This is a genomic window from Mycobacterium sp. (assembly GCF_052144515.1).
Taxonomy (GTDB): domain Bacteria; phylum Actinomycetota; class Actinomycetes; order Mycobacteriales; family Mycobacteriaceae; genus Mycobacterium.
This window is the reverse complement of the sequence record NZ_JBKQQD010000427.1, coordinates 1-54,913: the sequence shown is the minus strand read 5'-3', so window position 1 is coordinate 54,913 and position 54,913 is coordinate 1. Positions and strand designations below refer to the sequence as shown.

56 protein-coding genes and 3 pseudogenes (1 of these 59 cut by a window edge) are annotated in these 54,913 nt (G+C 65.8%); 36 read left to right on the top strand and 23 right to left on the bottom strand.

Translation table 11 applies throughout. The features are described 5' to 3' along the window. The 5 genes in view from rplF to rplO are tightly spaced (at most 41 nt apart) and all read left to right on the top strand, a layout consistent with a single transcriptional unit that may run on beyond the window. Positions 1-484: the 3' portion of a 50S ribosomal protein L6 gene (gene rplF / locus ACLP9N_RS28925; protein WP_442410576.1), read on the top strand. Its footprint begins 56 nt before the window's first position; the window shows 484 of its 540 coding nt (coding positions 57-540); its start codon lies beyond the left edge, outside the window; it ends in the stop codon at positions 482-484. Positions 485-525: 41 nt separating this feature from the next. Further along, positions 526-894 carry a 50S ribosomal protein L18 gene (gene rplR / locus ACLP9N_RS28920; RefSeq protein WP_442410618.1) on the top strand — a complete coding sequence of 123 codons (369 nt, stop codon included), beginning with the start codon at positions 526-528 and terminating at the stop codon, positions 892-894. Between the two features lie 28 nt (positions 895-922). Next, on the top strand, positions 923-1,609 hold the full coding sequence (gene rpsE, locus ACLP9N_RS28915) for a 30S ribosomal protein S5 (protein ID WP_442410575.1): 687 nt from the start codon (positions 923-925) through the stop codon (positions 1,607-1,609). Further along, positions 1,606-1,788, top strand: coding sequence for a 50S ribosomal protein L30 (gene rpmD, locus ACLP9N_RS28910; RefSeq protein ID WP_442410574.1), 183 nt, complete (start codon positions 1,606-1,608; stop codon positions 1,786-1,788). The genes rpsE and rpmD overlap by 4 nt, the downstream gene beginning before the upstream one ends. Next, positions 1,785-2,225 (top strand): 50S ribosomal protein L15, encoded by a 441-nt coding sequence (gene rplO, locus ACLP9N_RS28905; protein ID WP_442410573.1) that lies wholly within the window; start codon positions 1,785-1,787, stop codon positions 2,223-2,225. Before rpmD ends, rplO begins: the two co-directional genes overlap by 4 nt. A gap of 15 nt (positions 2,226-2,240) precedes the next feature. Here the strand turns inward: rplO and ACLP9N_RS28900 are convergent, their stop codons facing one another. Further along, on the bottom strand, positions 2,241-3,167 hold the full coding sequence (locus ACLP9N_RS28900) for an LLM class flavin-dependent oxidoreductase (protein ID WP_442410572.1): 927 nt from the start codon (positions 3,165-3,167) through the stop codon (positions 2,241-2,243). A gap of 39 nt (positions 3,168-3,206) precedes the next feature. On the opposite strand from ACLP9N_RS28900, the gene sppA reads away from it, so the two are divergent. Continuing rightward, on the top strand, positions 3,207-4,994 hold the full coding sequence (gene sppA / locus ACLP9N_RS28895; RefSeq protein ID WP_442410571.1) for a signal peptide peptidase SppA: 1,788 nt from the start codon (positions 3,207-3,209) through the stop codon (positions 4,992-4,994). A gap of 7 nt (positions 4,995-5,001) precedes the next feature. On the opposite strand, the gene ACLP9N_RS28890 is transcribed toward sppA, so the two are convergent. Genes ACLP9N_RS28890 through ACLP9N_RS28880 form a run of 3 tightly spaced genes read right to left on the bottom strand, consistent with a single transcriptional unit; the run spans position 5,002 to position 7,854 of the window. Further along, complete coding sequence (locus tag ACLP9N_RS28890; RefSeq protein WP_442410570.1) at positions 5,002-5,916, bottom strand: class I SAM-dependent methyltransferase; 915 nt, start codon at positions 5,914-5,916, stop codon at positions 5,002-5,004. A 31-nt stretch (positions 5,917-5,947) separates the two neighbouring features. Continuing rightward, entirely contained in the window at positions 5,948-6,862 is a 915-nt protein-coding gene (locus tag ACLP9N_RS28885) for a class I SAM-dependent methyltransferase (RefSeq protein WP_442410569.1), read from the bottom strand. Between the two features lie 11 nt (positions 6,863-6,873). Continuing rightward, the gene (locus tag ACLP9N_RS28880) at positions 6,874-7,854 is read right to left on the bottom strand and encodes a class I SAM-dependent methyltransferase (protein ID WP_442410568.1); all 981 of its coding nucleotides are present in this window, start codon (positions 7,852-7,854) and stop codon (positions 6,874-6,876) included. A gap of 106 nt (positions 7,855-7,960) precedes the next feature. On the opposite strand from ACLP9N_RS28880, the gene ACLP9N_RS28875 reads away from it, so the two are divergent. Beyond that, positions 7,961-8,758 carry an SDR family NAD(P)-dependent oxidoreductase gene (locus tag ACLP9N_RS28875; protein ID WP_442410567.1) on the top strand — a complete coding sequence of 266 codons (798 nt, stop codon included), beginning with the start codon at positions 7,961-7,963 and terminating at the stop codon, positions 8,756-8,758. Then, on the top strand, positions 8,755-9,987 hold the full coding sequence (locus tag ACLP9N_RS28870) for a zinc-dependent alcohol dehydrogenase (RefSeq protein ID WP_442410566.1): 1,233 nt from the start codon (positions 8,755-8,757) through the stop codon (positions 9,985-9,987). Before ACLP9N_RS28875 ends, ACLP9N_RS28870 begins: the two co-directional genes overlap by 4 nt. Here the strand turns inward: ACLP9N_RS28870 and ACLP9N_RS28865 are convergent. Further along, positions 9,984-10,625 carry a TetR/AcrR family transcriptional regulator gene (locus ACLP9N_RS28865; RefSeq protein WP_442410565.1) on the bottom strand — a complete coding sequence of 214 codons (642 nt, stop codon included), beginning with the start codon at positions 10,623-10,625 and terminating at the stop codon, positions 9,984-9,986. The genes ACLP9N_RS28870 and ACLP9N_RS28865 overlap by 4 nt on opposite strands. Before the next feature lie 39 nt (positions 10,626-10,664). Here ACLP9N_RS28865 and ACLP9N_RS28860 point away from each other — a divergent pair, with 39 nt between their 5' ends. Further along, on the top strand, positions 10,665-11,531 hold the full coding sequence (locus ACLP9N_RS28860; protein WP_442410564.1) for an SDR family NAD(P)-dependent oxidoreductase: 867 nt from the start codon (positions 10,665-10,667) through the stop codon (positions 11,529-11,531). 200 nt (positions 11,532-11,731) lie between these two features. Here the strand turns inward: ACLP9N_RS28860 and ACLP9N_RS28855 are convergent, their stop codons facing one another. The 5 genes from ACLP9N_RS28855 to ACLP9N_RS28835 all read right to left on the bottom strand — a co-directional run bounded on the left by ACLP9N_RS28855 (position 11,732) and on the right by ACLP9N_RS28835 (position 15,672). Then, a complete protein-coding gene (locus tag ACLP9N_RS28855) occupies positions 11,732-11,965 on the bottom strand; it encodes a class I SAM-dependent methyltransferase (protein WP_442410563.1) in 234 nt (77 codons plus the stop codon). Further along, positions 11,946-12,983, bottom strand: coding sequence for an NAD(P)H-dependent amine dehydrogenase family protein (locus tag ACLP9N_RS28850; protein WP_442410562.1), 1,038 nt, complete (start codon positions 12,981-12,983; stop codon positions 11,946-11,948). The genes ACLP9N_RS28855 and ACLP9N_RS28850 overlap by 20 nt, the downstream gene beginning before the upstream one ends. Before the next feature lie 120 nt (positions 12,984-13,103). Continuing rightward, entirely contained in the window at positions 13,104-14,021 is a 918-nt protein-coding gene (locus ACLP9N_RS28845; protein WP_442410561.1) for an MBL fold metallo-hydrolase, read from the bottom strand. After that, the gene (locus ACLP9N_RS28840) at positions 14,021-14,686 is read right to left on the bottom strand and encodes an L-fuculose-phosphate aldolase (RefSeq protein WP_442410560.1); all 666 of its coding nucleotides are present in this window, start codon (positions 14,684-14,686) and stop codon (positions 14,021-14,023) included. The genes ACLP9N_RS28845 and ACLP9N_RS28840 overlap by 1 nt, the downstream gene beginning before the upstream one ends. Beyond that, a complete protein-coding gene (locus tag ACLP9N_RS28835; RefSeq protein ID WP_442410559.1) occupies positions 14,683-15,672 on the bottom strand; it encodes an NAD(P)-dependent oxidoreductase in 990 nt (329 codons plus the stop codon). Before ACLP9N_RS28835 ends, ACLP9N_RS28840 begins: the two co-directional genes overlap by 4 nt. A gap of 39 nt (positions 15,673-15,711) precedes the next feature. On the opposite strand from ACLP9N_RS28835, the gene ACLP9N_RS28830 reads away from it, so the two are divergent. Both ACLP9N_RS28830 and ACLP9N_RS28825 read left to right on the top strand, forming a co-directional pair. Then, positions 15,712-17,055, top strand: a complete 1,344-nt coding sequence (locus ACLP9N_RS28830; RefSeq protein ID WP_442410617.1) for a xylulokinase — start codon at positions 15,712-15,714, stop codon at positions 17,053-17,055. A gap of 34 nt (positions 17,056-17,089) precedes the next feature. After that, the gene (locus ACLP9N_RS28825) at positions 17,090-17,761 is read left to right on the top strand and encodes a GNAT family N-acetyltransferase (protein WP_442410558.1); all 672 of its coding nucleotides are present in this window, start codon (positions 17,090-17,092) and stop codon (positions 17,759-17,761) included. Here the strand turns inward: ACLP9N_RS28825 and ACLP9N_RS28820 are convergent. Further along, positions 17,758-18,561 (bottom strand): SAM-dependent methyltransferase, encoded by an 804-nt coding sequence (locus ACLP9N_RS28820; RefSeq protein ID WP_442410557.1) that lies wholly within the window; start codon positions 18,559-18,561, stop codon positions 17,758-17,760. The genes ACLP9N_RS28825 and ACLP9N_RS28820 overlap by 4 nt on opposite strands. Positions 18,562-18,573: 12 nt before the next feature. Continuing rightward, a complete protein-coding gene (locus tag ACLP9N_RS28815) occupies positions 18,574-19,503 on the bottom strand; it encodes a class I SAM-dependent methyltransferase (RefSeq protein ID WP_442410556.1) in 930 nt (309 codons plus the stop codon). A gap of 236 nt (positions 19,504-19,739) precedes the next feature. Here ACLP9N_RS28815 and secY point away from each other — a divergent pair, with 236 nt between their 5' ends. The 10 genes and pseudogenes from secY to ACLP9N_RS28765 all read left to right on the top strand — a co-directional run bounded on the left by secY (position 19,740) and on the right by ACLP9N_RS28765 (position 28,142). Further along, a complete protein-coding gene (secY, locus tag ACLP9N_RS28810; RefSeq protein WP_442410555.1) occupies positions 19,740-21,065 on the top strand; it encodes a preprotein translocase subunit SecY in 1,326 nt (441 codons plus the stop codon). After that, positions 21,062-21,607: an adenylate kinase gene (locus ACLP9N_RS28805; protein WP_442410554.1), complete on the top strand. Its 546-nt coding sequence runs from the start codon at positions 21,062-21,064 to the stop codon at positions 21,605-21,607. The genes secY and ACLP9N_RS28805 overlap by 4 nt, the downstream gene beginning before the upstream one ends. Before the next feature lie 6 nt (positions 21,608-21,613). Next, on the top strand, positions 21,614-22,414 hold the full coding sequence (gene map, locus ACLP9N_RS28800; RefSeq protein ID WP_442410553.1) for a type I methionyl aminopeptidase: 801 nt from the start codon (positions 21,614-21,616) through the stop codon (positions 22,412-22,414). 61 nt (positions 22,415-22,475) lie between these two features. Continuing rightward, the gene (locus tag ACLP9N_RS28795; RefSeq protein WP_442410616.1) at positions 22,476-23,012 is read left to right on the top strand and encodes a sigma-70 family RNA polymerase sigma factor; all 537 of its coding nucleotides are present in this window, start codon (positions 22,476-22,478) and stop codon (positions 23,010-23,012) included. Between the two features lie 55 nt (positions 23,013-23,067). Beyond that, complete coding sequence (locus ACLP9N_RS28790; RefSeq protein WP_442410552.1) at positions 23,068-23,841, top strand: anti-sigma factor family protein; 774 nt, start codon at positions 23,068-23,070, stop codon at positions 23,839-23,841. A gap of 48 nt (positions 23,842-23,889) precedes the next feature. Beyond that, positions 23,890-24,661 (top strand): annotated as a pseudogene (locus ACLP9N_RS28785) (thiamine pyrophosphate-binding protein); the annotation flags it as partial. Positions 24,662-24,768: 107 nt separating this feature from the next. Next, positions 24,769-25,416 (top strand): SRPBCC family protein, encoded by a 648-nt coding sequence (locus ACLP9N_RS28780; RefSeq protein WP_442410551.1) that lies wholly within the window; start codon positions 24,769-24,771, stop codon positions 25,414-25,416. A gap of 18 nt (positions 25,417-25,434) precedes the next feature. Beyond that, positions 25,435-26,454, top strand: coding sequence for a 3-oxoacyl-ACP synthase III family protein (locus ACLP9N_RS28775; RefSeq protein ID WP_442410550.1), 1,020 nt, complete (start codon positions 25,435-25,437; stop codon positions 26,452-26,454). Beyond that, positions 26,454-27,521: a pyridoxal phosphate-dependent aminotransferase gene (locus ACLP9N_RS28770; protein WP_442410549.1), complete on the top strand. Its 1,068-nt coding sequence runs from the start codon at positions 26,454-26,456 to the stop codon at positions 27,519-27,521. Before ACLP9N_RS28775 ends, ACLP9N_RS28770 begins: the two co-directional genes overlap by 1 nt. A 120-nt stretch (positions 27,522-27,641) precedes the next feature. Beyond that, positions 27,642-28,142 (top strand): MarR family transcriptional regulator, encoded by a 501-nt coding sequence (locus ACLP9N_RS28765; RefSeq protein ID WP_442410548.1) that lies wholly within the window; start codon positions 27,642-27,644, stop codon positions 28,140-28,142. Between the two features lie 7 nt (positions 28,143-28,149). Here ACLP9N_RS28765 and mmsB read toward each other — a convergent pair whose 3' ends face one another. From mmsB to ACLP9N_RS28750, 3 genes are read right to left on the bottom strand one after another with little or no spacing between them, the layout of a single operon-like run. Next, a complete protein-coding gene (gene mmsB / locus ACLP9N_RS28760) occupies positions 28,150-29,025 on the bottom strand; it encodes a 3-hydroxyisobutyrate dehydrogenase (protein ID WP_442410547.1) in 876 nt (291 codons plus the stop codon). Positions 29,026-29,037: 12 nt separating this feature from the next. Further along, positions 29,038-30,225, bottom strand: coding sequence for an isobutyryl-CoA dehydrogenase (locus tag ACLP9N_RS28755; protein ID WP_442410546.1), 1,188 nt, complete (start codon positions 30,223-30,225; stop codon positions 29,038-29,040). 13 nt (positions 30,226-30,238) lie between these two features. Continuing rightward, positions 30,239-31,759, bottom strand: coding sequence for a CoA-acylating methylmalonate-semialdehyde dehydrogenase (locus tag ACLP9N_RS28750; RefSeq protein ID WP_442410545.1), 1,521 nt, complete (start codon positions 31,757-31,759; stop codon positions 30,239-30,241). A 341-nt stretch (positions 31,760-32,100) separates the two neighbouring features. On the opposite strand from ACLP9N_RS28750, the gene ACLP9N_RS28745 reads away from it, so the two are divergent. The 11 genes from ACLP9N_RS28745 (at position 32,101) to ACLP9N_RS28695 (ending at position 44,233) form a co-directional block, all read left to right on the top strand. Next, entirely contained in the window at positions 32,101-33,336 is a 1,236-nt protein-coding gene (locus ACLP9N_RS28745; RefSeq protein ID WP_442410544.1) for a flavin-containing monooxygenase, read from the top strand. After that, complete coding sequence (locus tag ACLP9N_RS28740; RefSeq protein WP_442410543.1) at positions 33,336-34,676, top strand: FAD-binding oxidoreductase; 1,341 nt, start codon at positions 33,336-33,338, stop codon at positions 34,674-34,676. Before ACLP9N_RS28745 ends, ACLP9N_RS28740 begins: the two co-directional genes overlap by 1 nt. A gap of 228 nt (positions 34,677-34,904) precedes the next feature. Then, positions 34,905-35,648, top strand: coding sequence for an anti-sigma factor family protein (locus tag ACLP9N_RS28735; protein ID WP_442410615.1), 744 nt, complete (start codon positions 34,905-34,907; stop codon positions 35,646-35,648). A gap of 70 nt (positions 35,649-35,718) precedes the next feature. Further along, complete coding sequence (locus ACLP9N_RS28730; RefSeq protein ID WP_442410542.1) at positions 35,719-37,476, top strand: thiamine pyrophosphate-binding protein; 1,758 nt, start codon at positions 35,719-35,721, stop codon at positions 37,474-37,476. After that, positions 37,457-38,128, top strand: a complete 672-nt coding sequence (locus ACLP9N_RS28725) for an SRPBCC family protein (protein ID WP_442410541.1) — start codon at positions 37,457-37,459, stop codon at positions 38,126-38,128. Before ACLP9N_RS28730 ends, ACLP9N_RS28725 begins: the two co-directional genes overlap by 20 nt. Further along, positions 38,125-39,144, top strand: a complete 1,020-nt coding sequence (locus ACLP9N_RS28720) for a 3-oxoacyl-ACP synthase III family protein (RefSeq protein ID WP_442410540.1) — start codon at positions 38,125-38,127, stop codon at positions 39,142-39,144. The genes ACLP9N_RS28725 and ACLP9N_RS28720 overlap by 4 nt, the downstream gene beginning before the upstream one ends. Beyond that, positions 39,144-40,187 (top strand): pyridoxal phosphate-dependent aminotransferase, encoded by a 1,044-nt coding sequence (locus ACLP9N_RS28715; protein WP_442410539.1) that lies wholly within the window; start codon positions 39,144-39,146, stop codon positions 40,185-40,187. Before ACLP9N_RS28720 ends, ACLP9N_RS28715 begins: the two co-directional genes overlap by 1 nt. A 236-nt stretch (positions 40,188-40,423) precedes the next feature. Next, entirely contained in the window at positions 40,424-41,701 is a 1,278-nt protein-coding gene (locus ACLP9N_RS28710) for an FAD-dependent oxidoreductase (protein WP_442410538.1), read from the top strand. A 64-nt stretch (positions 41,702-41,765) separates the two neighbouring features. Then, positions 41,766-42,866, top strand: a complete 1,101-nt coding sequence (locus tag ACLP9N_RS28705) for a methyltransferase (protein ID WP_442410537.1) — start codon at positions 41,766-41,768, stop codon at positions 42,864-42,866. A gap of 120 nt (positions 42,867-42,986) precedes the next feature. Further along, positions 42,987-43,535: an RNA polymerase sigma factor gene (locus ACLP9N_RS28700; RefSeq protein WP_442410536.1), complete on the top strand. Its 549-nt coding sequence runs from the start codon at positions 42,987-42,989 to the stop codon at positions 43,533-43,535. Further along, positions 43,532-44,233, top strand: coding sequence for a ubiquinol-cytochrome c reductase iron-sulfur subunit (locus tag ACLP9N_RS28695; RefSeq protein ID WP_442410535.1), 702 nt, complete (start codon positions 43,532-43,534; stop codon positions 44,231-44,233). Before ACLP9N_RS28700 ends, ACLP9N_RS28695 begins: the two co-directional genes overlap by 4 nt. Positions 44,234-44,243: 10 nt before the next feature. Here the strand turns inward: ACLP9N_RS28695 and ACLP9N_RS28690 are convergent. Continuing rightward, positions 44,244-45,607: pseudogene (locus ACLP9N_RS28690) on the bottom strand (HNH endonuclease signature motif containing protein). A gap of 145 nt (positions 45,608-45,752) precedes the next feature. On the opposite strand from ACLP9N_RS28690, the gene ACLP9N_RS28685 reads away from it, so the two are divergent. The 3 genes from ACLP9N_RS28685 to ACLP9N_RS28675 are packed head-to-tail and all read left to right on the top strand — an operon-like array spanning position 45,753 to position 47,478. Next, on the top strand, positions 45,753-46,148 hold the full coding sequence (locus ACLP9N_RS28685; protein ID WP_442410534.1) for a plastocyanin/azurin family copper-binding protein: 396 nt from the start codon (positions 45,753-45,755) through the stop codon (positions 46,146-46,148). Then, positions 46,145-47,080 carry a metallophosphoesterase family protein gene (locus ACLP9N_RS28680; protein WP_442410533.1) on the top strand — a complete coding sequence of 312 codons (936 nt, stop codon included), beginning with the start codon at positions 46,145-46,147 and terminating at the stop codon, positions 47,078-47,080. The genes ACLP9N_RS28685 and ACLP9N_RS28680 overlap by 4 nt, the downstream gene beginning before the upstream one ends. Beyond that, positions 47,077-47,478, top strand: a complete 402-nt coding sequence (locus ACLP9N_RS28675) for a hypothetical protein (protein WP_442410532.1) — start codon at positions 47,077-47,079, stop codon at positions 47,476-47,478. The genes ACLP9N_RS28680 and ACLP9N_RS28675 overlap by 4 nt, the downstream gene beginning before the upstream one ends. A 64-nt stretch (positions 47,479-47,542) precedes the next feature. Here the strand turns inward: ACLP9N_RS28675 and ACLP9N_RS28670 are convergent. After that, positions 47,543-47,826 (bottom strand): annotated as a pseudogene (locus ACLP9N_RS28670) (lipoprotein LpqH). A 76-nt stretch (positions 47,827-47,902) separates the two neighbouring features. Here ACLP9N_RS28670 and ACLP9N_RS28665 point away from each other — a divergent pair. Further along, on the top strand, positions 47,903-48,088 hold the full coding sequence (locus tag ACLP9N_RS28665; protein ID WP_442410623.1) for a hypothetical protein: 186 nt from the start codon (positions 47,903-47,905) through the stop codon (positions 48,086-48,088). On the opposite strand, the gene rfbC is transcribed toward ACLP9N_RS28665, so the two are convergent. Genes rfbC through ACLP9N_RS28635 form a run of 6 tightly spaced genes read right to left on the bottom strand, consistent with a single transcriptional unit; the run spans position 48,078 to position 54,686 of the window. Beyond that, positions 48,078-48,695 (bottom strand): dTDP-4-dehydrorhamnose 3,5-epimerase, encoded by a 618-nt coding sequence (gene rfbC, locus ACLP9N_RS28660; protein WP_442410531.1) that lies wholly within the window; start codon positions 48,693-48,695, stop codon positions 48,078-48,080. The genes ACLP9N_RS28665 and rfbC overlap by 11 nt on opposite strands. Before the next feature lies 1 nt (position 48,696). Continuing rightward, on the bottom strand, positions 48,697-49,692 hold the full coding sequence (gene rfbB / locus ACLP9N_RS28655; RefSeq protein ID WP_442410530.1) for a dTDP-glucose 4,6-dehydratase: 996 nt from the start codon (positions 49,690-49,692) through the stop codon (positions 48,697-48,699). A gap of 23 nt (positions 49,693-49,715) precedes the next feature. Beyond that, complete coding sequence (locus ACLP9N_RS28650) at positions 49,716-50,570, bottom strand: LLM class F420-dependent oxidoreductase (protein WP_442410529.1); 855 nt, start codon at positions 50,568-50,570, stop codon at positions 49,716-49,718. A 22-nt stretch (positions 50,571-50,592) separates the two neighbouring features. Beyond that, a complete protein-coding gene (locus tag ACLP9N_RS28645; protein WP_442410528.1) occupies positions 50,593-51,456 on the bottom strand; it encodes an LLM class F420-dependent oxidoreductase in 864 nt (287 codons plus the stop codon). 28 nt (positions 51,457-51,484) lie between these two features. After that, positions 51,485-53,005 carry an ATP-binding protein gene (locus ACLP9N_RS28640; protein ID WP_442410527.1) on the bottom strand — a complete coding sequence of 507 codons (1,521 nt, stop codon included), beginning with the start codon at positions 53,003-53,005 and terminating at the stop codon, positions 51,485-51,487. A gap of 4 nt (positions 53,006-53,009) precedes the next feature. Continuing rightward, positions 53,010-54,686 carry an FAD-dependent oxidoreductase gene (locus tag ACLP9N_RS28635; protein ID WP_442410526.1) on the bottom strand — a complete coding sequence of 559 codons (1,677 nt, stop codon included), beginning with the start codon at positions 54,684-54,686 and terminating at the stop codon, positions 53,010-53,012. Positions 54,687-54,913: the final 227 nt, after the last annotated feature.

Here is a 54,913-nt window from a genome sequence, read left to right as displayed (position 1 = left end):
CGAGGGTCAGAACGTCTCGGTGAAGGGACCCAAGGGCACCCTGAGTTTGACGGTCGCCGAGCCGATCATGGTGGCGCGCAACGACGATGGCGCGATCGTGGTCACCCGTCCCGACGATGAGCGGCACAACCGCTCACTGCACGGGCTGTCGCGCACGCTGGTGTCCAACCTCGTCACCGGTGTGACGCAGGGTTACACCACCAACATGGAAATCTTCGGCGTCGGTTACCGCGTGCAGCTCAAGGGTTCCAACCTGGAGTTCGCACTGGGCTACAGCCACCCCGTGGTCGTCGAGGCCCCATACGGCATCACGTTTTCCGTTCAGTCACCGACGAAGTTCACCATCACCGGGATCGACAAGCAGAAGGTCGGTCAGATCTCGGCGAACATCCGCCGTCTGCGCCGTCCCGACCCGTACAAGGGCAAGGGCGTGCGTTACGAAGGTGAGCAGGTCCGCCGCAAGGTCGGAAAGACAGGTAAGTAGTCATGGCGCAATCAAAAGCTGACAACGCGGCGCGAAAGCCTGTGGGGCAGAGCGTATCCGCGACTCGACGCGTCTCCCGGCTGCGCAGGCACGCACGGCTGCGTAAAAAGGTCGCGGGCACCACGCAGCGCCCACGGCTGGTGGTGAACCGGTCCGCGCGGCACATCCACGTGCAACTGGTCAACGACGAAAATGGCACCACGTTGGCCGCCGCGTCGTCGATTGAGGCCGACGTGCGCGGCGTCGACGGCGACAAGAAAGCCCGCAGCGTGCGAGTCGGCCAATTGATCGCCGAGCGTGCCAAGGCGGCCGGCGTCGACACGGTGGTATTCGACCGTGGCGGCTACAGCTACGGGGGACGGATCGCGGCGCTGGCCGATGCCGCCCGCGAGAACGGATTGAAGTTCTGATGACACGCAATACTGGAAGGACCGCATAATGTCGGAGCAGCCGGGCGGGCCGCAGGTCGACACCCGCGGTGACAGCCGTGACGGGCGCGGTGACAGCCGTGACAGCCGCGATAGCCGTGGCCGCCGCGACAGCGGCCGCAGCCGCGACCGCGACGGTGAGAAGAGCAACTACCTGGAACGGGTCGTCGCGATCAACCGGGTCTCCAAGGTGGTCAAGGGTGGCCGGCGATTCAGCTTCACCGCGTTGGTCATCGTCGGTGACGGCAACGGCATGGTTGGTGTGGGCTACGGCAAGGCCAAGGAAGTCCCGGCCGCGATCGCCAAGGGCGTCGAGGAGGCGCGCAAGGGCTTCTTCCGGGTGCCGCTGATCGGCGGGACCATCACGCACCCGGTGCAGGGTGAGAAAGCCGCCGGCGTCGTGCTGTTGCGTCCGGCCAGCCCGGGTACCGGTGTGATCGCCGGCGGCGCGGCGCGCGCGGTGCTGGAATGCGCTGGGGTACACGACATCCTGTCCAAATCGTTGGGCAGCGACAACGCGATCAACGTGGTGCACGCCACCGTGGCCGCCCTCAAGCTGCTGCAGCGTCCCGAAGAGGTGGCCGCCCGCCGGGGACTGCCGATCGAGGACGTGGCACCGGCCGGGATGCTGAAGGCGCGACGGGAAAGCGAAGCGCTGGCTGCCAGTGCTGCGCGGGAGGGAACGGTACAGCCATGACCCAACTCAAGATCACCCAGGTGCGTAGCACGATTGGCGCACGCTTCAAGCAGCGCGAGAGCCTGCGCACCCTGGGCCTGCGGCGGATTCGCCATTCGGTGATCCGCGATGACAGCCCACAGACCCGCGGACTCATTGCGGTGGTGCGTCACCTCGTCGAGGTGGAGGAGGCCAAGTGACCATCAAGCTGCACGACCTGAAGCCGGCGCCGGGGTCGAAAACTGCTCGCACCCGGGTCGGTCGTGGTGAGGGTTCCAAGGGCAAGACCGCGGGCCGTGGCACCAAGGGCACCGGGGCACGCAAGAACGTGCCGGTGCGGTTCGAGGGCGGGCAGATGCCGATCCACATGCGGCTGCCCAAGCTCAAGGGCTTCCGCAACCGGTTCCGCACCGAATACGAGATCGTCAATGTCGGTGACATCAGCCGGCTGTTCCCCAAGGGCGGCGCCATCGGCGTGGACGATCTGGTGGCCAAGGGAGCCGTTCGCAAGAACTCTCTGGTCAAGGTCCTCGGCAACGGCGAGCTGAGCGTCAAGGTCGACCTGACCGCGCACAAGTTCAGCGGCAGCGCGCGCGAAAAGATCACCGCAGCGGGCGGCTCGGCCACGGAACTTTAGTACCGCTCGCCGCGGCTAACCCAGCTGCGGAATCACCTCTGCAGCAAGGCGTTCCATCTGTTCTCGGTTCTCCGGAACGTCGGCGCCGACAGGATTGAGTAGCAGCATCTCGGCGCCGGCGTCGATCACCTCACGCAGCCCGCGGGCGACGTCGTCGGGTGTGCCGGACACCGGGACCGCATCGATGCCGGGCATCTGTCCGTAGATGCGCTGCAGCCCGGCGAGCACCCGGTCGCGGGCTTTCGCGGCATCGTCGTCAAGCATCAGATAGACCCGCTTGCCGATGGTGAAGTGCGTGGAGTCCTTGCCCTGTTCGGCGAGCTCGCTGCGGACTATCTTGACGGCCCCGGCAAAGGCCTCGGTGGTCGACGAGCCCGCGCCCAAAAACGAGTCACCGTGGCGCACCGCCCTGGCCAGGGCCTTGGGAGCAAGCCCGCCGAACCAGATCGGCGGGTGCGGTCGCTGCACCGGCTTCGGCTGGACGGGAAGGTCATCGACGTCGCGGAACCGGCCGTGGAACGTCACCCTGGGTTCGTCCGACCAGGCCGCCTTCATCAGCTGTAGGCCCTCGGTGAAATAGCTGATGAACGTGTCCTTGTCCACGCCGAAGGCGGCGAACTGGCGGGCCCCGCCGCCCGGTGCGACGCCGACGTCCAGCCGGCCGTGACTGAGCCGGTCGACGGCCGTGATGGCCGAGGCCAACTGCAGCGGCTCATGCAACGACGACACCAGGACGGCGACACCCAGGCGCAGTCGCTCGGTGCAGGCGGCGCAATACGCGAGCAGCTCCAGCGGTGCCAGCAGCGGTGCCTGGCCGATGGTCTGCTCGAGCACCCAACCGCCCTCGAAACCAAGCTCCTCGGCACGCGCAAGATACGCGCGCAGCCCGGCGGCATCGAAGCTATCGGAATCGAATTGGGGGATAGCGATGGAAAACCTCACCCCAGCACCGTACGGCGGCGGATCGGTAGGCTTGCGGACATGTTCGGTTTTCTGCCTTCTGTTCCCGGCGTCTTGAACTTGGGTGAGGACGTGCGCGCCCTGGTCAACCGGGTCGACACCGCCCGCCACCACGGCATACCCAGTGGCTGCGTGCTCGAATTCAACCTGCAATCGGTGCCGCCGGAGACGACGGGCTTTGACCCCCTGGCGTTCGTCACCGGGGGTGGCCGGGCGATGGCCCTGCGCGACGCCGTCGCCGCGATCCACCGTGCCGCCGAGGATCCACGCGTTGCCGGGCTGATTGCCCGCGTGCAGCTTGCGGCGTCGCCGGTGGGCGCGGTTCAAGAACTGCGCGAAGCCATCGCGGCTTTCAGCGCCGTCAAGCCGTCACTGGCCTGGGCAGAAACCTATCCGGGGACGCTGTCCTACTACCTGGCTTCGGCATTCGGTGAAGTCTGGATGCAGCCGTCGGGAAGCGTCGGGCTCATCGGCTTCGCCAGCAGTGCCACCTTCCTGCGCGACGCGCTCGACAAGGCGGGGATCGAAGCCCAGTTCACCGCGCGTGGCGAATACAAGTCGGCGGCAAACCTTTTCACTCAAGCGCGCTTCACCGAGGCCCACCGCGAGGCCGTCACCCGGATGCTGGAAAGCCTGCAGGACCAGGTGTGGCAGGCGGTCGCCGAATCACGCAACATCGACGCGGGTGCGCTCGATGCGCTGGCCGACCGGGCACCGTTATTGCGCAGTGACGCCGTGGAATCCGGTCTGGTGGACCGGATCGGATTCCGTGACGAAGCCTATGCCCGCATTGCGGAACTGGTTGACGTGGAGGATGTTTCCGACCAAGAGGCCGCACCGCGGCTCTACCTGTCGCGCTACGCGGGTGCCGCCCGGTCGCGGCTTGCGCCGCCCGCGCCGTCGATTCCCGGTCGCCGGTCCAAGCCGGCGATCGCCGTGGTCACTCTGGAGGGCGCGATCGTCAACGGGCGTGGCGGGCGGCAATTCCTGCCGCTCGGCTCCTCGAACGCCGGTGCTGACACCATCGCGGCGGCACTGCGGGAGGTTGCCGCCGACGATTCGGTGTCCGCGATCGTACTGCGGGTGGACAGCCCTGGCGGATCGGTCACCGCATCGGAGACCATCTGGCGTGAGGTGAAAAGGGCCCGCGAACGGGGCAAGCCGGTGGTGGCGTCGATGGGTGCGATGGCGGCCTCTGGCGGCTACTACGTCTCGATGGACGCCGACGCGATCGTGGCCAACCCGGGCACGATCACCGGTTCGATCGGCGTGATGAGCGGCAAGCTGGTGGTTCGCGACCTCAAGGAGCGGCTGGGAGTCGGGTCAGATACCGTGCGCACCAACGCCAATGCCGATGTCTGGTCGGTTGACGAGCTGTTCACGCCGGAGCAGCAGGCGGACAGGGAAGCCGAGGCGGACCTGTTCTATGCCGATTTCGTGGAACGCGTCGCCGCAGGCCGCAACCTGAGCGCCGAAGCCGTGGATGCTGTTGCGCGCGGCCGGATCTGGACCGGGGCCGACGCTCTGGAGCGCGGTTTGGTCGACGAGCTCGGTGGATTTCGGACGGCGGTGCGGCGAGCCAAAGTGCTGGCCGGCCTGGACGAGGATGCCGACGTCCGGCTCGTGAGCTACCCGGGCTCGTCGTTGCTGGACCTGGTGCGGCCCCGTGCATCGTCGCAGCCGGCCGCCGCGTCGCTGCCGGATGCGGTGGGCGCGGTGCTGGGCCGCACGGTGTCCGGGATGCTCCGACAGGTTGAGCAGACGCTGAGCGGTGCCAGCGTGCTGTGGCTGGGGCAGTCACAGTTTTAGCCGGCTGTCAGCCGGCAAGTGCGCCGCTGATGAAGATGATTTCGCCCAGTGGGTCGTCGATGTCGGGGGCCGGCACCTCGATGCCGTTGCGTTGGAACAGTTCTGCGCGCGTCACGCCCTCGACGTCCCAGCCCTTGGACCGCAGATAGTCGACGACGTGGTTGCGCTCGCCGGGATAGACCAGCGACGCCATGTCGACGTCCACGCCGTGGTCGCGGAAGGTACCCGCCATCTTTTCGCGCACCTGGTCGGGATCGAAATCGATTATCCCGGGCACGAATTCGGTGGCGATCGTGCTGCCCGGCGCGCTCAGCGCGGTGATGTTGTCGAACAACCGATCCTGGGCGTCCGGGGGCAGGTAGATCAGCAGGCCCTCGGCCAGCCACGCGGTCGGTGCCGTCAGGTCCAGTCCGGCTGCCTTGAGCGCCGCGGGCCAGTCTTGGCGCAGATCGATGGGGATGGTGCGCCGAGTGGTGACCGGTTCGGCGCCGATGCCGGCCAAAGTGGTTGTCTTGAAGTCGATCACCTGCGGTTGATCGAGCTCATAGACCACCGTCCCGGCTGGCCAGGGCAGTCGGTAAGCCCTCGCGTCCAACCCGGACGCGAGGATCACGGCTTGCCGCACGCCGTTGTTGGTGGCGTCGATGAAGTAGTCGTCGAAGTACTTGGTGCGCACCGCCATTCCGTCGGTAATCGCCTGCATCCGTGCAGACGCGTTCTCGATCGTCGAGATGTCGAGCTCACCGTCCATCATCTTGGTGAAGAAATCCAACCCGACCGCGCGCACCAAGGGCTCGGCGAACGGGTCGTTGATCAAACCGCGGGGATCCTTCGTTGCCATCGCGCGCCCGGAGGCGACGAAGGTCGCGGTGGCGCCGACGCTGGACGCCAGATCCCAATCGTCGTCGTCAGTGCGTGGCATGACGCAACCCTAGCCAGGCCCTTATCAGGGGCTATTTGAGGGTCGCTTCGACGTAGCTCATTTCGCCGAACACGCCCGCCATCTCGTCCTCGGGAAATTCGAACCCATTGTGGGCGTACAACTCCCTGGCGGGATGGGGTGTCACCTGCCAGCCGTGGGTGGTCAGGTAGTCGAGGACGATGTTGCGCTCGCCGCGGTAGAACAGGTCGGCCGCGTTGAGGTCGAATCCGAAGCGCTGCCACCGCTCGGAGATGCGCTGGACGCGCTCATCGGAGAATGCGTTCGGGTCGGGGACGTGCTCGGTGGCCAGCCGGCTGCCCGGCGCGCTGAGCGCGGTGATGTTGTCGAACAGTCGGTCTTGCGCCTCGGGCGGCAGGTAGGGCAGCAGGCCTTCGGCGCTCCACGCGGTCGGCTGCGTGACGTCAAAACCGCCGTCGGCCAGTGCCGCGGGCCAGTCGTCGCGCAGGTCGATGCTGATCGTGCGCCGCTCGCAGGTCGGGGCGGCGCCGAGGTCGGCCAGCGTGTTGGTTTTGAACGCGACCACCTGCGGCTGGTCGATCTCGTAGACCACCGTGCCGGCCGGCCACCGCAATCGGTAGGCCCTGGTGTCCAGGCCGGAAGCCAGGATCACCGCCTGCCGCACACCGTCTCTGGTTGCGCCGGTGAAGAAGTCGTCGAAGAACCTGGTGCGCACCGCCATCTGCTCGGTCCTGGCTTTGCGGTTGAATACCGGGTCGTCCTCGAAATCGATCTCGCCGTCGATGATGCGGATGAAAGGATCCAGCCCCACGGCGCGGACCAGCGGATCGGCCAGCGGATCGTCAAGTAGCGCATTGGGTCCCTGCGACGCCACGGCGCGTGATGCCGCGACCATGGTGGCCGTCGCTCCCACGCTGGACGCGGGTCCCCAGGTGTCACCGTCGGTACGTCCCGAATTGGTCGTCATTGGAATGGCTCCTAGTCGTTGTTCTTGTCGAGCGTGCCGCTGACGTAGAGCAGGTCGCCCATGCGGACATCGTCGTCGTCGAAGGGCGGAAGTCCGTTGGCCGCGAAGAGATCCCGCACGCTGCTGGTGGTCAGCTGCCAACCGTGGTCGGCCAGGTAGGGCGCCGCCTCGTTGCGGTCGCCGAAGTAGACCAGGCCGGTCATGTCGAGGTCGAAACCGTGGGCACGCCAGCGCTCGGCGATTCGCTGCATGCGTTCCTTCATCTTCTCCTCGTCGCCGGGTTCGATGTTGCGCGCACTCTCGGTGGCGAACCGGCTGCCCGGCGCGCTGAGCTCGGTGATGGTGTCCAGCAGGCGGTCCTGCGCCTCCGGGGGCAGGTAGCCGAGCAGGCCCTCGGCGCTCCACGCGGTCGGCTGCTCGGGGTCGAATTCGGCGGCGCGCAGCGCGGCCGGCCAGTCGTCGCGCAGATCGATGGCTACCACGCGCCGGTCGGCGGTGGGTGCGGCGCCCAACTTGGCAAGGGTTTGGGTTTTGAATTCGATGACCTGCGGTTGGTCGATCTCGTAGACGACGGTCCCCGCGGGCCAGGTCAGCCGGTAAGCGCGGGAGTCCAGCCCGGACGCCAGGATGACGGCCTGCTTGATGCCCGCCTTGGTCGCGTCCAGGAAGAACTCGTCGAAGAACTTGGTGCGCACTGCCATGTTGTCGGCCATGCGGGACATGGCGCCGGCGGACGCCGCCGCGCCGTCCGGTACGTCCTGAACGTCGTTCGCGTCGTTCAATTCGCTTGGGTCCAATTCCCCGCTGGCCAGCCGGGCGAGCAGGTCCACACCGACCGCGCGCACCAGCGGTTCCGCGAACGGGTCGTTGATCAGCGGTTTGTCGGTGCGGGTAGCCATCGCGCGGGCCGCCGCGACCATGGTCGCGGTCACCCCGACGCTGGACGCCAGGTCCCAGGTGTCTCCCTCGTAGCGAGAGGTGGTGGAAGTCATGCGTTCCCCCTATCAGGCACAGTTACTTAGGCTATTACTTAGATAGTATAACGAGCTTTCGGCCCAAAGGGTTCCCACGGAGCCACACGCAGGGCAATCTAGAGCGATGGCGTACGTGGCGGCCGGGAAACGAATGCTCATCACCGGTGCTTCGTCCGGGTTGGGCGCGGCCCTGGCCAGGCAGCTGGCCAGCCAGGGAGCGGTGGTGGGTCTGATCGCTCGCCGACGCGATCGCCTGGATGAGGTGCTGGCCGACTGCCGGCGGACCTCGCCGGCCTCGGCGATGTGGGCCGCCGACCTGGCCGACACCGCGGCCGTCGGCGAATTGGCGCTGCAAGCCTGGGACGGGCTCGGCGGCGTCGACGTGCTGATCAACAACGCCGCGATCCCGAAACGCCGGGCCGTCACCGAGTTGGTGCCTGACGAGGTCGAGGACGTCATGCGGGTCAACTTTTTCGCCCCGATGCGGCTCACGCTGGCCCTGCTGCCGCGGATGCTCGACCGCGGCTCCGGCATGATCGTCAATGTGTCCAGCGTCGGCGGCCGGCTCGGGATCATCCACGAAACCGCTTACTGCGCAAGCAAGTTCGCGTTGTGCGGCTGGAGCGAGGCGATGGCGGTCGACCTGCACGGCACCGGAGTCACGGTGAAGCTGATCGAACCGGGTCCGGTCGACACCGAGATCTGGGACCAGCCCGGCAGCGAGGAGCCCCTCTACCAGGGGCCCAAGGTGGCGGCCGAGGAAGTGGCCGACGGCATCATCGCGGCCCTGGGCACCGACCGCTTCGAGCACTACGTCCCGGACATGATGGGCCTAAATAAAATAGTTGACGTGAAAAATGCAGACATCGACACGTTCATCGCCGGTGTCGCCGCCCTCAAAACAAGCGAGGCGCCGCGATGAAGGCGCTCGTCTACGGCGTACCGCCGGAGCCCTTCGACGTTCCCCATAACGCGAACCTGCTGACCGAGAATTTGACCCGCACCCCGACGGCGCTGCGCGAGGTGCCCGATCCGCAGCTGTTGCACCAGGATTGGGTGATCACCCGGCCGCGGTTGACCGGCATCTGCGGGTCGGACTCCAAACAGATCCTGATGGACTTCGGCGAGGGCGACGTCGACAACGCGATGGCCGCGTTCTGTTCGTTCCCGCAAGTCATGGGCCACGAGGTGGTGGCCGACGTGGTGGCGGTGGGGCCGAAGGCACGCGGGGTGGAGGTCGGGCAGCGGGTGGTGCTCAACCCGTGGCTGTCGTGCGGGCCGCGCGGCATCGAACCGCCGTGTCCCGCCTGCCAGAAGGGCGACTACAGCCTGTGCTGGAGCTTCGCCGACGGCGACATCAAACCCGGCATCCACACCGGGGTGTCGGCCGACGTGACCGGCGGATACGCCGAGTTGATGCCGGCCCACGACAGCATGCTGTTTGCGGTGCCGGACTCGATTCCCGACGAGATGGCCGTGTTCGCCGACCCGTTCTCGGTGTCCCTGCACGCGATCACCCGCCACCCGCCGCCCCGATCGAGCCGGGTTCTGGTGTACGGGGCCGGCTCGCTGGGGTTGTGCGCGGTCGCGATCCTGCGGGCGCTCTACCCGGACGTGGCCGTGGCCGTCGTGGCGCGCTTCGAGGCCCAGGCGGAGCTGGCCCGCCGATTCGGGGCCACCAAAGTGCTCGCGCACGAACCGCGCCTGGACGTCATCGAAGAGCTGGTCGCCTGGGGCGGCGGCAGGCTGCGCCAGCCGCTGCAGGGGCTGCCGATGGCCTATCCCGGACCGATCGACGTCGTCTACGACACGGTCGGCAAGCCGGAGACGTTCGAGGTCGGGGTGCGGGTCCTCACGTCGCGGGGGACGTTGGTGAAGGCCGGTGTGCACGCGCCCGGCCGGTGGGAGTGGAGCCCGCTGTACTTCAAGGAGATCAGCTGGGTGGGCTCCAACGCGTTCGGGTTCGAGGAGATCGACGGGCAGCGCAAACACGCCATCGCCCACTACCTCGACCTGGTGGCCGACGGCCGGGTGGACCTGCGTCCCATGCTGACTCACACCTTCCCGTTGGACCGGTGGCGCGATGCCTTCCTCGCGATTGCCAACCAGGGCGAGAGCGGGGCCGTGAAGGTTGCCTTAGACCAGCGCTAAGCACTCGTCGGCATGTTGCGCACTCCGTGCATTGCAATACCGATGGCGCGTTCGACTGCGGCGCGCAGTTGTTCGGCGGTGTCGGCGTCTTGCAGGCAAACGAGTGCCGCGGCAATCGCTGCCCCCATGACTGAGCCGATGACGGCGGCAGCGGCCGCCGGGTCGAGCGTGTCCTGGTAGGCGCGCTGCAGCGCCTGGGCAAGTTGAGTTTCGGCCAGAAAGTAGCGGTGCAGGGTGGCCGCTTGGACGGCGGGCACGGACACGATCATGGGCAGCCGCACCGACGCCAGGCCACCGTCGACTTCCTCGGCGAGGGCGTCGGCGAGCATGTGCTGCATCGCTGCCACAAGGACATCGGCCATCTGATCATCGGGCCCGCGCTGCTCGATAATGGCCACCGCGGCGTCGATCCGGTGGGACAGGTGAGGGAAAAGGACCTCATCCTTGCTCGCGAAGTAGTTGAAGAACGTCTTAGTGGAAACCCCTGCGGCGGAGGCGATCTCGGCGACCGTGGTCTGCTCGTAGCCCCTCTCGTCGAAGAGCCGCATGGCAGCGCTGATCAGTTCCTGCCTGGTCTGCTGTCGCTTGCGTTCTCGCAGACCCATCTCGCTGGCCGCTGTTGTCTCCTTCCGCGTCAATTACATCTAATATAATATTACAACGACTGTAAGTAAATCATGGCAGCTTGTCGGAAAGGGCCCGTTATGCAGCGGTTCGAGGACGCGGTGGCGATTGTCACGGGCGGCGGAATGGGTCTGGGCGAGGCGTTGTGTGAGGAGCTCGGACGACGGGGCTCGACGGTCGTGGTCGCCGACATCGACGGCGACGCCGCGCGTCGGGTAGCCGGGCACCTGGAGCAAAGCGGCGGCTCGGCACTTGCGGTGCGTGTCGATGTGGCCAACGAAGCCGAGGTGGCGCAGCTGATTGAGAGCGCGGTGGCCGAATACGGACGCGTCGACTACATGATCAACAACGCAGGCATCGCGATTGGCGGGGACTCTCGTGACCTCTCGATGCAGCAGTGGCGTCGCGTGCTCGATGTCGACCTGCTGGGCGTCGTACATGGGACGGTGCACGCCTACCAGGTCATGGCACGCCAGGGCCATGGGCACATCGTCAACATTTCCTCGCTCAGCGGGCTGGTTCCCCAGCCGGGCAATATCCCCTACTGCACGAGCAAGCACGGGATCGTGGGGCTTTCGCTTTCGCTGCGGGCAGAGGGAGCGGACCTTGGGGTGAAGGTAAGCGCGGCATGTCCGGGCGATATGAAAACGAAGATCTACGACAACATGGTCGTGGTCAATATGCCGCGCGAGCAGGTGGCTACACTAAGTCGGCGCACCCACTATCTAATGCCGCAGATGAGCGCCCAGTCCGCGGCCCGCGCGATCCTGCACGGCGTCGGTCGCAATCGGCCGCTGATCGTTTTTCCCGCTGCGGTGCAAATCATTTGGCATCTGTATCGCTGGTTTCCGAGCCTGTTTTATCGGATCAACATCCATCGCATGAGACTGTTCCGCGGCCTTCGATCCGTACCTGGTTGATTGGGGACGCTTAGGCGGGCGCGCTAGGCCGGCGGGTGGCGCGATAGTAGGTGAGTCTCCAACGCAGCGGTGCCGCTCGGTGGCGACCTCGGCGCAGTCGAAACCCGCCGTACGCAGGACTCGGGGGATCCCGTCGCCGCGGTTGCCGGCCGCGTGCGAGCGCTGCAGGACGAGGCGCGCCGACAGGCCGTCGCGGGCGGTCATGTCGCCGCCCATGTCGACCAGATGCAGCCTGCCGCCGGGTCGCAGGACACGGAAAATCTCTGCCGCGGCAGCGGTTTCGCATCGACGTCCAGGTGGTGAAACATCATCGACGACAGCACCCGGTCGAATTCGCCGTCGGCGTAGGGGAGCCGCTGTGCGTAGCCGCGCTCGAAGCGAATCCCAGGACCGGGCCAGTAGGAACCGCGAAATTCAGACCGCCAGGGCGCCATGGGATCCGGTGATAGGCAAGTCAATCGGAGTGATGACGCCCGGCCGCGCGTCGCAGACGAATGGTATGGAGTTGACCGCAGCGACAGCGGTGCTGGCCATCAACACGGTCATCACGTCCTGTCCGGGTTCGCCGAACCGGATCGTCGCGTCGACGCGGGGTTCGCCTTCAATCACCACACTGAAACCCTCGGGGTCGGTCCACTGCGGGTCGAGCGCGTCGTTGCTCATGGTCCAGCAGATGGCCAGCTCGACCACAGGGCGGCCGTTGCGATAGCCGCGATAGGTGCGGCGCTGGCCCCCGACGGCGCCGGTGGCGTAGTCCACCCAGCCCAGATTCAGATCCCGGGTCAGCACCGCGGGCTCGACGAATGCCTCTTTGGAGTCGAGTTCGGCACCCAGCATGGCGGCGATCATGTCCAGCGTCTCGAAGTAGCCGAGGCCGTATCGTTGCGTCTCCGGATCGATTTGCGTCACCCGCGCACGGGGTGGTTTGCCGAATCCGAGCACCGTCCATACTTCCCGTACGGGGTAGGTGGTGCAGTCCAACGTTTCGACAAGCTTGACGCTGCGGACCCGTGCGCATGCGCCGGTGAGGAAGCCGGCGACGACGTTGATGAAACCCGGCTCGAATCCTGTGCCCAGGAAGGTCGCGCGTCCCTGTCGCGCCGCCTCCTCGAGCGCCGGGAGTTCGGCCGGGTGATGGGTGCCGGTCAGGAAGTCTCCCGTGGTGACCACGTTGATGCCGGAGCGCAGCATCCTGGTCACCAGTTCGTAGTCGATGACGCGCGGCATGTAGTTCACGCAATCCGGTCGAAGCTCGATCAACCCGTCAGCATCACCGGTTGCGGCCACACCGACCGGGGGTCGGTCGGCCAGCACACCCGCGTCGCGGCCCACCTTGTCCGAGCCGAAGGCATGGACGCCCACCACGTCGAAGTCGTCGCGGTCTAGCAGGATGCCGAGCGCTCGCTTGCCGATGTTGCCGGTCGACCACTGGACTACTCGGTACCTCGCCATGCCCAACCGTAACCGTTGACGGCCGGCTTCCGGTCAGCCTGAATCACGCTCCCAGTGCGAACTGAGCGACGCCAGGCGCGGCGCGTCGCGTCGCGAAGTTCGCCGTCGGCACGCGAGTGCTCAGAGTGGCTCGATGTCCAACCAGTGATCGATCTCGAACTGGTCCTCGACGGCGCGGAGAGTTGCACCGCCGCTCCCCGGATAGTGCGCGGGTATCACGGGGGCCTTTGCCTGTGCGGCCTCGGTGAGTACCCGGCGCCGGGTGACTGCGGCAGCGGTGGCATCGATGTCGAAGGCGCACGGGTCGTCGGGTAGACGCAGTTGCAGCGGGCTGTGGGTGAGATCGCCGACGAAGACCGCCGGCTGACCCGCGTCCAGCCACAGCACCGAAGAGCCGGGGGTGTGCCCGGGGGCGGGCCGCAGTCGCAGCGACTGGCTGAGCTGGTAGTCGTCGGACCATTGGACGAGCTGACCGGCTTCGTCGATGGGTAACACGCTGTCCGCGAACACCAACTGGTTACCGCGCTGCTGGGCGGCTTCCTCTTCGGTGCGCGGTGATTGCCGTGCCGCGGGTCCGTCGGGTGCAAAGTGGTGGTAGTCGGCCGCGGGCACCACATATCGGGCGTTGGGAAACGTCGGCACCCAGGCGTCTTTGTCCAGCATGGTGTTCCAGCCGACGTGATCCGAGTGGATGTGGGTATTGATCACGACATCCACCGCGCTCCGGTCGATGCCCGCCGACTGCAGCGCGGCCAGGAACGCGGTGTTCAGGTGGTCTAGGGGTGGCATGTGGGGGCGTTGGCGGTCGTTTCCGACGCCGGTGTCCACGACGACGGTCAGCCCGTCGACCTCGAGGGCCCAGCTTTGAACCGCGATGCGCCACCGATCGGTGTCGGGGTCAAAGAAGTCCGGCACCAGCAGGTCGGCATTGTCGCGCCACCCCGATGGCGGCGTTCGGGGGAAAAACCTGGTCGCTAACTCGAACTGAAACTCCACGATGCGTGCCACGCTGGCGCGACCCAGCCGGACCCGGTTCATCACATGGGGTTGGAGCGCAGGTAGTTGTAGACCATGCCGAAGTTGCGGTTCACTTCCTCGGGAATGGGCACCGGGCCGCCGAGAGCCCTTGCACCCCAAACGATTTGGGCGGTGCGTTCCACCAGCGCGGTGATGTGCATGACCTTGTCGGGGCGGGGCCCGACGGCGACCAGGCCGTGGTTGGCGATCAGGGCGGCGCCGCGGCCTTCCAGGGCCTTGACCGCGTTGGCCCCGACGTCGGGTGTGCCGGACGCCGCGTAGTCGGCGCACCGCACGTCCCCGCCGCAGTAGACCGCGAACTCGTCGATGCACGCCGGAATTGGCTCATGCGCGATCGCGAACATGGTCGCCCACACGGGGTGGCTGTGGATGACGCTGCCGATGTCGTCGAACGCCTGATAGCACGCCAGGTGCAACTTCATTTCCGACGACGGAGAGCGACCGTCCTTGGCTTGCAGCACAACGCCTTCTGGATCGACCAGCACGAGATCGTCGAGCTCCATGTCGGCGTAGTCGACCGACGATGGCGTGATGACGATATTGCCATCGGAGCGCCGCGCCGAGATGTTGCCGGCCGTTCCTTCGACCAGGCCGCGCCGCAGCATGTCCTTGGCCGCCGCCAGCACCGCGGCCTCGGCGTTGTCAACGGATTTCACGGATGTCATGAGGCCAGCACCTCCGGGTTGACGATATGGGCGGGCGTGTTGCCGCTCAGCAGCGCTTCCAGATCGTCGGCGACCATCTGTGCCTGCCGAGCCTCAGTGTTCCACGTGGCCCCGCCGATGTGGGGCGTCAGGACGACATTGGGCATGCCCACCAGCGGGTGATCGGTCGGCAGCCATTCGCCGGCGAAGTGGTCCAGGCCGGCGGCGGCCACCTTGCCGGCGCGCAGCGCATCGACGAGCGCGTCGGTGTCGTGCAGCTGGGCCCGGGCGGTGTTGAGGAAGACGACGCCGTCTCGCATGCCCGAGAACTGCTCGGCGCCGATCATCCCGACGGTGTCGTCGGTGACCGGTGCGTGCAGTGAAACGATGTCAGCCTCGCCCAGCAGCTCGTCGAGGCTGTGCAGGGCTTCGTCGTTGTACGGGTCGTAAGCGATGACCCGCAGGCCCAGCCCGGACAGCCGCCACCGCAACGCCCGGCCGACGGCGCCGAGGCCCACCAGCCCCGCCGTGCGCCCGGCGATCTCCCAGCCACGGAACCGCTGATACGGAATGATGCCGTCGCGGAAGATGTCGCCGCTGCGGACATCCGCGTCCGAGGTCACCAGGTGACGGGTGGCAGCCAGCAGCAGGGCGACCGCCATCTCGGCGACCGCGTCGGCATTGCGCGCCGGTGTGTTCAGCACCGGGATGCCGGCGGCGGTGGCCGCCGCGATGTCGACGTTGTTGGGGTCTCCGCGGGTGGACGCAATAGCTCTCAGAGCGCGCGCACCCAGCTCGAAGACCGGGCCGGCGACCGAGTCGCTTTCCACCACAACGACATCGGCGGATTCGGCGGCGATCCGCTCGGCCAGCTGCTCGGCGCTGTAGATCCGCAGCGGGGTCTGATCAATCCAAGGGTCGTACACCACATCGGCCAGCTCTTTAAGCTTGTCGAATCCCGGTCCACGCAGCGGGGCGGTCACCAGGGCACGCGGTCTTGACGTCACGAATGCCAATGCTGGCGTACGGTGACGCCCGTGTCACGCTTGAATGTCCCGGACGTCACAATCGGCATCGACATCGGTACCACCGCGGTCAAAGCGGTAGCCGCTGACGAGAACGGTCAGGTGACCGCGCGGGTGCGGATCCCGCACCGGCTGAGGGTGCCGGCGCCCGACCTGCTCGAGCACGACGCCGACGAGGCGTGGCGGCGGGGTCCGCTGGCGGCACTGGACCAGCTCAGCGTTCCGGACGCGCGGGCGGTGGCTGTTGCGGCGATGGTGCCGTCGTTGACCGCGGTCGATGCTGCCGGCCGGCCGATCACCCCGGGATTGCTGTACGGCGACGCCAGGGGCCGCGCGCCGGGCGCCGATAACCAGCTGCTGCCGGCGCTGGGCGAGGCTGCCGAGTTTCTGCGCTGGACGGCCGCCGAAGCGCCCGGCGCGGCCGGATACTGGCCCGCGCCTGCGGTCGCCAACCACGCCCTGGCGGGCGAGGCGGTGATCGACGTCGCGACCGCCGCCACCGCGTTCCCGTTGTTCGACGGGACCGGCTGGAACCCGACGGCCTGCGCCGACTGCGGCGCCACCGCCGAGCAGATGCCGCGGGTGGAGACGATCGGAACGGCGGCCGGGCAGGTGCATGGGGCCGGCCCCGTGTTAGGGATCGGTGCTATCGACGCCATCTGCGAGCAGATCCTGGCCGGCGCCGATCGCGAAGGCGAGGTGCTGGTGATGTGTGGCACCACGCTGATCGTGTGGACCATTGTCGCCGAGGCCCGGCAGGTGCCCGGCCTGTGGACCATCCCGCACACCTCCGCCGGCAAGAGCCAGATCGGCGGCGCCAGCAATGCCGGCGGGCTGTTCCTGGGCTGGGTGGATCGCTTGGTGGCACCCGGTGATGCCGAGAAAGCCGATCCCCGGCGGGTGCCGGTGTGGTCGCCGTATATCCGCGGCGAGCGCACCCCGTTCCACGATCCGGATCGCCGCGCCGTGCTCGATGCTCTCGATCTCACTCAGGACGCCGCCTCGGTGCGGCGGGCCGCCTACGAGGCCTCCGGCTTCGTCGTTCGTCAGCTCATCGAACTGAGCGGAGCGCCGGTGTCGCGCATCGTGGCCACCGGTGGCGGCACCCGGATCCAGCCGTGGATGCAGGCCATCGCCGACGTGACTGGCCGGCCGGTGGAGGTGTCCGCGGTGGCTGAGGGCGCGGCGCTGGGCGCGGCGTTCCTGAGCCGCATGGCGGCCGGTCTGGAATCGTCGATGAGCGATGCCGCGCGCTGGGCCTCCACCGAGCGCATCGTCGATCCCGATCCGGCGTGGGCGGATGCGCTGGAGGACCGGTACCGACGGTTCCTGGAGCTGGGCGCCCGGCCGTCTCGTCTCATCTGACGCGGTGACCGGTGTGTCGTTCTAGTCTTGTCTAATGACCGACCACGACCGCACAGCTGTCCGCCGAGAGATCACCGACGCGCTGCTGAAAGCTCTCGAACGCCGACATGAGGTGGCCGACGCCGTGGTCGAGTCCAAGAACAAAGCGGCGGCGGTCGAGGCGATCGTGACGCTGCTGGACACATCCCACGTTGCCGCCGAAGCGGTGATGGGCATGTCGTTCGACCTTTTCACGATGGACGCGCGCAAGAAGATCCTCGCCGAGCTCGACGACCTGAACAAACAGCTCAGCTTCACCCTCGGAGAGCGCCCGGCGAGTTCGGGTGAGAGCTTGGAGCTTCGGCCCTTCTCCGCCGCCGAGGACCGCGACCTCTTCGCGACGCGCACCGCGGAAATCGGGGAGGCCGGCGATGGATCCCGCAGCCCGGCAGGCAGCATCGACGACGAGATCCGGGCCGCGCTCAAGCGTGTCTATGAGGAAGAGGCCGTGTGGTTCGTCGCCGAGTCGTGCGGCGAGAAGGTCGGAATGGTGTTCGGCGAGCTCGTCGGTGGCGAGGTGAACGTGCGGATCTGGATCCACCCCGAACAACGCAAGAAGGGTTACGGCACCGCCGCGCTGCGCGCGTCGCGGTCGGAGATGGCCGGGTTCTTTCCCGCCGTGCCGATGGTCGTCCGGGCGCCGGGCGCCGAGCCCCCCAAGGGCTAAGCCAGCGCCGCGGACACGTACCTGATATCGCCGAACGCGACCATGGATGGCTGGTCGGGAAACTGGAATCCGTTCTCGGCGTAAAGCTCTGGTGTACTGCGCGCGGTCACGTGCCAACCGCGATCCGACAGGTAGGACACGACGTCGTTGCGCTTGCCGTCGTAGACCAAGTCGGACCAGTTGAGATTCAAGCCGAGGCGCCGCCAGCGCTCGCTGATATCGCGACCCCGTTTCTCCAGACGGTTGCGGATGTCCGGTACATAGCCGGTCCCCAGTCTGCTGCCGGGGGCGCTCAGCGCGGTGATGTTGTCGAACAACCGGTCTTGGGCGTCCGGCGGCAGATACGCCAGTAGCCCTTCGGCGCTCCAGGCCGTCGGTCGGGTCGGGTCAAACCCGTTGTCGCGCAATGCGGCCGGCCAGTCATCGCGCAGGTCGACGCCCACCGCCCTGTGCTCGACGGCCGGGGTTGCGCCCAGCCCGGCCAGGGTGCTGGTCTTGAACTCGATCACCCGGGGTTGGTCTACCTCATAGACCACACTTGCGTCCGGCCACGCCAGGACCGGGTGCGCACCGCCATCCTCGGCCACCTCGATTTCGCCGTTCATAATCCGGATGAAGGCATCGACCCCGACGGCTCTGACTAGTGGCTCGGCGAAGGGATCGTCGATCAGGGGGTTCGGGCCCTTGGAGGCCAGCGCCCGCCGAGCGGCCACCGCGGTGGCGGTGGCCCCCACGCTCGACGCCAAATCCCAAGTGTCGCCGTCAGATCGCTTGGTGTCCCTGTTGGAGGCGTCAGTCATCGTGCCCGATGCCTATGGGCGCGTAGCGGTGAGGCTGACGATGTTGCGGAGCTGGGATGTGTCGTCGTCGGGGAACACGCGGCCGTAATCGGCGAACAAGTCTCGCCGCGGACGGGTGCTCACCTGCCAGCCTCGATCCTTCAGGTATTCGACGACGTTGCTGCGCTCGCCGTCGAAGAAAAGCCCCGAGAGGTCGATGTCACAGCCCAGTTTGGCCCACCGCTGATTGAATTGCGCCGCGCGTTCGCTCATCGTCCGGCCGGAATCGTCGCCGTGGTACTCGGTGGCCAGCCTGCTTCCGGGTGCGGACAGCGCGGTGATGCTTTCGAAGAGCCGGTCCTGCGCATCGGGCGGAAGGTACATCAGCAGGCCCTCTGCGCTCCAGGCGGTTGGTTTCGTGTCGTCAAATCCGCTGCGGCGCAAGGCGGCCGGCCAGTCGTCCCGCAGATCGACGCTGACCGTTCGCCGGTCGGCGGCCGGGGCGGCGCTCAGCGCCGACATCATGGCGCTCTTGAACTCGATGACCTTGGGTTGGTCGACTTCATACACGACACTGCCGCTCGGCCACGACAATCGATACGGCCGAGCGTCGAGGCCGGCGGCCAGAATCACCGCTTGGCGCACACCGTCGCGCGCGGCGTTCAGGAAGAAGTCGTCGAAGAAGCGGGTGCGGACCGCGATCGAATCGGTCTCGAGCTGCAAGTCCCGTTCGGCCTGAACTGCTTGGTCGTGGGTCTGGGACGCTGGTGGGGTTTGGACGTCGCCGTCGACCAGGCGGACGAAGAAGTTGAGGCCGACCGCGCGCACCAACGGCGCCGCGAACGGGTCGTCGATGATCGGGTTGGGCTCCGCGCTGGCCAGGGCGCGCGCCGCGGCGACCATCGTGGCAGTGGCGCCGACGCTCGAGGCCAGGTCCCAGGTGTCCTGCTCAGTGCGTGTCATGGCGCTCCTGTGTGAGCCTTCGAGATGCCGGTTTCGATATTTAGCGAATATAAAGAGTCATCTGAAACTGTACGCCATTTTCGGGGGGCTCCCCGGCGGCCCGCAAAGGACCTGCGCACGCCAGCTGTTAGTCTCGTACACGGTTTGTACGCGCACGGTCTAACAGGGCCGTATTGCTGCCTGCGGGTATTGGGCGCGTGACGCAGGATCGACCCCCGGCTGCGCAGGAGGAACGAGTGCTTTCGGCTTTCATCTCATCGTTGCGGACAGTCGACCTGAGACGGAAGATCCTCTTCACCCTGGGCATCCTCGTCCTCTATCGCGTCGGCGCCGCGCTGCCGTCCCCCGGCGTCAACTACAAGAACGTGCAGCAGTGCATCAAAGAGGCCACCGGCGGCGAAGCCGGACAGATCTACTCGCTGATCAACCTGTTTTCCGGCGGTGCGCTACTGAAGCTGACGGTGTTCGCGGTGGGCGTGATGCCTTACATCACCGCCAGCATCATCGTGCAGCTGCTCACGGTGGTCATTCCGCGCTTTGAGGAACTGCGGAAGGAAGGCCAGGCTGGGCAGGCGAAGATGACGCAGTACACCCGCTATCTGGCGATCGCGCTGGCCATCCTGCAAGCCACCAGCATCGTGGCGCTGGCGGCCAACGGCGGGCTGCTCCAGGGTTGCCAACAAGACATCATCGCCGACCAGAGCATCTTCACCCTGGTCGTCATCGTGTTGGTGATGACGGCCGGCGCGGCGCTGGTGATGTGGATGGGAGAGCTGATCACCGAACGCGGTATCGGCAACGGGATGTCGCTGCTGATCTTCGTCGGTATCGCCGCCCGCATTCCGTCGGAAGGCAAACAGATCCTGGACAGCCGTGGCGGGGTGATCTTCGCCGCCGTGTGCGTGGCCGCGCTGATCATCATCGTCGGCGTGGTGTTCGTCGAGCAGGGCCAGCGCCGCATCCCGGTGCAATACGCCAAGCGCATGGTGGGCCGGCGCATGTACGGCGGAACGTCGACGTATCTGCCGCTGAAGGTCAACCAGGCCGGCGTTATCCCGGTCATCTTCGCGTCCTCGCTGATCTACATTCCGCATTTGATCACCCAGCTGGTCCGCAGCGGAACAGGTGGTGTGGGCAATAGCTGGTGGGACAAATTTGTCGGGACCTACCTGTCCGACCCGAGCGACCCGGTGTACATCAGCATCTACTTCGGGCTCATCATCTTCTTCACCTACTTCTACGTGTCGGTGACCTTCAACCCGGACGAACGTGCCGACGAGATGAAGAAGTTCGGCGGCTTCATTCCGGGCATTCGGCCCGGCAAGCCGACCGCTGACTATCTGCGCTATGTGCTGAGCCGGATTACCCTGCCGGGCTCGATTTATCTGGGCGTGATCGCGGTGCTACCCAATCTGTTCCTTCAGATCGGCGCCTCCGGCGGAGTCCAGAACTTGCCGTTCGGCGGTACAGCGGTTCTGATCATGATTGGCGTCGGTTTGGATACGGTCAAACAAATCGAGAGTCAGCTCATGCAGCGCAACTACGAAGGGTTCCTCAAGTGAAAATTGTTTTGCTTGGACCGCCGGGGGCGGGCAAGGGGACGCAGGCCGAGAAGCTTGCCGAGAAACTTGGGATCCCGCAAATCTCCACCGGAGAGCTGTTCCGCCAGAACATCGGCGACGGCACGAAGCTCGGCCTGGAGGCTAAACGCTATCTGGACGCCGGTGACCTGGTACCGGCCGAGCTGACCAATCAGCTCGTCGACGACCGGCTGGACCATGCCGACGCGGCCAACGGTTTCATCCTGGACGGGTATCCACGCTCGGTCGCGCAGGCCAAGGCGTTGCACGAGATGCTCGAACGTCGGGGAACCGACATCGACGCGGTAGTGGAGTTTCGGGTGTCGGAGGACGAGTTGTTCGAACGCCTTAAAGCGCGTGGCCGCGCCGACGACACCGAAGACGTCATCCGCAACCGGATGAACGTCTACCGGGATGAGACCGCGCCGTTGCTGGAGTACTACAGCGGACAGCTGAAGACGGTCGACGCCGTCGGCAGCGTGGACGAAGTGTTCGCCCGCGCGCTGCACGCGTTGGGGAAATAATCGGCTATGCGCGCTCTGGCACGGCTCCGAGGTCGCAGGGTCGTGCCACAGCGCACTGCAAGTGAACTCGACGCGATGGCCGCGGCCGGCGCCGTGGTCGCTACCGCGCTGCAGGCCGTCTATGCGGCCGCGGGCCCTGGGGTGTCGACCCTGAGCCTCGATGAGATCGCCGAGTCGGTGATCCGGGAAGCCGGCGCTATCCCGTCGTTCCTGGGCTATCACGGCTACCCGGCGTCGATCTGCGCCTCGGTCAACGACAGGGTGGTGCATGGCATCCCGTCCGCCGCGGAGACCCTTTCACCTGGTGACCTGGTGTCCATCGACTGCGGCGCGGTGCTGGATGGCTGGCACGGTGACGCGGCGGTCAGCTTCGGCATCGGGACCCTCGACCCGGCCGACGAAGCGCTCTCGGATGCCACCAGGGAATCGCTGGAAGCCGGAATCGCCGCGATGGTCGTGGGCAACCGGTTGACCGACGTGGCGCACGCGATCGAACGGGGTACCCGCGCGGCCGAGGCCCGCCATGGACGTGCGTTTGGGATCGTGCAGGGATACGGGGGCCACGGCATCGGCCGTCACATGCACATGGACCCCTTCCTGCCCAACGAGGGCGCCCCCGGGCGCGGCCCGCTGCTGGCCCCCGGTTCGGTACTGGCCATTGAACCGATGCTGACGCTCGGCACCGGCAAAACGGTGGTGCTCGACGACGAATGGACGGTCACCACCGCCGACGGGTCACGTGCCGCACACTGGGAACACACCGTCGCGGTGACCGAGGACGGGCCCCGCATCCTGACCGTGGTGTAGGCGTTGAACTAAACGCCTACTCTAACTCGTGTCAGTGGGCGGAGGTGATCGAGTGGCTCGTGTGGCCAGCACTCGTGGGGCGTCCGGGGCTGCTGAAGCCGCTCTGATGAAGGCGCTCTACGACGAGCATGCCGCGGTTTTGTGGCGCTATGCGCTCCGGTTGACGGGCGACGCCAGCCAGGCCGAGGACGTCGTCCAGGAGACGCTGTTGCGGGCCTGGCAGCATCCGGAGGTGATCGGCGACACCGAGCGATCGGCGCGGGCGTGGCTGTTCACCGTCGCTCGCAACATGATCATCGACGACCGGCGCAGCGCACGGCACCGCAATGTCGTTGGTTCCCTCGACGAGGAGGGCGCGCCCGAGCAGTCCACGCCCGACGAGGTGAACGCCGCGCTGGACCGGCTGCTGATCGCGGACGCGATGGCGCAACTGTCCGCCGAGCACCGGGCCGTGATCGAGCGGTCCTACTACCGCGGATGGACCACAGCGCAGATTGCCGCAGACCTACAGATCGCCGAGGGAACAGTGAAGTCGCGACTACACTATGCCGTGCGGGCATTGCGACTCACTCTGCAGGAACTTGGGGTTACCCGATGACAGCGCAGCCCATCCAGCTGGTCATCGGCTCCGAATACTTGAAGGGTGACAGGAGATGAAAGACATGAGGACGCCATTACGGGGATTGGGCCCGCCCGGTGATTACACAGAGGTCCTGACGATGGATGAGAACGACCGCTACGCGACGTGGGACGCCGCGTACGTGTTGGGATCCCTGTCTGCGTCCGACCGCCGGGAATTCGAGGCACACATGGCCACCTGCGCGGGATGCCGGGAGGCCGTCGGCGAACTCAGCGGTGTGCCGGCGCTGCTGTCGCGGCTCGACCGGGAGGATGTCGCCGCGATTGATGGATCCGAGGCCGCTGCGGGGACTGAATCTGCGACGCCCAAGATGTCGCCGGAGTTGTTGCCGTCGTTGCTGGCAACGGTGCGCTGGCGCCGCCGCCGTACCCGCGTGGCGACCTGGGCGGCCTCGGCGGCCGCGGCCGCGGTGCTGGGCGTCGGTGTGTTCGTCGGCGTCGAGAGCCAATCCTCGCCGGCCGCGCAGCAGGTGACCGCGTCCGCGGAGCCTATGTCACAAGTCGGGACGAACCTGCTGACCTCGACGGTGTCGGTGTCCAGCCAGCACTGGGGGACGTTCATCAACCTGAAATGCGTCTGCCTGGCTCCGCTGACTGCGCACCATGACACGTTGGCGATGGTCGTCGTGGGACGCGACGGCAGTCAAACCCGGCTGGCGACCTGGGTGGCCGATCCCGGCCACACCGCGACGCCCGCCGGCAGCATTTCGACTCCGGTCAACCAGATCGCCGCCGTGCAAGTCGTTTCCGCTGACACCGGCCAGATTCTGCTGCAGCGATCGCTGTAAATTCGCGCCGGCGGTGAACCCAAGCCGCTCGCCCGTCGTGTTAACTGCATGCCAAGAAAGCACCGGGTGGTCGACCACATCGTCGAACACCTCGCGGCAATCGGAATCGACCACATCTTCGGAGTGGACGGCGCCAACATCGAGGACCTGTACGACGCGGCCCACTTCCACCCCGGAATCACCGCGGTGCTGGCCAAGCACGAGTTCTCCGCCGCAACGATGGCCGACGGGTACAGCCGCAGCGGTGCGGGATTGGGATCCGGACTAGGAGTCATGGCCGCGACTTCGGGTGGCGGCGCGCTCAATCTCGTCGCCGGCCTGGGGGAAGCGCTGGCCAGCCGTGTTCCGGTGCTGGCTCTGGTCGGCCAAACCCCCACCCCGATGGACGGGTTGGGCAGCTTTCAGGACACCAGCGGCCGCAACGGATCGCTGGATGCCGAGGCGGTGTTTTCCGCGGTGTCGCTGTCCTGCGAGCGGGTGCTCAACCCGGCCGACATAGTAACCGCACTGCCCCGGGCGATCGCTGCGGCGCGCACCGGCGGCCCGGAAGTTCTGTTGCTGCCCAAGGACATTCAGCAGGGCTACGCTGAGATCCCGGATATCCGGGCCCCACGCAAGGGACATCCCGGCGGCGAACTGCGGCCTATCGGCAACCCGCATGCGATCACCGCAGTGCTGCGCAACGCCAACGGTCCGGTCACCATCATCGCGGGCGAGCAGGTGGTCCGGGACAACGCCCGGGCCGAGGCTCGAAGCACTGCGCGGGGTGTTGCGCGCGCGGGTGGCTACCGTCCCGGACGCCAAAGATACTTGGTCAGCGTGGAATGCGCCGCCGACGGAATCCCGCCGTTCGCCCCCTTTCTCACTGGAACGCTGGCCAAACAACTGCCGCACCGCAGATTCCAACCGCAAAGGAGAACCGGACCGATGTCGCTGCCAGCGCTTGAGGATATCCCCAGCCAAATCGACGGGGTGACTCGCATCGAAACCTACCCCCGCGAAAAGGCCACCCCGATCATCATGGAGCAGATGCGGTCGGTCTACCCGCACGACCAGGTCTTCGGGGAGTACTGCACCGTCAACGATTACGTCGACTGCCCACCCGACGAGTTGTTCGAGTACATGGCCGACACCCGCAGCCTCGAGGAGTGGACCTACAGTCTGCGCGGTTTCACGCCGACCGACGAACCGGGCCTGTGGCTGGCCTATGACCGACTCGGTTCGGAGACCGAGATCTACACCCGCACCATCGTCAACGAGCAGGCCCGCACCGTCGACTACCACTGCGCATGGGACCAGGGCAAGCACCTGTGGATGGTCTACCTGATGCGCGTCATCGACGCCCAGGTAGTCCTCGACAAGCCCGGTTCGGTTGTGCTGTGGACCAATTGCCATCACCCGTTCTACGCCAACAACCCGTATCCGGAGACGGCACCGGCCGAGCGCCCCGTGTGGGTCGGCGATTTCTGGGACATGTTCGGGGCCGGCCACATGCTGGAAATGAAGAACCTCAAGGCGATCGCCGAGTACCGCCATCACAATGGCCTGCCGGTGACGCCCGACTGGATGCGCTGAGGGAAAGGCGAGCACATCATGAGCCAACCCACGGTCAGTTTGACCGACGTTTCCACCTACCTGCCCGGCGAGCCGATCGGCGCGGAATACTACGCGCAGTTCGCCGAGTCCGACGAACTGCGCGACAACGTCATGTTCCGCGCGCCGGCGTTCCGTCATCACGTCGCGCCTGAAGAGAGCGCGATCGACATGATCGAGCGGGCGGCGCAAGGTCTGATCGAACGGCACGGCGAAGACGTCATCGCGGGCGCGGACGTGCTGATCACCCACACGCAGGTACCTGACATGGCGTTCTACGGCGAAGGCGGCGGCACCGCCCACCGCCTGGGCATGCGACCCTCCTGGGTGCTCGACCTTAACAACGGTGGCTGCGCCGGGTTTGTGCTGGCGCTCAACGTGGCTCGTCAATTGCTGTCGTCGGGGGCGGGGCGCACCGCGCTGATCGCCATCTCGCAGAATGCCGCCGGGCACGTCTTCGATCAGGCCGGAGTTCGCCGCAAGGCGCAGTCGGCGGTGCCCGGCGACGGCGCGGCGGTGGGCTTGGTCACGTTGAGCGACCAGTCGCCCATTCTCGATATCGAGTGCCGCACCTACGGCGAATTCGCCGGCGAGATGGTGCTGGCCTCGGACCCGCCCCGCAAGTGGTGGGCAGCCGGTCATGGCGAGCTATCCATCGGCTTCACCGAAAGCAAGGTCACCAAGGTGCTGGCCCGCGGCAACCGTCAGGTCCCCGAAGTGGCGCTGGCGGTTTGTGACCGAATCGGCTTGCCCGCCAAGGACATCGATCTGCTGGTCACCAACCAGCCCAACCGGGCGTTTCTGCGCAACTGGCGCGAAGCGCTCGAGTTGCCCAAGGAACGGCACCGGGACACCTTTGACGAGTGTGGCAATCTGTTCGGCGCCGGTATCCCGATCAACCTGGATCACGCGATATCCGACGGCCAGGTCAAGGCCGGCGATGTGGTCATGATGGCGGGCTTCGCGCACGCCGGCGACTTCGCCGGTGCTGCGGCGGTGCGCTGGGGCGGGCGAAACTGATGTCTACCGCTCTGAGCCCTGTCGCCGCCGAGATCGATGGCGCGTTTCCCGCTGCGGTCGACCCGTTTGCTTTGTCGCTCAACGAGAATCCATTCCCACCGCTCCCGGGGGTGCGGTCGGCCTTGATTCGTTCGATCGATGCGGCCAACCGGTATCCGGAGTTTCAGCCCGAGCGGTTGCGGAGCCTGATCGCCGATCGAATCGGACTGCCGTCCGACCGGGTGGTGTTGGGCGCCGGTGCCACCGGCGTGGTGTTGCAGGCCTTACAGGCACTGACCGACCCGGGTGACGCCATCGCCTTCTCATCGCCGACCTTCGACGGATATCCGATCATCGCGCGGATGGCGCGGCTGGATCCGGTGACCGTGCCTCTCGACCAGCACGGCCACAATGATCTCGATGGGCTGGCCGACGCCGCCGCAACCGCGCGCGTGGTGGTGTTGTGCCGTCCGCACAACCCGACCGGCACGCTGGAGCCGACGGCTGAGATCGTGAGCTTTCTTCGGCGGGTGCCGCGCGACACCATCGTGCTGCTCGACGAGGCGTATATCGAATTCGCGGCTCCCGAGCACCGGATCAACGTTTCGTCGCTGATCGAACGCTTTCCCAACGTGGTGCTGGTGCGGACCTTCTCCAAGGCCTACGGGCTGGCGGGCCTGCGTATCGGTTACGGCATGGCATCCGCGCGTCTGGCCGAGGCGCTGTGGACCCAACAGCTGCCGTTCGGCATCGCGATCACCAGCTTGCTTGCGGTCGCGGCCTCCTACGACGCCGAATACCAACTGCTGCAAAGGATCCGCCAGATCACCGCCGAACGCCGCCACCTGCGGATGCGGCTGGGCGCCATGGGGATATACACCACGGACGCACACGCGAACTTCATATTCCTGCCTTCGAGGGGTGGGCAGGATCGGCCGTGGAGTGACGTGTTCGCAGACTCCGGGCTCCACATTCGCCACTACGCCGACGGCGCCGCACGCATCACCGTGGGCAGCCGCGAGTCCAGTCTGGCGGTGTTGGCGGCGTTGTCTGCGTCGGGGACGCCCGCGGCAACGACCGCAAGCTGAAATCCGCCGAGCCACATTCGAGCCCGGCTTCCCCTGCGGAGTGGACAGGGGAAGCCGGGCGCCCACCCGAATCATGTCCGGATTGGCCCGTTTTCTCCGGCAAGTGCGGTAAGAAAGGGCGTGGCCCCGGAGAAGAAGCGCGACCCGATAGCCGCGGCGCGGGCCAACTGGGAGCGTGCCGGGTGGGGCGATGTGTCGCAGGGCATGGTGGCGGTGACATCGGTGATGCGTGCGCACCAGATCCTGCTGGCCCGCGTCGAGACGGCGTTGCGCCCCTACGACCTGAGCTTCTCCCGCTACGAGTTGCTGCGGCTCCTGGCGTTCAGCCGGACCGGCGCGTTGCCGATCACCAAAGCCTCCGACCGCCTACAGGTTCACGTCACCAGCGTGACCCACGCCATCCGGCGGCTGGAGGCCGACGGGCTGGTTCAGCGCGTGCCGCACCCTACCGACGGGCGGACGACGCTGGTGCAGATCACCGATCTCGGCCGCTCCACGGTCGAGGACGCGACGGTGACGCTCAACGAGCAGGTGTTCGGCGACATCGGGATCTCGGCTGACGAGTCACGGTCGCTGGTGTCGTCCATCGAGACGTTGCGCCGCAACGCAGGCGACTTCTGACGGACGGTCAGCCGTTGCGCAGCATCTCGATCACCGCGCTGAAGTCCAAGGCGCCGTGGTCGGCGGCGAACTTGGCGTAGATCTCGGCGGCGTGGCTGCCCAGTGGCGCCGCCGAACCGGTCGCGCCCACCGCATCCATCGCCAAGCCCAAGTCCTTGTTCATCAGCGCGGTCGCGAAGCCGGGCTTGAAGTCGTTGTTGGCCGGCGATGTCGGCACCGGACCCGGCACCGGGCAATTGGTGTGCACCGCCCAGCAATTGCCAGTCGCGCCCGTGATGACGTCGAACAACGACTGCGCGGACAACCCGAGCTTTTCGGCCAACACGAACGCCTCGCCGACCGCAATCTGCTGGACCGCCAGCACCATGTTGTTGCACACCTTGGCGGCCTGCCCCGCGCCGGCCGCGCCGCAGTGAATGATCTTGCCCGCCATCGGTTCCAGGACCGGCCGCGCGCGCTGGACCGCGGCCTCGTCGCCGCCCACCATGAAGGCCAGCGTTCCGGCCACGGCACCCTTCACCCCGCCGGACACCGGCGCGTCGAGCTGGGGCAGGCCGTGTGAGGCGGCCAACGCGTGGACTTCGCGGGCGTCGTTGACCGAGATCGTGGAACTGTCGATCAACAAGGCACCTTCGCGGGCGGCGGGCAGGATCTCGGCGTAGCAGCGTTTGACGATGTCGCCGTTGGGCAGCATCGTGATGACGACGTCGGCCTCGGCCACCGCTTCGGCGGCGCTGTCGAACACCGCGACGCCGCCGGAAGCCGCGGCGGTAACCGCCGCGGGCACCGGGTCGAAGCCGCGCACGGTCTGGCCGGCGGCGATCAGGTTCGCCGCCATCGGGCCGCCCATGTTGCCGAGCCCCAAGAACGCGATTGCCGACATGCAGTCCCTCTCTTACGCGCTCGCTGTAGGAGCTTTGAACCGCGCGGCCTCGGCGCGACCGATGACCACCCGCATGATTTCGTTCGTCCCTTCCAGGATTCGATGCACCCGAAGATCACGGACGATCTTTTCCAGACCATACTCGCGCAGGTAGCCGTAGCCACCGTGTAGCTGCAGGGCCTTGTCCGCCACTTCGAAGCAGGTGTCGGTGACGTAGCGTTTGGCCATCGCGCACAGCTCGACCTTGTCGGGGTCGTCGTTGTCCAACCCACTCGCGGCGCGCCACAACAACATTCGCGACGTCTCGAGCCCGGTCGCCATGTCGGCCAGGGTGAACCGGATCGTGGGCTCGTCGAGCAGGGGAGACCCGAAGGCCTGCCGCTCGCGAACGTAGGCGCCCGCTTTGTCGAAGGCGGCCTGCGCGCCGCCGAGCGAGCATGCCGCGATGTTCAGGCGGCCACCGTTGAGGCCCTGCATCGCGATGCCGAAGCCGGCGCCCTCACCGTCCGCGCCGCCCAACATCGCGTCCGCGGGTACCCGCACGCCCTCCAGGATCACCTGCGCGGTGGGTTGCGCATGCCAACCCATCTTCTCTTCGAGTGCCCCGAAACTCATTCCCGGAGTGCCCTTTTCGAGGATGAATGCCGATATACCGCGTGGCCCCTCCCCTCCCGTTCGTGCCATCACCACGTAGACGTCGGAGGCTCCCGCGCCGGAGATGAACTGCTTGACCCCGTCGAGCACATAGTCTGCGTTTTTTTCTGGGCCCTGCTTGACGGCGCGGGTGCTCAGCGCACTGGCGTCGGACCCGGCGCCCGGCTCGGTCAGGCAGTAGCTGGCGATGACATCCATTGGCGCCAACCGCGGAATCCAACCCTTGCGTTGCTCATCGGTGCCGAAGCTGTCGATCATCCACGCGCACATGTTGTGGATGGACAGGAACGCGGCGATGGTCGGGCACGCGATGGCCAACTGCTCGAAGATGCGCACCCCGTCGAGGCGGCGTAACCCGCTGCCGCCGACGTCGTCGCGACAATAGATGGCCGCCATGCCCAGTTCGGCGGCCTCGCGCAACACGTCCACCGGAAAATGCTTACTGGCATCCCATTCCAGGGTGTATGGGGCAACCCGTTTGGCGGCGAACGCGGCCGCCGTCTCGGTGATGACCCGCTCGTCGTCGTTCAGATCGAGGAACTGCATGAAGTCGCCGACCCTAATCCATTGTCGGGATGACGAACTCGGCGCCGTCCTTGATCCCGGACGGCCACCGCGACGTGACGGTCTTGACCTTGGTGTAGAACTGGATCGAGGCCGGACCGTGCTGGTTGAGGTCGCCGAAACCGGAACGCTTCCAGCCGCCGAAGGTGTGGTAGGCCACCGGCACCGGGATCGGCACGTTGACGCCGACCATGCCCACCTGCACCCGGGACACGAAGTCACGGGCGGCGTCGCCGTCGCGGGTGAAGACCGCGACCCCGTTGCCGTACTCGTGCTCGGAAGGCAGCTTTAAGGCTTCCTCGTAGTCATGGGCTCGCACGATGCACAGGACGGGTCCGAAGATCTCGTCGGTGTAGATCGACATGTCCGGGGTGACGTGGTCGAACAAGGTCGGCCCGATAAAGAAGCCGCCCTCCAGGTTGGCGTCACCGAAAGTCAGGTCGTCGCTCGTCCGCTCACGGCCGTCGACGACGAGTTCGGCACCGGCTTCCACGCCCTGGCCGATGTAGTCGCGGACCCGCGCCAAGGCGGCATCGGTGACTAGCGGACCGTAGTCGGCCTTGGGGTCCAGGCTGTGGCCGACACGGAGATTGTTGATTCGCTCAACGAGCCTGGCGCGCAACCGGTCCGCGGTCTGCTCGCCGACCGGAACCGCGACGCTGATCGCCATGCAACGTTCGCCCGCGCTGCCGTAGCCGGCGCCGATCAGCGCGTCGACGGCCTGGTCCAGGTCGGCGTCGGGCATCACGACCATGTGGTTCTTGGCGCCGCCGAAGCATTGTGATCGCTTGTCGGTGGCCGCGGCCGTGGAGTAGATGTAGTGGGCGATATCGGAGCTGCCGACGAAACCGACGGCCTTGATGTCGGGGTGGTGCAGGATGGCGTCGACGGCTTCCTTGTCGCCGTGCACGACCTGGAACACGCCCGGCGGCAGGCCCGCTTCGAGAAACAGCTCGGCGAGGCGCACCGGGACCGACGGGTCACGCTCACTTGGCTTGAGTAGGAACGCATTTCCGCACGCAAGGGCAGGCCCGGCCTTCCACAGCGGGATCATCGCCGGGAAGTTGAACGGGGTAATGCCCGCGACCACACCCAGCGGCTGGCGCAGCGAGTAGACGTCGATGCCCGGTCCGGCGCCTTCGCTGTACTCGCCTTTGAGCAGGTGTGGGATCCCGATGCAGAACTCGATGACCTCGATGCCGCGCTGGATGTCGCCCTGCGCGTCGGCCAGTGTCTTGCCGTGCTCGAGGGACAGCAGTTCGGCGAGCTCGGCGTTGTTTTCGTTGACCAGTTCGATGAATCGCATCAGCACCCTTGCGCGGCGCTGCGGGTTCCACGCGGCCCAGCCTTTTTGGGCCTCGGCGGCCGATGCCACCGCGGCGTCGATGTCCGCTTTGCCGGCCATCGGCACTGTCGCCTGGACTTGCCCGGTGCTGGGGTTGAAGACGTCAGCGCTGCGGGTGGACTGGCCGGCGGTGCGCTGCCCGTCGATGAAGTGCGGAATCTGTCTCGTCATGACTATCCCTAGTGAATGTCGATCGTGGAGGTGGTTGCACCCAGATTACTTGCATATCCTAGTAAGTGCTGGCCGGGCTTGGCAAGCGCGTTGAGGGTGATACGCGCAATGAGCGCGCCGGACGATCGACGTCCACCTTCTCAATGCCTTCTCAATGCCTTCCTCAAAGCCGTAGTGGCTGGTAAACGGCAAATCCCGCCGCGTCCTCGACATGCTCCTGGACAGGCAGGCGGACGGATTTCACCGCAACTGGATTGCCCCGACTGAACCGAACGGGGTTCTGGACCGTGTTACTCCTGGGGCCCGAGATCCCCGGCACCGAACCCGACAGGAGATCGCGGATGACTACAAAGACCCCGAGCAGCCCCGACGCCGTTGTCATCGGCGCGGGACCTGCCGGTCTGGCTGTCGCACGCGAACTCGATCATCAGCATGGCATCAAACCGCTCGTCCTCGACCGCGCAGCGGCTCCGGCGATTTCGTGGCGCACGCGCTATGACAATTTTCGGCTCAACACGACCGGCTTCTTGTCGCACCTTCCCGGACAGCGGATTCCCTTGAACGCCGGCCGTTGGCCGACCAAGGAGGACATGGTCCGCTATTTCGATCACTACGTTCAGCGGCAGCACATCGCGCTGAAGCTCGGATGTGAAGTCCACCGCGTCGACCGTGCCGGGGGAGTCTGGCAACTTGACACGTCGTCGGGTGTGATCCGAACCGCGGCAATCGTCCTCGCCACAGGCAACTACAGCGCACCCACCATCCCTGCGTGGCCTGGGCTCAGCCGCTTCAACGGCGAGATCGTTCACTCCGCAGACTTCACCAACGCTTGGCCCTACCGTGGCCGCGACGTCCTGGTCGTTGGCGCAGGCAATTCGGCCGCCGACATCGCTGTCCAACTTGCCAACAACGGCGCGCGAAGGATCTGGCTTGCGGTGCGCACACCCCCGCACCTGGTGCGGCGGGCCATGGGACCGTTTCCATCAGATATCTTCCTTGAGCTGTCCGCGAGAGTTCCCGCACGCATGATCGATCCGCTGATCGCGCGGATGACCCAGCTGATGTGGGGCGACCTGTCGGCCTACGGCTTCCATCAGCCGCCGCTCGGGCTGAAGGCGACGGTGGAGACGCGGGGTCGCATCCCGACGCTGGCCGACGAGCTCGTCGACCTCGTGCGGATTGGGCGCGTCGAGGTCGTCGGCGCCGTCAAGGCGATGGAATCCGACGGCGTCATCCTCGCCGACGGCACGTCCGTGGCGCCGCAGGTGATCATCGCGGCTACCGGATTCGACACGGATCTCGGCGGTTTGGTCGGACATCTCGGCGTTCTCGACGAGCACGGCAACCCGCGCGGCGGTTTCGCCTCGCACGTCGGCGACGGAATGTTCGCGATCGGGTACGGCATTCCGCCCAACGGCCCACTGCGGGCGATCCGCATCAACGCGACGCCATTGGCCCGGGAAGTCGCGGGCTATCTCAAGCGGATTGGTCCATGGCGGCAACTTCGAACGTTAGACGACAATGTCTCCTTGGCGGTACCCGCCGGGACGGCTCGCGTGAAAAGCAAAGGGATATAATGATTTTACTCTCCACCGCAAAGACCTTCTACCGCGGCACAGACGGCTACGAAACGGCCCGTAGGGCAACGGTATGGAATGGCCTTCTGCCGGAACGTTTTCCCGATGTAATCGTGCAGGCGCACGACACCGACGATGTGGTCGCGGCGATCCGTTATGCGCGGGCCAACGGACATCACGTCGGCGTACGTTCGGGCGGACACAGCTGGGCGGCCAGTCACCTGCGCGACGGCGGCTTGCTGCTCGACGTCAGCCGCCTCGATCACTGCGCGGTCGAACCCGATCGGTTGATCGCTGACGTCGGGCCGGGCAAGGTCGCGAGCGTCTTCGCGGCAGAACTGGACGCACAAGGGCTGTTCTTTCCCGCCGGCCACTGCGAAGGCATTTGCCTCGGTGGCTATCTTTTGCAGGGCGGATACGGCTGGAACAGCCCGATGCTCGGCCCGGCGTGCGAGAGCGTGCTTGGACTGGAAGTCGTCACCGCCGACGGTGAGCAGATCTACTGCGACCCCGAGAACCATCCGGACATGTATTGGGCAGCCCGCGGCTCCGGACCGGGTTTCTTCGGTGTGGTCACCTCCTTCAAACTGCGGGTTCACCCACGTCCCCCGGTTTGGGGCACCTGCCTGTATATGTATCCGATCGAGGTTGCCGACGAGGTGTTCACCTGGGGACGCTCGATCGCTTCCGAGATCGACGACCGGGTCGAACTGCAGATCCACACCGCGCGCAGCTTTCCAGGGGCCGGGCTCAACCAACCCGGCATCACGATCGCCTCACCGGTATTCGCCAACTCGGAGGAAGAGGCGGCCAAAGCCCTTGCCCCGCTGGGTACTTGCCCAGTCATCGACAAAGCGATCGTCAACCTGCCTTATGCGCCAACAACCTTGGCCAATTGGTATACCGCCGTGATGAACAGCTACCCGAAGGGGCATCGCTACATCGCCGACAACATGTTCACGTCGGCTTCCGCCGAAGAACTCCTGCCGGGCATCCGCAACATCATTGAAACCATGCCACCGCACCCCTCGCACTTCATTTTCACGGGCTGGAAGACGTCCCCGGAGCGGGCGGACATGGTGTACGGCCTGGAAGACGAGATCTACCTGGCGCTCTACACCATCTGGCAGGATCCGGCCGACGACGAAAGATATCGTAACTGGGCCGCGTCCAGCATGGCGGCGATGTCCCACTTGTCGACGGGCATCTCGCTCGCCGACGAGAATCTGTGCCGCCGTCCGGCGCGATTCATCGCCGAATCGAACATGGCACGCCTCGATAAGGTGCGCTCGGCTTACGACCCGGATGGTCGATTCCACAGCTGGATGGGCGGCGCCTGACCGCAGGCGGGCTGCCTCTGAGCTAACCGTGGCCAGTGTGCCACATGTGAACCAAACAGCCGCTTCTCTCGTTTCAATAGCAAGGGCTCTTCAAAGTCGCCGCAACAGTTCGCTGGACAGCGCACCTGAACAGGCCGGTCCGGACGACATCGCCGAAGGCACCTTGCCTTGCGGGCCGCCGGCGACGAAATATAAAACGTACCAAGGGGAGATGGGGTTTACACGATGATGCCGCTATGGCGGCCCGGGACGCCGCACGGCGGTGACCTATCCGGGCATGACGAGCACGCGATGTGGGATGCCGCATATGTGCTGGGATCACTGTCGTCCGCCGAACGGCGGGAATTCGAAGCACACATGACCGGCTGCCCCTTGTGTCGCAGCGCCGTTGGCGAGCTCAACGGCATGCCGGCCCTCCTGTCGCAGCTGGATCGCGGCGAGTTGGCGGCAATCGACGAGGCCGACCGCAGTGGCGTAGATCGGTTGCTGCCTGACGAGTTGCTGCCGTCGCTGCTGGCCAAGGTGAGCTGGCGACGGCGCCGGTCCCGCATCGTGACTTGGACGGCTGGGGCCGCCGCAGCCGCGGTGCTGGCGATCGGTGTGCTTATCGGCGTTGCAGGCCATTACCCGACATCCGTGCCCACGCCGCCGCAGGCGAGCGTGTCGGTGCAGCCGATGGCGCAGGTCGGGACCAACAGGCTGGCCTCGACTGTCTCGCTCAGCCGCCAGCAGTGGGGAACGTTCATCTCGATGAACTGCGTCTGCCTGGCCCCGCTGAACGCCCATCACGACACGCTGGCGATGGTTGTGGTAGGTCGCGACGGTAGCCACACCCGGATGGCAACCTGGGTGGCGAATCCGGGCCATACCGCGACGCCCGCAGGCAGCATTTCGACTCCTGTCGATCAAATCTCCTCGGTGCAGGTGATTTCCGCCGACGACGGCCAGATCCTGCTTGAGCGTTCGCTGTGATTTCGCCCGGGTGTGAACGAAAGTCACCCGCAGGTCGTGTTACTGACATCAACACAAGTTAGGTGAGCAGATGCCCAGGACACAGAGGGTGGTCGACCATATCGTCGAGCACCTCGCGAGAATCGACAACGATTACATATTCGGTGTCGACGGCGCCAACATCGAAGATCTCTACGATGCAGCACATTTCCGTTCGGACATCACCGCGGTGTTGGCCAAGCACGAGTTTTCGGCGGCCACGATGGCCGACGGGTACAGCCGCAGTGGCGCCGGTTTGGGGGTAGTGGCGGCGACCTCTGGCGGGGGCGCGCTCAATCTTATTCCGGGCCTTGGGGAATCATTGGCGAGCCGAGTGCCAGTGTTGGCATTGGTCGGTCAGCCTGCGACCACGATGGACGGTCGAGGCAGCTTTCAAGACACCAGTGGCCGCAACGGTTCATTGAATGCCGAGGCGTTATTTTCTGCAGTGTCGGTCTTCTGCCAGCGGGTGTTGACGCCCGCCGACATCGTTTCGGCGCTGCCCAACGCTATAGCGGCGGCCCGCACCGGTGGCCCGGCAGTGTTGTTGCTGCCCAAGGATATTCAGCAGGCGAATGTCGGCATCAACGGCTACGGCGGTGATGGCCAGCATGGCTTCGAGCGCCCGGGAGCGTCCATCGGTGATCCGCATGCGATCGTCCGCGCTCTGCGCCGAGCGACCGGACCCATCACAATCATCGCCGGCGAGCAGGTGGCTCGCGATGACGCCCGGTCCGAACTCGAGGAGCTGCGGGCCCTGCTGCGCGCGCAGATTGCATGTGTTCCCGACGCCAAAGATGTAGCCGGTACACCAGGTTCCGGTTCGTCGTCAGCGCTCGGTGTGACCGGTGTGATGGGCCATCCCGGAGTGGCCGACGCGGTGGCAGCGAGCGCCGTGTGCCTGGTGGTCGGCACCCGACTGTCGGTGACCGCCCGCGCCGGCCTTGACGACGCGCTCGCGGCCGCACGGATGCTCTCAATCGGCTCGGTACCCCCATACCTGCCGTGCACACACGTGCACACCGAAGATCTGCGAGCATCGCTGACGATGCTAACCCGTGCGTTGTCCGGGCGGGGACGGGCAAGGGGACTGCGCGTGCCTGATTTCGTGGCAGACGCCGAACTCAGTCCTCCCTCTTTCGCCGGTACGGGTGTGCGCTACCGCGATGCCATGGTCGTGCTCGATCGCTTGTTGCCCGACGGAACCGACATCGTCGTCGACGCCGGCAACACCGGCGCAGCGGCAATCCATCACCTCCCAGTTCGCCGGGACGGTCGGTTCGCCGTCGCACTCGGCATGGGCGGTATGGGCTACAGCTTCGGTGCCGGTATCGGGATGGCCTTCGGCCGTGTCCACAGCGGACGCCCCGGCGGTCGCACCGTGGTGATCGCCGGGGACGGCGCATTTTTCATGCACGGCATGGAGGTGCACACCGCAGTGCAGTACCGGCTTCCGATGACTTTCGTACTGTTCAACAACAACGCCCACGCCATGTGCGTGACCCGCGAGCAACTGTTCTACGACGACCTGTACAGCTACAACCGGTTTGCTCCCAGCCAGCTGGGGGCAGGTCTGGCGGGCATGTTCCCCGGACTGTGTTCGGTCGACGTGGCCGACATCGACGCACTACCCGCAGCACTGGAACAAGCAATGGCCGTCGACGGTCCGTCCGTGGTCACCGTCGAGTGCTCCGCAGACGAAATCCCGCCGTTCGCGGCGTTCCTGAGCAGACAACCTGCCAATCAGGCTGTCGAACAACAGATTACAACGATAAAGGAGAACCGATTCCATGTCTCTAGCAGCGCTTGAGGATATCGCCGTCCACAGCGGCACCACCGAGCCGATCGATGGAGTGGTCCGTATCGAGACCACACCACTGGAGGAGACCGCCCCGATGTTCATGGAGAAATTGCGGTCGGTGTACCCGCACGACGAGGTCTTCGGGAAGTACTGCACGGTCAACGACTACGTCGACTGCCCGCCCGACGAGCTGTTCGAATACTTGTCCCACACCCGCAGCCTCGAGGAGTGGACCTACACCCTGCGTGACTTCACCCCCACTGAGGAGTCCGGGCTCTGGCTGGCCTACGACCGGTTGCTTCCGGACACCGAGATCTACACCCGCACAGTGGCCAACGCCGAGGCCCGTACCGTCGACTACCACTGCGCCTGGGACCAGGGCCAGCACCTGTGGATGATCTACCTGATGCGGGTCCTCGACGCGCAGGTCGTGCTCGGCAAGCCCGGTTCCGTTGTGCTGTGGACCAATTGCCGGCACCCGTTCTACGACGACAACCCGTATCCCGAGGCCGCCCCACCACAGCGCACGGGATGGGTCGGCGACTTCTGGGACTTATTCGGTGCCGGTCATGGGCTGGAACTGAACAACCTCAAGTCAATCGCCGAATACCGCCACCGCAACGGACTGCCGATCACGCCGGAATGGATGAGTACATCATGAACCAACCCACCGTCAGCCTGACCGACGTCTCCACCTATCTGCCTGGCGAACCCGTCGGCGCCGACTACTACGCGCAGTTCGCCGGCACGGACGACCTGGCGGCCAACCTGATGTTCCGCGCGCCCAAGTTCCGCCATCACGTCGGGCCGGACGAAACCGCGATCGACATGGTCGAGCGAGCCGCACAGGGCCTGATCGAGCGGCACGGGCGGGACGGCATTGCCAACGTCGACGTGCTGATCACGCATACCCAGGTGCCGGACATGGCGTTCTACGGCGAAGGCGGCGGCATCGCCCACCGCCTGGGCTTGCGGCCCTCCTGGGTGCTCGACCTGAACAACGGCGGGTGCGCTGCGTTTGTTTTGGCGCTCAACGTGGCCCGTCAATTGCTCGCGTCCGGACAAGGGCGCACAGCGCTGATCGCCATCGCGCAAAATGCCGCGGGGCGCGTCTTCGATCAGGCCGGAGTTCGCCGCAAGGCGCAGTCCGCAGTGCCCGGCGACGGCGCGGCGGTCGGCCTGGTCACCCTTTCCGATCAGTCGCCCATTCTCGATATCGAGTGCCGCACCTACGGCGAATACGCCGGCGAGATGGTGCTGGCCTCGGACCCGCCCCGCAAGTGGTGGGCAGCCGGTAACAGTGAGCTCTCCATCGGGTTCACCGAAACCAAGATCGCCAAGGTGCTTGCTCGCGGCAACCAGCAAGTCCCCGAAGTGGCGCTTGCCGTCTGTGATCGAATCGGCCTGCCGTCCAACGATATCGACCTGCTGGTCACCAATCAGCCAAACCGGGTGTTCCTGCGCAACTGGCGCGAAGCGCTCGAGGTGCCGCGCGAACGTCATCGCGACACGTTTGACGAGTGCGGCAACCTGTTCGGTGCCGGCATCCCGATCAACCTGGACCATGCGATATCCGACGGTCAGCTCAAGGCCGGCGACGTCGTGATGATGGCAGCCTTCGCGCACGCCGGCGATTTCGCGGGTGCGGCGGCGGTCCGCTGGGGCGGGCGAAGCTGATGCTACCCCTGCGAGAGTCGAGCACTGCCACCGCGGAGATTCTCGATGCGTTGCCGCTCGCGACCGATCCATTCGCATTGTCGCTGAACGAGAACCCGTTTCCGCCGCTGCCGGCGGTGCGCTCGGCACTGATTCGCTCGATCGATGTCGCCAACCGGTATCCGGAGTTCCTGCCCGAGCGGCTGCGCCGCTTGATCGCCGGTCACATCGGGGTCTGCGACGAGCAGGTCGTGCTGGGAGCGGGTGCGAGCGGGGTGGTGAAGCAGGTCCTGCACGCGGTGACGCGGCCCGGTGATCGGATTGTGTTCAGCGAGCCAACTTTCGACGGGTATCCGATCTTCACCCAGATGGCCCGCCTGACACCTGTCACTATTCCGCTCGACAAGCGTGGCCGCCACGACCTGGAGGCAATGGCCGAAGTGGCGGCGGACGCCCGCGTCGTCGTCGTGTGTCGCCCGCACAACCCGACCGGCACCCTGGAACCCGTCACGGATGTGCTGCGATTCCTGCGGCAGGTGCCGGACGACACGATCGTGCTGCTCGACGAGGCCTACATCGAATTTGTCGCCCCCCAGCACCGCATCGACGGGCCGGACCTGATCCGGCGCTTTCCGAATGTCGTGGTTTTGCGGACCTTCTCGAAGGCCTACGGATTGGCCGGGCTTCGTATCGGCTACGGTTTCGCATCACCAGAACTCGCCAGAACCCTGTGGGCGATGCAATTGCCGTTCGGCATGGGCATCACCGGCTTGGCCGCTGTGGCGGCGTCCTACGACGCTGAAGACCAGTTGCGGCAACGCATTCTGCGCATCACCGGTGAGCGGGATTACCTGTGCCGGCGCCTTCGGGCAATGGGTGTGTATGCCACCGACGGGCACGCCAACTTTGTTTACCTGCCGGCCGTCGGACGACCCTGGCGAGACGTGTTCGACGCCGGGCTGAAGGCCCGCTACTACCCGGACGGCGCTGCTCGGATCACCGTCGGAAGCCGCGCGTCCACCCAAGCGGTACTTGCCGCAGTGGCGAAATGGCGGGCTGACTAAATCGCGTTGCGAGCCGGGATGTCCGCGCACGGGTGAACTTCTCGTCGAAGTCCTACGTGGTACTAGTAGGAGGTTTGAGATGAATCCGCTGCTGATGGTCTACTTTTCAACCGGCGCGACGTTCGTTGGACTTGGCCTGGTGAAGTTGCAAGCGCGACTTGAGCGATGGGCTTACGAACGCCACGCGGAGGACTGAAGTGACCCGTCAATTTAGGCGTTCCTCGAAGGAGATGCCAATGCCGAATGGTCGGTCGACTCGGCCGCTTCGGATCCTCGTCGTCGGCGCCGGTGTGGGCGGCATTTCCGTTGCTCGGGGATTATTGCGCGACGGACATGACGTCACCGTCTTCGACCGGCGGCCGGATGTGAAGGCAGGTGGGGGCGCCGTAACTATCTGGTCCAACGGCGCCACGGTTCTAGAGCAGCTGGGGGTCGATATGGATGGGGCCGGGCAGCTGCTGTCCACCCTGCGGGTCATCACATCCACGGGTCGCCCGGTTGCCACTGTGGACCTGACTGCGATCGTGAATCGGCTGGGCGCACCGGTTCGGATGGTCCCACGTCGAGTCCTGCTGGAACGCCTGCTGGAAGGCTTTCCGGCCGAACGCATCTGGTGCAATGCCCGTGCGGTCGGGGTGGTCAGTACGCAAGACGGAGTTCGGCTCGAGTTCGAAGACGGCAGCTGGACCGAAGGAGATTTGTTGATCGGTGCGGATGGCCTGCACTCAATGGTTCGAGACATCGTCGGCGCGCAATCCGCGGAGCCGACCGGTTGGTGCAGCTGGCAGGGACTGGTCACCCTTCCAAACGTCGTCGAAAAGCACGTCGCACAAATGATTATCGGCGCGCACGGAAATGTTGGGCTGTGGCCCGCTGGAGGTTCCGATGTGCAGTGGTGGTTCGACTTGCCATGGTCGCGCGAGTTCGTCAGACCGCGACGTCCGATCGAGATGATCCGGTTCAATTTCAAAGGATGGTCCGACTCGGTCGATCGAGTACTCGCGACGTTGACCGACGAGGATCTGGCCCCTTCGCCGTTCCCGCATTTTCGGCATCCGATCCCACGCTCGGGTCAAGGTGCGATGACGTTGCTTGGCGACGCTGCGCACACGATGCCGCCCACCCTTGCGCAAGGGACCAACCAGGCGCTGCTCGACACGATGGTGTTGCGCGAGGCGCTGTCGGATTTCGCAAGGGGCGGCAAAGATGTGCACACCAGCAACCGTGATCTCTCGAGCGCGCTGCGCTGGTACGAGGACACCAGGCGACGCAAGGTCAAGGCCGTGTCCTGGGTGACCACGCTGCAAGTGTCCCGCAGTGAGTCCGTGCTGAGACCGGCGGCGATGATCTCGGACCGGTTCATGACCTGGGCACTGACAACGTTTCTGCGTTCGGTGAGTCATCGCCGGATATCCGCGGATATCAGTCGAGACCTCGGGGCGGCGACGACCACCGATCTTGTCGGTGCTACTGGATGCCCCTGGATGCCACTGGATGCCACTGAATGCGAGTGAATGCGAGTGAATGCGAGTGAATAAATTGAACAAGTCGCCCCGCACGAGCCCCGAAGGTGAGGCGGTGTCTTCCACCGCCAAGATCACCAAGGTGCCACCCGCCAAGTTGGCGCGCGTTGTGGAGTGGATTCGCCACTATCTGTATCGGCTCCATCAACGGCTGACACCCGCGCCGGCAGCAATGATGGAGATGATCATTGCCGCCTGGACGTCGCAGGGAATCACTGTGGCGGCCCAACTCGGTGTCGCCGATGCCCTCAGCAACGGTCCGCTGCCGATCGAGGAGCTGGCCGCCCGGGTGGGCGCGGACGCGGACGCGCTACGCCGGCTGCTGCGGGCCTTGATCAGCAAGGGCATCTTCGTTCATCGCCGCGACGGACGCTATGAGCTGAATTCCCTTGCCGGCACTCTGCGTTCGGACGCGCCGATCTCGATGACTTGGGCGGCGCAGTTCTACGGGTCGGCCGAGCAGCGCGAACGCTGGACCCTGATGGTGGATTCGATCCGAACCGGGAGTACGGTCGTGCCGGCATTGCGCGGCAGGGAGAGTTTCGACTATTTCGCCGTGCAGCCCGAGATTGCCGCGCTTTTCAACCAGACGATGACGAGTGTTTCGGAGCTGACGGACGGGCCGGTGGTCGCCGGTTACGATTTCAGCGCCTACCCCACGATAGTCGACGTGGGCGGTGGGCATGGCCCACTGCTGGCCGCCATCCTGGCGGGGGCGCCGGCTTCGCGGGGCGTACTGTACGACCTGCCGCGGGTTGTTGCGAACGCTCCAAGCCTGTTGCGCGAGCACAAAGTCGCCGACCGGGTGCGTATCGCGGAGGGGTCGTTTTTTGACAGCGTACCGGCCGGTGGTGACGCCTACATCCTCAAGAACATCATGCACGACTGGCCCGACGAAAAGGCGGTGCAGATCCTGCGTAACGTTCGCAAGGCAGCCGGCCCCGGAGCCACGGTGTTGCTGGTCGAATTGGTCATCCCCAAACACAACCGTGACTTCCCGGGAAAATGGGTGGATTTGGAGATGCTGCTGAATTTGGGGGCCCGCGAACGCACTGCCGCGGAGTACCGAGATCTGCTTAGGCAAGCCGGATTCCAGGTGACGCGGGTGGTGCAGACCGCTTCGCCCCTCAGTGTGGTCGAGGCCCGAGCGGCGTAACTGCACCCACCGGCAAGTCGGGTTAGTCTTTGCCGGTGTGGTGGGCACTTCAGAACGCTGGCCGGCACCGATTGCAGTGCATGTGTAACCCGAGCTGATATAGATCGGTGAAGGAGGCACGTGACAGCACGAAACGAACCCGTCGGTCCGCGGCAGCTGCGCGCGGTGCCCGACCCAGGACACCAGGCCTACGCGGACTGGGAAGCGGTGTATCAGGACAACGCGACCTGGGTGTACCGCACCCTGTTCGCTCGGGTCGGCAACCGGGCGGACGCCGAGGACCTCACCGCCGAGGTGTTCCTCGCCGCGCTGCGACCGCTACGCCTCACCGCGAGCGTGGGGGAGGTGCGCGCCTACCTGAGGGCCACCGCACGCACGGTGCTCGCCGCGCACTGGCGCGAGACGCTGGGACGCGAGATCACCTCGATCGAGGACATCGAGCAGCCGCCCGAGAGCGAGGAAGCGATCAGCGTCGCTCCTCAACGTGTCGCCCAGGTTCTCGACACGTTGCCGGACAACTACCGGCGGATTCTGGAACTACGTTTCCTGGAAAGTAATTCGATCAAGGAGTCAGCCGCGGAACTCGGGATCAGCGTCGCCAACGCCAAGGTGCTGCAACATCGCGCGCTGAGACTCGCAGCGCAGGTGAACGATGGGGGACAGCCATGAACGCGCGAGGATTGCGCAAGTACATCGACGATCTGCTCCGCGGTCGGCGCCCCAAGGCATTCCAGCCCGACGACTTCGAGGCGGCGCAGATCCGAACGGCGATCGAACTGCGCGCGGCCCGGCCGGGTGACGACGCCCCGCGCCAGGAATTCTTCAACGATCTGCACGCCCGTCTCGCCGAGCAAATGGCCGGCACGCCCCCGGAAGTGGCGCCGATGTCGAAGTGGAACACGACGCGCCGCCAGGTTGTCGTCGGGACATCGGCCGCCGCGGCCGCCGCGGTCACGGCGGTATCGGTCGACCGACTCGTCCTCGGCGGGCGAGCCGAAGCCCCCGCCGCGTCCGGGCAGCTCACGCCCAACGACGGACGCTGGATGCGCGTCGCGGCCAGTTCGGAAGTGCCCGACGGAGTCATGCATCCTTTCGATCTCGGCTCGGTCAATGGATTCGTGCGGCGGGTCAACGGCGAGCCCGAAGCCGTATCCGGCGTGTGCACCCATCAGGGGTGTCGATTGTGGTTCGACGCATCCGACGACCAGCTGCATTGCCCATGCCACACGACCTCGTTCGCGCCCAGCGGACAGGTGCTCACCCACCAATTACCGATCGCTCCAAAGCCGTTGCCGAAGTTGATGGTTCGCGAGGTCAACGGAGCGATCGAAGTTTTCGCCCCGGCTGGCCCGATTGCGCCGGCGTAGGTCGCTGGCGTCAATCGGGTTCGTCGTCGTCCGGGTTGCCGAGGAGTCTTTCAGGATGATGAAAGCTATTGGTGCGGGGTCGGCCATGGTCCAGGTGCGGCGGCGGGATCCATTCGGTGTCGCCCTGGGCGTTGGTGCGGGTGGTCCAGCCTTTCTCGACGAGCCGATTATCCGGACCGCACGCCAGGGTCGGTTCGTTGATGTCGGTGCGGCGGGTCTTAGTCCATCCTTGGACGTGGTGGACCTGGCTGTGGTAGGCGGGGGCGTCACAGCCGGGCTTCGTGCATCCACGGTCCTTGGCGTACAACATGATTCGCTGCGCGGGAGAGGCCAGACGTTTCGTGTGATGCAGGGCCAGGGCCTTGCCGTGATCGAAAATGGCCAAGTAATGATGAGCGTGGCTGGCCCAGCGGATGACATCCGACATCGGCACCAGGGTGCCCCCGCCGGTCAGGGCCTTGCCGGTGGCGGCCTCCAGGTCCTGCAGCGTCGTGGTCACCACGATCGACACGGGTAGGCCGTTGTGCTGGCCCAACTGTCCCGAGGCCAACAGGCCGCGCAATCCGGCCAGGAACCCGTCATGGTTGCGCTGGGCTTCCGAACGGTGATCGCGGCGCACCGCATCCTCATCGGGTGCCGTATCGACCACGGGGGTCTGATCCTCGGGGTTGCATGCTCCGGGGGCGGCCAGTTTAGCGAGCATGGCCTCGATGGCGGCCCTCAGCTCGGGGTGACCAGTCCGCTCAGGCGTGACATCCCGTCGAATTCCTGCTTGCCCAGGATGATGGCGCGCTTGCGGGCGCGCTCCGCGTCGCTGAATTCCCCATCGGGATGCAGCCAGTCCATGATCCGCTTGGCGTATTGGGCCAACTCATCGGGGCGATACCCGCCGGCCTTGCCAGCCAGGTCGGCCTCGGCGGCCTCGCGGGTACCCAGGTCCACCTCGGCAGGCAGGTGGGCGAAAAAGCTGCGGATCACCTCGACATGCTTATCCCCGATGACACCGTCGCGTTGGGCGGCCGCGGTCGCGGACAACCGCGGCGCCAGCGGCTCACCGGTCAACGCCCGGCGCTCACCGAGATCTTCGGCGTCGGCGATACGCCGGCCGGCTTCAGCCTTGGTGATCCGCAACCGGTCAGCCAAAGCCGAGCGCAGCGTGCCGCCCAACTCTTCCTCGCCGGCCTGTGCGCCGATCTGGTTAATGATGCTGTGCTGGGGTGCGCGCGGGCGGCGGGCGACGCGTTCCAGGCGCTCGAGGGCCCGCAGCAGTTCTGGAGTCGTCAACACGTCAAAAGACAACTCACACAAGCGGTCCAGGGCGCCGTCGAGCGCGTCGAAGACCTCGACGATCTCTTCGCGACTGCTGCAACCCATGCCTCAAATTTTACGAAGGCCCACCGACACAAACGCCTTCCCTGTGACTAGTGAAGCTCAAGTGGCACAAGGGATTACAGAGATCGCCTGAGGAGCGGCCTAACGGGTGTAACCCGCCGCCCTATTACTTGGCATGACTGCTGCCATGCTTCGAAAACGTACCTTTGCCGCGTTAGCGGTGAGCGTGCTATCGCTGGCCGGATGTTCGGGATCGCGGCCTCCCGTCGGTACAGGCACGCCCTCCATGTCGATGCCCTCAATGCCGGTCACCGTACCGGCGGCCCCGGTCAGCGGCGACCAGGTCAATATCGACAACTTCGCGTTTGCCCCCGCTACGCTGACCGTCCGCGCGGGCAGCACTGTCACTTGGACCAACCACGACGAGGAACCCCACACGGTGGCCGCGAGCGACGGTTCGTTTCACTCGCCCGGGATGGGGACGGGTGCCACTTTCTCGCATACCTTCTCCGCGGCAGGAACTTTCGATTACGTCTGCTCCATTCACCCGATGATGCACGGCACCGTGGTGGTGACCCCATGACGCGTGATCCGAACACGATGAGTCGCCGCCAGCTCATCCGGCACACCGCGTGGTTCGGAGCCGCGGTCGGTTTAGCCGTGGCCGGCGGCGAGGTCATCTCGCACGTCGCCGGTGTCGCTGCGGCCGAGCACGCTCATGCCCAGGTCCGGCCCGCCCTGCGCTTCGCCCAAGTCAGCGACAGTCACCTCGGATTCTCCGGACCGGCCAATCCCAACGTTGCCGACACCTTCGGCCACGCGATCGATCGCATCAATAACCTCGGCTACACACCGGATTTCGTCATTCACACCGGCGACATCACGCATTTGGCCAGCCCGGACCAATTCGACCAGGCCAAGCAGATGATGAGCGGCCTGAAAGCACCACACGTTTTCACCGTGCCCGGCGAGCATGACTCGGTCGACGATGCGGGTCAGAAGTACCGCAGCGTCTTCGGCGCGGGAAGCACCGGCGACGGGTGGTACAGCTTTGACATCGCCGGCGTGCACGTGATCGCGTTGGTCAACACGCTGAACCTGAAGAAGCTTGGGCATCTGGGTGTCGAGCAGTTGGAGTTCGTCGAAAAAGATGTCACGCGGTTGTCGAGTGACACGCCCATCATCGTCATCAGCCATATACCGCTGTTCGCGATGTACCCGGACTGGGGCTGGGGCACCGACGATGCCACCCAGGCGCTGAGTTACCTGCGCCGGTTCGCCTCGGTCACCTGCCTCAACGGTCATGTTCACCAACTGTTTTCCAAGACGGAAGGCAACGTGACCTTCTACAGCGGGACGACTACCGCCTACCCGCTGCCCCATCCCGGCGATGGCCCGGCGCCGAAGCCGGTCACCCTGCCCGCCGGCAAGCTCGCCGACGCGCTGGGCATCCGCGAGGTGAGCTACACCCGCGGCGACCAAGCCCTCGCGTTGAAAGAACGGACATTGCAATGACTTTGCTACTCCGGCTGGGCCTGGCCGCGTCCTTGGCAGTCAGCGCCGCCAGCCACGCCTACCTCTATGTCCATGGCTACCAGCACATCCCGACGATCGGTACTGCATTTTTGATCCAGGCCAGCGTCTTGTTCGCGCTGGCTGTGCTGATCCTTGCCGGTGGTCCGGGCTGGCTGCGCTGGGCCGCGGCCGCTGTGGCCGGCGGCTCTGTGGTCGCGTTCATTTTGTCGAGGACCGTCGGCATCTTCGGCTTTGTCGAGCGGGGTTGGGAGCCCTCGCCCCACGCGGCGATCAGCGTCGGCGCCGAAGTGGTGACCGTGCTGCTGTGGGCCAGCGGATTGGTCGGGTGGCGGCTGGCCGGCCGGGTCGGAGGGCTCGCCACTCGGGAAACTGGGTAGCCCCGTTCGCACAAATTTTTGCACACGTCTTGGTCTAGACGGGAAGCCGGCTCGGGCTAGCGCGCTAAGCGGCCGGGCAGGTGACGTCGACCGTGAAGTCCTTATTGATCTGCTGTCCCGAATTGTCCACGCCGCTGGCTGTGCCGGTGATCTTGTAGTTCTTACCGGTCTTGACGGCGGTGGCGCTATTGCCCGGGCGCCCTCCGTGAAGCTCATGACCACGCCGTTGACGGTTCCGAACCCGGCATTGTGGACCGCCGACCCGTCCTGCTCTAAACCGACGATCACGCCGGTGACCGTGTCGCCGATGGCGATGGAGAACTTGCCGTTTGTCATCGAGCACACCACCGGGCCACCGACGTTCTGGGGCTGACCGCCGATGGTGACCTGCGGTTGCCCGGACGCAGCGGGAGTAGCGGATGCAGTGGGCGCGGAGCCAAAGCTCGCTGCTGTGCTGGACGACACCGCCGCACTCGACGACGGGCCGGAGGCTCGGTTGTTGCTGGAACAGCCCGCCATGCCCGCAACGATGGTCGCGGCGCCGACGACGATCAACAGCTCACGCTTCACCGAGTTCTCCTTTATCGGTGTCGCCTGCGCTACCGGCTGATCTTGTTTCGCATACCCGCGATAAACGCCTGCGTCTCTTCCCAGGTCGGCAGGACGCCGGACGTGCGCACTTCGTCGAGGCTCGGGGCCGCCGCATCGCGGTCGGACAACGAAAGAGCGACGCCGTCGATCACGGGCCAGTCGATTGCCAGCTCGGGATCAGTGGCGCAGATGGTGTGCTCGCGCTGGGGGTTGTATTCCGACGAGCACAGGTACATCACGGTCGAATTGTCTTCCAGCGCAACGAAACCGTGCGCCAGCCCTTCGGAGATGTAGATCGTCCTGCGGTCGGTGTCGTTGAGCAGAACGGAGTCCCAGCGGCCGAAGGTCGGTGAGCCCAGACGGACGTCGACGACGACATCGAACACGGACCCGGACGCACAGGTCACATACTTGGCCTGGCTCGGTGGCACCTGTGCGAAGTGCAGGCCACGCAGCACACCGGCCGACGACACCGAGCAGTTGGCTTGCCGGACGTCCAGGCGGTGACCGGCGAAGCCGCTGAACCCGCGGTCGGTGAACCATTCGAAGAAATAGCCGCGGGAATCGCCGTGAATGGTGGGAGTGATTTCCCAGGCGCCCGGGATCGCGAGCTCTCGAACCTTCATCTCACTTACCGCGTTCTTCGTAACGGGCCTCGGTGGCGTCCTTCAATGGACGCCACCACCATTCGTTGTCTCGGTACCAGTCAATGGTGGCCTGCAGGCCCTCGCTGAAGTCGGTATGCTTTGGGGCCCAGCATAATTCGTCATACAGGGCCGACGGGTCGATGGCGTACCGCAAGTCGTGGCCGACGCGGTCGGGGACGTGGTCGAAATCGTCGGGGTCGCGACCCATCATCTTCAGCAGCGTGCGCAGCACACTCAGGTTGTCGCGCTCACCTTCGGCGCCGATGAGGTAGGTCCGGCCGATCTGCCCTTTTTCGAGGATCCGCCGCACCGCGTTGTTGTGGTCGTCGACGTGGATCCAGTCGCGGACGTTGGCGCCGCTGCCGTACAGCTTGGGACGCCGGCCGGTGAGCACATTGGTGATCTGGCGTGGGATGAATTTTTCGACGTGTTGATACGGCCCGTAGTTGTTGGAGCAGTTGGAGATCGTCGCCTGCACGCCGTAGGAACGCACCCAGGCCCGGACCAGCACGTCGCTGGCGGCTTTGGTGGCCGAGTACGGGCTCGACGGGTTGTAGGGCGTCGATTCCGTGAACCGCGTGGGCTCGTCGAGTTCGAGGTCACCGTAGACCTCGTCGGTGGAGACGTGGTGCAGCCGCACGCCGTGTCGTCGTACCGCCTCCAGGACGGCGAACGTCCCGATCACGTTGGTGCGCAGGGTCAGCTCCGGGTCGTCCAGCGAGTTGTCCACGTGGGTTTCGGCGGCGAAATGTACGACCGCGTCGGACTCGGCGACCAGCCGAGAAACCAGCTCGACGTCGGCGACGTCGCCCTCCACCAGCCTGATGGAGTCGGCGACATCGGCGAGCGACTCGCGCCGGCCGGCGTAGGTCATGGCGTCGAGCACCGTGACCGCGTCGTCGGGGTGCTCGCGTACCGCGCTGTGCACGAAGTTAGCGCCGATGAACCCGGCGCCACCGGTCACCAGCAGCCGCATGGTCAAAGACCATAGCGGAGCTTCTAACCCAGTGGTCGCCCGGCTAGTTCACTCAGTACCTGCAGGAGCTTGTCCTCCGGCCAGCCGTCCAGCACCTGGACCCCAACGTGGTCGGCACCGGCTTCCAGGTGCTCGTTGAGACGCTGCGCAATGGCGTCAGGCGTGCCGTAGGCCACCAGTGCGTCGACCAGCTTGTCGGTGCCGGGCTTGCGTACGTCGTCTTCGGTGAACCCCAGCCGCAGCCAGTTGTTCACATAGTTGCTCAGGCCCAGGTAGTGCTCGAGGTATCGGCGGCCGATCGCCCGAGCTTCGTCGCGGTCCGTGGTGAGCACCACCTTGTGTTCCGGCGCCAGGAACACCGAGCTCCCCACCAGCTCGCGCGCCTTGGCCGTGTGCTCGGGTGTGGTCAGATACGGATGGGCGCCTGCGCTGCGTTCCGCCGACAGCCGCAACACCCGGGGACCGAGCGCCGCCAGTACCCGACGGCTGGTCGGCACCATGGCGGCGTCGAGTTCGTCGAGGTAGCTGACCAGTGCGTCGTAGGGCTTGGCGTAGTCCTGGGTGTGCTCGCGGTGCCCTGCACCGATGCCCAGCAGGAACCTTCCCGGGTGGGCGCTTTCGATCCGCTGAAAGGACTCGGCGACAGCCGGAGCCGGTGCCGTCCAGATGTTGACGATCCCGGTGGCCAGTTGCACGGAGGCCGTCCCGGCCAGGGCAGCGTCGACCCAGGCCAGATCGGCGTCCGGTGACCCACCGATCCAGATCGCGCGGTAACCGAGCGATTCGATCTGAGCGGCCAGCTCTGGGGTGATGGAGCGAGTGGGCAGCCAGGCGCCGAACCGGCCCAGGTCGGGTTTCAGTGAAACTTTGCCGGTCATCCAGGTCCCCTCCGCGTTGAGCTCAGGTGCGATTCACTTCAAGCGGCCCCGCCAATTCGGCCAGCGCCGAAACCAGGTTTTCATCTTTGGTAAGGATCTGCACAGGCACGTGGTCAGCGCCCGCGTCGAGGTGCTCGGTGAGCCGGGCCGCGATCGCCTCGGGCGTGCCGTAGGCCACCACCGCATCGACCAGGCGGTCGCTGCCCGGCCGGGTGACTTCGTCCTCGGTGAAGCCCAGCCGCTTCCAGCTGTTGCGGTAATTGGCCAGGTTGAAATACACGTCGAGCGCTTTGCGACCTATCGCGCGCGCCTTCTCGGCGTCCGTGGTCAGCACCACCTTGTGTTCGGGCGCCAAAAACGCCGACGGACCGATGAGCTCGCGGGCCCGGGCGGTGTGCTCGGGAGTGGTGAGGTAGGGGTGCGCTCCCGCGCTGCGCTGTGCGGAAAGCTCGAGGACCCGCGGGCCCAGTGCCGCCACGACGCGCCGGTTAGCGGGCACGCCGTAGTCGTCGAGCTGGTTCAGGTACTCCACCAGCGCGTCGTAGGGTTTGCGGTATTCGCTGATCGCCTCGCGATGGCCGACGCCGACGCCCAGCAGGAAGCGGCCTGGGTAGGCCTTGTCGATTCGGTGGAACGACTCGGCCACCGGCTTGGCGGCCGCCGTCCAGATGTTGACGATGCCCGTGGCGACCTGCAACCTGGTCGTCGCCTCGAGAATGGGCTCCACCCAGGCCAACTCGGCCGGCGGTGAACCCCCCACCCAGACGGCGCCGTAGCCCAGTGACTCGATTTCTTTGGCTTGCTGGGGCGTTACGCCGCGTCCGAACGATCCGAACCGGCCGAGATTGGGTTTGTCAGCAGCGGAACTGGCATGAGAATCGGTCATGGTGGCTGCAACCGGCGGTGTGGAGGCGCTATTCCTCCGGCGCTACATCATCCACCCTATCCACGATGGGGGCCGCCTCCAGCGGCAGTAGCACGATGAACCGCGTATCACCGGGCACGGATTCCACGCGCAGATCGCCGCGATGGTTCTTGACAACGATGTTGAATGCCAGGTCCAGCCCAAGGCCGGTGCCTTCCCCGAACGGTTTAGTGGTGAAGAACGGCTCGAAGATGTGCTGGCGAACGTCCTCGGGGACGCCGGGCCCGGTGTCGCAGATCTCGACCCGGGCCATCTTCTCTCCCTCGCGGCAGGTCCGGATGGTCAGCGTGCCGCCCTCATCGCGCATCGCGGCGATCGCGTTGTCGATAATATTGGTCCACACCTGATTGAGATCGCCTGGATAGCAAGGGATTTCGGGTAGCGATTTGTCGAAATCCTTGATCACGTTGATAACTGGGTTCTGCCCGGCGTGCTTGCTTGCGTCTTTACCCAACCGGTCGGCAAACATCGTCAGCGTGCTGCGCAGCAGCTCATGCACATCGACCACCTGGAACGGGGCCCGGTCCATCTGCGAGTACTGTTTGGCGTCGGCGACCAATGCCGAAATGCGCTTGCTCGCTTCCGAAATCTGGTTCATCAGAAGTTCGCTTTCGATGGTGTAGGTGATCCACCGGATCGCCTCATCCAACGAAGTCGACGCCTCCAATTCCTCGGCGGCCGCGGAAATCCGCTCCAGCCAATCGGTGTCGATGCCGCCTTCGACGAATGTCGGTGCGATGTCCCATCCGCCCTCGATGCCGTGCTCGTCCAGCCAGTCGCCGACGGCGTCCTCGCGGTCGGCGGTCTCGATGGCGCTCAGGTGCTGCCCCGAACGACCATAAGCTGACTTGGCGACTTGCTCGGCGATCGCCTCCTGCAGTCGCACCAGTCCGTTCAGCGTCTGGGGGGTGACGGTGCCGTCGGCCAGCATTGCCAGTTTTGACCGCATGCGGGCAATGCGGCCGCGAAGCTCGTCTGCGGCTCGTGCGATGGCGGCCGCGGGATTGTTCAGCTGGTGGGTCAGCCCGGCCGATAACCGGCCCAAAGCCAGCAGCTTTTCCCGATTGTCGATGATCCGGCGGGTCCGGTCGGTGCCGACGGCGATGCCGTCGAGCAGGTGGACCGCCATCGGGAACTGGTCCCTCATGAACTGGGCGAACACCGGCGCGTCCATCACGAAGAACCGCGACGGCTTGGTCACGTGCACCGAGGCGTCGTAGCTCTTCTGTTTTCCGCCGGTGAACGCCCGCCAGGCCCCGCAGTACACGCCGCGCTGCGATGTCCGGTTGGTTTCGATGTCCTGACCACCGGAGAGCTTCGACATCGTCAGCTCACCCTCGATGAGGACGTAGAAGCAGGTCGCCGGTTCGCCCTCGACGCAGATGGGGCCGGGTTGGTAGTTCTCGATATGTCCGTTGCTGCACAACACCGCGAGTTGCTCGTCGGTGAGCGCCTCGAACAGGAACAGGCTGCGCAGCTCGTCGGGCTCGCACGGCATCTCCGCGGTCATGCCGTCATGACTCCGATAGGTAGCGGTGCACCAGCATCACGGCCATTGATCCTTCGCCGACCGCGGCCGCGACCCGCTTGGCGGACTCGGAGCGCACATCGCCGGCGACGAAGACGCCCGGCACGCTGGTTTCCAGGTGGTGGGGCGGGCGGTCCAGCGTCCAGCCGCACACGTTGCGTAGATCCGGGCCGGTGAGGATGAAGCCGTGGTCGTCGCGGGCGAGGACCCCGTCGAGCCAGTCGGTGCGCGGTGCCGCGCCGATGAAGATGAACATCCGCCCGCAGCCGACCTCCTCGGTGTCGCCGGTGCGGTTGTCGACCAGGGTGAGTTTCTCCAGGTGGTCGGTGCCGGTGGCGCATTGGACTTCGGTGCAGGTGCGGACGGTGATCTTGGGGTTCTGTTCGATCTGCTGGATCAGGTAGTAGGACATCGAGGCCTCCAGCGACGGGGCGCGCACCAGAATGGTCACCGAATTGGCCTCGCGGGAAAGGTGCATCGCGGCCTGGCCGGCCGAGTTTGCTCCGCCTATGACGTAGACGTCCTCGCCTTTGCACTCCGAGGCGATGGATGTGGCCGCTCCGTAGTAGACGCCACGGCCGACCAGCTCCTCGCACCCGGTGGCGGCCAGCTGGCGATAGGCGACGCCAGTGGCCACGATGACAGCGTGCGCGTCGATGGAGCCGCCGTCGGCGAACCGCACGGTGCGTGCGCACCCGTTGATTTCCAGCGCGGTGGCCGTGCGGGCGGTGATCAGTTCGGCGCCGAACTTCTCCGCCTGCTTGCGCGCCCGCTGGGCCAGCTGGCTGCCCGACACCCCGTCGGGAAAGCCCAGGTAGTTCTCGATCCGTGAGCTCTGCCCGGCCTGGCCGCCGGTGGCGGTGCGTTCGATGAGCACCGTGCGCAGTCCCTCGGAGGCGCCGTAGACGGCAGCGGCGAGGCCCGCGGGCCCGCCACCGATAACGACCAGGTCGTAGAACTCCTGCGACGGTTTGGTGGTCAGGCCCAGCGTGTCGGCCAGTTGGGCATCGGTGGGCTCGACCAGAGGGTGACCGCGTTCGGTGATGACGACCGGTAGCCGCAGGCCGTCCTCGCCGGCGGCTTGCAGTAGCCGCTCGCCTTCTGGCTCGTCGGCCATGAACCAGTTGTAGTAGAGCCCGTTGCGGGCCAGGAAGTCGCGGACCTGCCAAGACCGCGCCGACCAGCGGTGCCCGACCACCTTCGTGTGCGGAATGGGGTGGTCCGGCGCCCGCTTCCAGGCGTCCAACAGCGCGTCTATGACGGGATAAAGCTTCTCCTCGGGAGGATCCCACGGCTTGAGCAGGTAATGGTCTAGGTCGACGACGTTGATCGCATCGATGGCGGCGTGGCTGTCGGCGTAGGCGGTCAGCAGCACCCGCCGCGCCGCCGGGTACAAGTCCATCGCCTGTTCGAGGAACTCGATGCCCGTCATTTGCGGCATCCGGTAGTCGGCAATGAGGGTTGCGACCGTTTCGCCACGCAGTTTGAGTTGCTTGAGGGTGTCCAGGGCATCCTGGCCGGACTCCGCGCGCACGATCCGGTGGTCCTCGCCGTATTTGCGCCGCAGGTCCCGAGCCACCGCACGGGAGACCGCGGGATCGTCGTCGACGGTCAGCATCACGGGTTTGCGCGCCTGCGCAGCGCCATCCAGGGGTCTTGTCATCGGCGTTAAGTATGCGCTTGTCAGAAGCCCTATGGTGGGTCGAGGCGGCGGCCTTGATTCCTCTGTCAGCGATTTTGGCCAGGCCCGTAAACCAGGTATGGTGGACCAACGGTGCGTCATCCGCGCCGGCTTTTGCGTGCCCTGTCCCTAGGAATTTCCTGTCACCGGCTCACGTTTCAAGGTCGGTGTGAATGCTGTGCCGATCTGGGCGCAGTTGAGAACGAAAC

What these genes read in the sequence shown, in the direction of transcription:
- rfbC (WP_442410531.1), bottom strand. Translation starts at nt 48,695, where the DNA reads ATGAAGGTTCGAGAGCTCGCGATCCCGGGCGCCTGGGAAATCACTCCC.
- ACLP9N_RS28825 (WP_442410558.1), top strand. Translation starts at nt 17,090, where the DNA reads ATGACCGACCACGACCGCACAGCTGTCCGCCGAGAGATCACCGACGCG.
- ACLP9N_RS28650 (WP_442410529.1), bottom strand. Translation starts at nt 50,570, where the DNA reads ATGACCGGCAAAGTTTCACTGAAACCCGACCTGGGCCGGTTCGGCGCC.
- ACLP9N_RS28775 (WP_442410550.1), top strand. Translation starts at nt 25,435, where the DNA reads ATGAGCCAACCCACGGTCAGTTTGACCGACGTTTCCACCTACCTGCCC.
- ACLP9N_RS28770 (WP_442410549.1), top strand. Translation starts at nt 26,454, where the DNA reads ATGTCTACCGCTCTGAGCCCTGTCGCCGCCGAGATCGATGGCGCGTTT.
- ACLP9N_RS28880 (WP_442410568.1), bottom strand. Translation starts at nt 7,854, where the DNA reads ATGACTTCCACCACCTCTCGCTACGAGGGAGACACCTGGGACCTGGCG.
- ACLP9N_RS28815 (WP_442410556.1), bottom strand. Translation starts at nt 19,503, where the DNA reads ATGACACGCACTGAGCAGGACACCTGGGACCTGGCCTCGAGCGTCGGC.
- ACLP9N_RS28860 (WP_442410564.1), top strand. Translation starts at nt 10,665, where the DNA reads ATGGCAGCTTGTCGGAAAGGGCCCGTTATGCAGCGGTTCGAGGACGCG.
- ACLP9N_RS28645 (WP_442410528.1), bottom strand. Translation starts at nt 51,456, where the DNA reads ATGACCGATTCTCATGCCAGTTCCGCTGCTGACAAACCCAATCTCGGC.
- ACLP9N_RS28685 (WP_442410534.1), top strand. Translation starts at nt 45,753, where the DNA reads ATGCTTCGAAAACGTACCTTTGCCGCGTTAGCGGTGAGCGTGCTATCG.
- ACLP9N_RS28850 (WP_442410562.1), bottom strand. Translation starts at nt 12,983, where the DNA reads ATGGCGAGGTACCGAGTAGTCCAGTGGTCGACCGGCAACATCGGCAAG.
- ACLP9N_RS28710 (WP_442410538.1), top strand. Translation starts at nt 40,424, where the DNA reads ATGCCGAATGGTCGGTCGACTCGGCCGCTTCGGATCCTCGTCGTCGGC.
- rpmD (WP_442410574.1), top strand. Translation starts at nt 1,606, where the DNA reads ATGACCCAACTCAAGATCACCCAGGTGCGTAGCACGATTGGCGCACGC.
- ACLP9N_RS28790 (WP_442410552.1), top strand. Translation starts at nt 23,068, where the DNA reads ATGAAAGACATGAGGACGCCATTACGGGGATTGGGCCCGCCCGGTGAT.
- ACLP9N_RS28780 (WP_442410551.1), top strand. Translation starts at nt 24,769, where the DNA reads ATGTCGCTGCCAGCGCTTGAGGATATCCCCAGCCAAATCGACGGGGTG.
- ACLP9N_RS28675 (WP_442410532.1), top strand. Translation starts at nt 47,077, where the DNA reads ATGACTTTGCTACTCCGGCTGGGCCTGGCCGCGTCCTTGGCAGTCAGC.
- ACLP9N_RS28640 (WP_442410527.1), bottom strand. Translation starts at nt 53,005, where the DNA reads ATGACCGCGGAGATGCCGTGCGAGCCCGACGAGCTGCGCAGCCTGTTC.
- ACLP9N_RS28840 (WP_442410560.1), bottom strand. Translation starts at nt 14,686, where the DNA reads ATGACATCCGTGAAATCCGTTGACAACGCCGAGGCCGCGGTGCTGGCG.
- ACLP9N_RS28755 (WP_442410546.1), bottom strand. Translation starts at nt 30,225, where the DNA reads ATGCAGTTCCTCGATCTGAACGACGACGAGCGGGTCATCACCGAGACG.
- ACLP9N_RS28635 (WP_442410526.1), bottom strand. Translation starts at nt 54,686, where the DNA reads ATGACAAGACCCCTGGATGGCGCTGCGCAGGCGCGCAAACCCGTGATG.
- ACLP9N_RS28715 (WP_442410539.1), top strand. Translation starts at nt 39,144, where the DNA reads ATGCTACCCCTGCGAGAGTCGAGCACTGCCACCGCGGAGATTCTCGAT.
- ACLP9N_RS28745 (WP_442410544.1), top strand. Translation starts at nt 32,101, where the DNA reads ATGACTACAAAGACCCCGAGCAGCCCCGACGCCGTTGTCATCGGCGCG.
- ACLP9N_RS28730 (WP_442410542.1), top strand. Translation starts at nt 35,719, where the DNA reads ATGCCCAGGACACAGAGGGTGGTCGACCATATCGTCGAGCACCTCGCG.
- ACLP9N_RS28885 (WP_442410569.1), bottom strand. Translation starts at nt 6,862, where the DNA reads ATGACGACCAATTCGGGACGTACCGACGGTGACACCTGGGGACCCGCG.
- ACLP9N_RS28855 (WP_442410563.1), bottom strand. Translation starts at nt 11,965, where the DNA reads ATGGCGCCCTGGCGGTCTGAATTTCGCGGTTCCTACTGGCCCGGTCCT.
- ACLP9N_RS28820 (WP_442410557.1), bottom strand. Translation starts at nt 18,561, where the DNA reads ATGACTGACGCCTCCAACAGGGACACCAAGCGATCTGACGGCGACACT.
- ACLP9N_RS28680 (WP_442410533.1), top strand. Translation starts at nt 46,145, where the DNA reads ATGACGCGTGATCCGAACACGATGAGTCGCCGCCAGCTCATCCGGCAC.
- rfbB (WP_442410530.1), bottom strand. Translation starts at nt 49,692, where the DNA reads ATGCGGCTGCTGGTGACCGGTGGCGCCGGGTTCATCGGCGCTAACTTC.
- ACLP9N_RS28695 (WP_442410535.1), top strand. Translation starts at nt 43,532, where the DNA reads ATGAACGCGCGAGGATTGCGCAAGTACATCGACGATCTGCTCCGCGGT.
- ACLP9N_RS28725 (WP_442410541.1), top strand. Translation starts at nt 37,457, where the DNA reads ATGTCTCTAGCAGCGCTTGAGGATATCGCCGTCCACAGCGGCACCACC.
- sppA (WP_442410571.1), top strand. Translation starts at nt 3,207, where the DNA reads ATGTTCGGTTTTCTGCCTTCTGTTCCCGGCGTCTTGAACTTGGGTGAG.
- ACLP9N_RS28750 (WP_442410545.1), bottom strand. Translation starts at nt 31,759, where the DNA reads ATGACGAGACAGATTCCGCACTTCATCGACGGGCAGCGCACCGCCGGC.
- ACLP9N_RS28735 (WP_442410615.1), top strand. Translation starts at nt 34,905, where the DNA reads ATGCCGCTATGGCGGCCCGGGACGCCGCACGGCGGTGACCTATCCGGG.
- ACLP9N_RS28720 (WP_442410540.1), top strand. Translation starts at nt 38,125, where the DNA reads ATGAACCAACCCACCGTCAGCCTGACCGACGTCTCCACCTATCTGCCT.
- ACLP9N_RS28845 (WP_442410561.1), bottom strand. Translation starts at nt 14,021, where the DNA reads ATGAACCGGGTCCGGCTGGGTCGCGCCAGCGTGGCACGCATCGTGGAG.
- map (WP_442410553.1), top strand. Translation starts at nt 21,614, where the DNA reads ATGCGCGCTCTGGCACGGCTCCGAGGTCGCAGGGTCGTGCCACAGCGC.
- ACLP9N_RS28740 (WP_442410543.1), top strand. Translation starts at nt 33,336, where the DNA reads ATGATTTTACTCTCCACCGCAAAGACCTTCTACCGCGGCACAGACGGC.
- ACLP9N_RS28875 (WP_442410567.1), top strand. Translation starts at nt 7,961, where the DNA reads ATGGCGTACGTGGCGGCCGGGAAACGAATGCTCATCACCGGTGCTTCG.
- rpsE (WP_442410575.1), top strand. Translation starts at nt 923, where the DNA reads ATGTCGGAGCAGCCGGGCGGGCCGCAGGTCGACACCCGCGGTGACAGC.
- mmsB (WP_442410547.1), bottom strand. Translation starts at nt 29,025, where the DNA reads ATGTCGGCAATCGCGTTCTTGGGGCTCGGCAACATGGGCGGCCCGATG.
- ACLP9N_RS28870 (WP_442410566.1), top strand. Translation starts at nt 8,755, where the DNA reads ATGAAGGCGCTCGTCTACGGCGTACCGCCGGAGCCCTTCGACGTTCCC.
- ACLP9N_RS28890 (WP_442410570.1), bottom strand. Translation starts at nt 5,916, where the DNA reads ATGCCACGCACTGACGACGACGATTGGGATCTGGCGTCCAGCGTCGGC.